Origin of the sequence: Novosphingobium endophyticum, assembly GCF_014640675.1 — a bacterium.
Classification (GTDB): domain Bacteria; phylum Pseudomonadota; class Alphaproteobacteria; order Sphingomonadales; family Sphingomonadaceae; genus Novosphingobium; species Novosphingobium endophyticum.
The window spans coordinates 1-51,746 of record NZ_BMHK01000024.1 but is presented as its reverse complement, the minus strand read 5'-3'; the positions used below and the strand labels follow the sequence as shown (position 1 = coordinate 51,746).

The 51,746-nt window shown below is 64.0% G+C and carries 47 protein-coding genes; 18 read left to right on the top strand and 29 right to left on the bottom strand.

Annotated elements, in window-relative coordinates; all coding sequences use genetic code 11:
- The 4 genes from IEX32_RS15295 to IEX32_RS15280 form a co-directional block, all read right to left on the bottom strand.
- Positions 1–864, bottom strand: an 864-nt coding sequence (locus tag IEX32_RS15295) for an aldehyde dehydrogenase family protein (RefSeq protein ID WP_188772416.1), incomplete at its 3' end; no start/stop codon positions are given.
- 405 nt (positions 865–1,269) lie between these two features.
- Positions 1,270–3,069 (bottom strand): thiamine pyrophosphate-binding protein, encoded by a 1,800-nt coding sequence (locus IEX32_RS15290; RefSeq protein ID WP_188772415.1) that lies wholly within the window; start codon positions 3,067–3,069, stop codon positions 1,270–1,272.
- 35 nt (positions 3,070–3,104) lie between these two features.
- The gene (locus IEX32_RS15285; RefSeq protein ID WP_188772414.1) at positions 3,105–3,785 is read right to left on the bottom strand and encodes a glutathione S-transferase family protein; all 681 of its coding nucleotides are present in this window, start codon (positions 3,783–3,785) and stop codon (positions 3,105–3,107) included.
- Positions 3,786–3,839: 54 nt separating this feature from the next.
- Positions 3,840–4,391, bottom strand: coding sequence for a carboxymuconolactone decarboxylase family protein (locus IEX32_RS15280; RefSeq protein ID WP_188772413.1), 552 nt, complete (start codon positions 4,389–4,391; stop codon positions 3,840–3,842).
- A gap of 395 nt (positions 4,392–4,786) precedes the next feature.
- Between IEX32_RS15280 and IEX32_RS15275 the strand changes: the two genes are divergently transcribed.
- Complete coding sequence (locus IEX32_RS15275) at positions 4,787–5,599, top strand: IclR family transcriptional regulator (protein ID WP_268236750.1); 813 nt, start codon at positions 4,787–4,789, stop codon at positions 5,597–5,599.
- Positions 5,600–5,638: 39 nt separating this feature from the next.
- Here IEX32_RS15275 and IEX32_RS15270 read toward each other — a convergent pair whose 3' ends face one another.
- From IEX32_RS15270 to IEX32_RS15245, 6 genes are all read right to left on the bottom strand, one after another.
- Complete coding sequence (locus IEX32_RS15270) at positions 5,639–6,886, bottom strand: MFS transporter (protein WP_188772412.1); 1,248 nt, start codon at positions 6,884–6,886, stop codon at positions 5,639–5,641.
- The gene (locus tag IEX32_RS15265; RefSeq protein WP_188772411.1) at positions 6,883–7,821 is read right to left on the bottom strand and encodes an NmrA/HSCARG family protein; all 939 of its coding nucleotides are present in this window, start codon (positions 7,819–7,821) and stop codon (positions 6,883–6,885) included. Before IEX32_RS15265 ends, IEX32_RS15270 begins: the two co-directional genes overlap by 4 nt.
- Positions 7,822–7,892: 71 nt before the next feature.
- Positions 7,893–9,122, bottom strand: coding sequence for an MFS transporter (locus tag IEX32_RS15260; RefSeq protein ID WP_188772410.1), 1,230 nt, complete (start codon positions 9,120–9,122; stop codon positions 7,893–7,895).
- Between the two features lie 2 nt (positions 9,123–9,124).
- On the bottom strand, positions 9,125–9,433 hold the full coding sequence (locus tag IEX32_RS15255) for a DUF1330 domain-containing protein (protein WP_188772409.1): 309 nt from the start codon (positions 9,431–9,433) through the stop codon (positions 9,125–9,127).
- Positions 9,434–9,563: 130 nt separating this feature from the next.
- On the bottom strand, positions 9,564–11,924 hold the full coding sequence (locus IEX32_RS15250) for a TonB-dependent receptor (protein ID WP_188772408.1): 2,361 nt from the start codon (positions 11,922–11,924) through the stop codon (positions 9,564–9,566).
- A gap of 102 nt (positions 11,925–12,026) precedes the next feature.
- On the bottom strand, positions 12,027–12,377 hold the full coding sequence (locus IEX32_RS15245) for a putative quinol monooxygenase (RefSeq protein WP_188772407.1): 351 nt from the start codon (positions 12,375–12,377) through the stop codon (positions 12,027–12,029).
- Between the two features lie 505 nt (positions 12,378–12,882).
- Between IEX32_RS15245 and IEX32_RS15240 the strand changes: the two genes are divergently transcribed.
- Positions 12,883–15,090 (top strand): TonB-dependent receptor, encoded by a 2,208-nt coding sequence (locus IEX32_RS15240; RefSeq protein ID WP_188772406.1) that lies wholly within the window; start codon positions 12,883–12,885, stop codon positions 15,088–15,090.
- A gap of 67 nt (positions 15,091–15,157) precedes the next feature.
- On the top strand, positions 15,158–15,772 hold the full coding sequence (locus IEX32_RS15235; protein WP_188772405.1) for a carboxymuconolactone decarboxylase family protein: 615 nt from the start codon (positions 15,158–15,160) through the stop codon (positions 15,770–15,772).
- Between the two features lie 277 nt (positions 15,773–16,049).
- Here the strand turns inward: IEX32_RS15235 and IEX32_RS15230 are convergent, their stop codons facing one another.
- The 5 genes from IEX32_RS15230 to IEX32_RS15210 all read right to left on the bottom strand — a co-directional run bounded on the left by IEX32_RS15230 (position 16,050) and on the right by IEX32_RS15210 (position 22,826).
- On the bottom strand, positions 16,050–17,615 hold the full coding sequence (locus tag IEX32_RS15230) for a glycosyl hydrolase (protein WP_188772404.1): 1,566 nt from the start codon (positions 17,613–17,615) through the stop codon (positions 16,050–16,052).
- 181 nt (positions 17,616–17,796) lie between these two features.
- The gene (locus IEX32_RS15225) at positions 17,797–18,249 is read right to left on the bottom strand and encodes a tRNA (cytidine(34)-2'-O)-methyltransferase (protein ID WP_188772403.1); all 453 of its coding nucleotides are present in this window, start codon (positions 18,247–18,249) and stop codon (positions 17,797–17,799) included.
- Positions 18,250–18,334: 85 nt separating this feature from the next.
- Complete coding sequence (locus IEX32_RS15220; protein WP_229736398.1) at positions 18,335–18,676, bottom strand: DUF3703 domain-containing protein; 342 nt, start codon at positions 18,674–18,676, stop codon at positions 18,335–18,337.
- A gap of 77 nt (positions 18,677–18,753) precedes the next feature.
- Complete coding sequence (locus IEX32_RS15215; protein ID WP_188772401.1) at positions 18,754–20,880, bottom strand: M13 family metallopeptidase; 2,127 nt, start codon at positions 20,878–20,880, stop codon at positions 18,754–18,756.
- Between the two features lie 110 nt (positions 20,881–20,990).
- Entirely contained in the window at positions 20,991–22,826 is a 1,836-nt protein-coding gene (locus tag IEX32_RS15210; RefSeq protein WP_188772400.1) for an ABC transporter transmembrane domain-containing protein, read from the bottom strand.
- 255 nt (positions 22,827–23,081) lie between these two features.
- Between IEX32_RS15210 and IEX32_RS15205 the strand changes: the two genes are divergently transcribed.
- From IEX32_RS15205 to IEX32_RS15185, 5 genes are all read left to right on the top strand, one after another.
- Positions 23,082–24,326, top strand: a complete 1,245-nt coding sequence (locus IEX32_RS15205) for a polyhydroxyalkanoate depolymerase (RefSeq protein WP_188772399.1) — start codon at positions 23,082–23,084, stop codon at positions 24,324–24,326.
- Positions 24,327–24,413: 87 nt separating this feature from the next.
- Positions 24,414–25,055 carry a murein L,D-transpeptidase catalytic domain-containing protein gene (locus IEX32_RS15200; RefSeq protein WP_373285456.1) on the top strand — a complete coding sequence of 214 codons (642 nt, stop codon included), beginning with the start codon at positions 24,414–24,416 and terminating at the stop codon, positions 25,053–25,055.
- Between the two features lie 73 nt (positions 25,056–25,128).
- Positions 25,129–25,731 carry a TetR/AcrR family transcriptional regulator gene (locus IEX32_RS15195; protein ID WP_188772397.1) on the top strand — a complete coding sequence of 201 codons (603 nt, stop codon included), beginning with the start codon at positions 25,129–25,131 and terminating at the stop codon, positions 25,729–25,731.
- 20 nt (positions 25,732–25,751) lie between these two features.
- Entirely contained in the window at positions 25,752–26,366 is a 615-nt protein-coding gene (locus tag IEX32_RS15190; RefSeq protein WP_229736396.1) for a nucleotidyltransferase family protein, read from the top strand.
- Between the two features lie 48 nt (positions 26,367–26,414).
- Positions 26,415–27,566: an oxidoreductase gene (locus IEX32_RS15185; protein ID WP_188772396.1), complete on the top strand. Its 1,152-nt coding sequence runs from the start codon at positions 26,415–26,417 to the stop codon at positions 27,564–27,566.
- Positions 27,567–27,590: 24 nt separating this feature from the next.
- Here the strand turns inward: IEX32_RS15185 and IEX32_RS15180 are convergent, their stop codons facing one another.
- The 5 genes from IEX32_RS15180 to IEX32_RS15160 all read right to left on the bottom strand — a co-directional run bounded on the left by IEX32_RS15180 (position 27,591) and on the right by IEX32_RS15160 (position 31,595).
- Positions 27,591–28,043, bottom strand: a complete 453-nt coding sequence (locus IEX32_RS15180) for an NfeD family protein (protein WP_188772395.1) — start codon at positions 28,041–28,043, stop codon at positions 27,591–27,593.
- On the bottom strand, positions 28,043–28,987 hold the full coding sequence (locus tag IEX32_RS15175) for an SPFH domain-containing protein (protein WP_188772418.1): 945 nt from the start codon (positions 28,985–28,987) through the stop codon (positions 28,043–28,045). Before IEX32_RS15175 ends, IEX32_RS15180 begins: the two co-directional genes overlap by 1 nt.
- 134 nt (positions 28,988–29,121) lie before the next feature.
- On the bottom strand, positions 29,122–29,994 hold the full coding sequence (locus IEX32_RS15170) for a dienelactone hydrolase family protein (RefSeq protein ID WP_188772394.1): 873 nt from the start codon (positions 29,992–29,994) through the stop codon (positions 29,122–29,124).
- 95 nt (positions 29,995–30,089) lie between these two features.
- Complete coding sequence (locus IEX32_RS15165; RefSeq protein WP_188772393.1) at positions 30,090–30,491, bottom strand: VOC family protein; 402 nt, start codon at positions 30,489–30,491, stop codon at positions 30,090–30,092.
- An 84-nt stretch (positions 30,492–30,575) separates the two neighbouring features.
- Entirely contained in the window at positions 30,576–31,595 is a 1,020-nt protein-coding gene (locus IEX32_RS15160) for an NAD(P)H-dependent flavin oxidoreductase (RefSeq protein WP_188772392.1), read from the bottom strand.
- A gap of 145 nt (positions 31,596–31,740) precedes the next feature.
- Between IEX32_RS15160 and IEX32_RS15155 the strand changes: the two genes are divergently transcribed.
- The gene (locus IEX32_RS15155) at positions 31,741–32,220 is read left to right on the top strand and encodes a hypothetical protein (RefSeq protein WP_188772391.1); all 480 of its coding nucleotides are present in this window, start codon (positions 31,741–31,743) and stop codon (positions 32,218–32,220) included.
- A gap of 246 nt (positions 32,221–32,466) precedes the next feature.
- Positions 32,467–33,789, top strand: a complete 1,323-nt coding sequence (locus IEX32_RS15150; RefSeq protein ID WP_188772390.1) for a GGDEF domain-containing response regulator — start codon at positions 32,467–32,469, stop codon at positions 33,787–33,789.
- Positions 33,790–33,798: 9 nt separating this feature from the next.
- Here IEX32_RS15150 and aroC read toward each other — a convergent pair whose 3' ends face one another.
- Positions 33,799–34,881: a chorismate synthase gene (gene aroC / locus IEX32_RS15145; RefSeq protein ID WP_188772389.1), complete on the bottom strand. Its 1,083-nt coding sequence runs from the start codon at positions 34,879–34,881 to the stop codon at positions 33,799–33,801.
- A gap of 137 nt (positions 34,882–35,018) precedes the next feature.
- On the opposite strand from aroC, the gene IEX32_RS15140 reads away from it, so the two are divergent.
- Together IEX32_RS15140 and IEX32_RS15135 are read left to right on the top strand one after the other, a co-directional pair.
- Positions 35,019–35,330, top strand: coding sequence for an antibiotic biosynthesis monooxygenase family protein (locus IEX32_RS15140; protein ID WP_188772388.1), 312 nt, complete (start codon positions 35,019–35,021; stop codon positions 35,328–35,330).
- Between the two features lie 340 nt (positions 35,331–35,670).
- The gene (locus IEX32_RS15135) at positions 35,671–36,006 is read left to right on the top strand and encodes an arsenate reductase (protein ID WP_373285457.1); all 336 of its coding nucleotides are present in this window, start codon (positions 35,671–35,673) and stop codon (positions 36,004–36,006) included.
- Between the two features lie 3 nt (positions 36,007–36,009).
- Here IEX32_RS15135 and IEX32_RS15130 read toward each other — a convergent pair whose 3' ends face one another.
- Together IEX32_RS15130 and ubiG are read right to left on the bottom strand one after the other, a co-directional pair.
- A complete protein-coding gene (locus IEX32_RS15130; protein WP_188772386.1) occupies positions 36,010–37,059 on the bottom strand; it encodes an NAD(P)H-dependent amine dehydrogenase family protein in 1,050 nt (349 codons plus the stop codon).
- A 95-nt stretch (positions 37,060–37,154) separates the two neighbouring features.
- Positions 37,155–38,036, bottom strand: a complete 882-nt coding sequence (gene ubiG, locus IEX32_RS15125; protein ID WP_188772385.1) for a bifunctional 2-polyprenyl-6-hydroxyphenol methylase/3-demethylubiquinol 3-O-methyltransferase UbiG — start codon at positions 38,034–38,036, stop codon at positions 37,155–37,157.
- 64 nt (positions 38,037–38,100) lie between these two features.
- Here ubiG and IEX32_RS15120 point away from each other — a divergent pair, with 64 nt between their 5' ends.
- From IEX32_RS15120 to msrB, 4 genes are all read left to right on the top strand, one after another.
- Positions 38,101–39,360: an aspartate kinase gene (locus IEX32_RS15120; protein WP_444543974.1), complete on the top strand. Its 1,260-nt coding sequence runs from the start codon at positions 38,101–38,103 to the stop codon at positions 39,358–39,360.
- Positions 39,361–39,595: 235 nt separating this feature from the next.
- Positions 39,596–40,162, top strand: a complete 567-nt coding sequence (ahpC, locus tag IEX32_RS15115; RefSeq protein WP_188772384.1) for an alkyl hydroperoxide reductase subunit C — start codon at positions 39,596–39,598, stop codon at positions 40,160–40,162.
- 113 nt (positions 40,163–40,275) lie between these two features.
- On the top strand, positions 40,276–41,874 hold the full coding sequence (gene ahpF, locus IEX32_RS15110; protein WP_188772383.1) for an alkyl hydroperoxide reductase subunit F: 1,599 nt from the start codon (positions 40,276–40,278) through the stop codon (positions 41,872–41,874).
- A gap of 106 nt (positions 41,875–41,980) precedes the next feature.
- Positions 41,981–42,382, top strand: coding sequence for a peptide-methionine (R)-S-oxide reductase MsrB (gene msrB / locus IEX32_RS15105; protein WP_188772382.1), 402 nt, complete (start codon positions 41,981–41,983; stop codon positions 42,380–42,382).
- Between the two features lie 59 nt (positions 42,383–42,441).
- Here msrB and IEX32_RS15100 read toward each other — a convergent pair whose 3' ends face one another.
- The 5 genes from IEX32_RS15100 to IEX32_RS15080 all read right to left on the bottom strand — a co-directional run bounded on the left by IEX32_RS15100 (position 42,442) and on the right by IEX32_RS15080 (position 48,223).
- Complete coding sequence (locus IEX32_RS15100; RefSeq protein WP_188772381.1) at positions 42,442–43,767, bottom strand: methyltransferase family protein; 1,326 nt, start codon at positions 43,765–43,767, stop codon at positions 42,442–42,444.
- A gap of 109 nt (positions 43,768–43,876) precedes the next feature.
- The gene (locus tag IEX32_RS15095) at positions 43,877–45,238 is read right to left on the bottom strand and encodes an outer membrane protein assembly factor BamB family protein (protein ID WP_188772380.1); all 1,362 of its coding nucleotides are present in this window, start codon (positions 45,236–45,238) and stop codon (positions 43,877–43,879) included.
- A gap of 26 nt (positions 45,239–45,264) precedes the next feature.
- Entirely contained in the window at positions 45,265–46,068 is an 804-nt protein-coding gene (locus IEX32_RS15090) for a tetratricopeptide repeat protein (protein ID WP_188772379.1), read from the bottom strand.
- Between the two features lie 122 nt (positions 46,069–46,190).
- Positions 46,191–47,336, bottom strand: coding sequence for a glycosyltransferase family 4 protein (locus tag IEX32_RS15085; protein ID WP_188772378.1), 1,146 nt, complete (start codon positions 47,334–47,336; stop codon positions 46,191–46,193).
- Positions 47,337–47,350: 14 nt separating this feature from the next.
- Positions 47,351–48,223 carry an alpha/beta fold hydrolase gene (locus IEX32_RS15080; protein WP_188772377.1) on the bottom strand — a complete coding sequence of 291 codons (873 nt, stop codon included), beginning with the start codon at positions 48,221–48,223 and terminating at the stop codon, positions 47,351–47,353.
- A 66-nt stretch (positions 48,224–48,289) separates the two neighbouring features.
- On the opposite strand from IEX32_RS15080, the gene IEX32_RS15075 reads away from it, so the two are divergent.
- Positions 48,290–49,690: a protein adenylyltransferase SelO family protein gene (locus IEX32_RS15075; RefSeq protein ID WP_188772376.1), complete on the top strand. Its 1,401-nt coding sequence runs from the start codon at positions 48,290–48,292 to the stop codon at positions 49,688–49,690.
- Positions 49,691–49,784: 94 nt separating this feature from the next.
- Positions 49,785–51,254, top strand: coding sequence for a succinylglutamate-semialdehyde dehydrogenase (locus tag IEX32_RS15070; protein WP_188772375.1), 1,470 nt, complete (start codon positions 49,785–49,787; stop codon positions 51,252–51,254).
- Between the two features lie 9 nt (positions 51,255–51,263).
- Here the strand turns inward: IEX32_RS15070 and IEX32_RS15065 are convergent, their stop codons facing one another.
- Entirely contained in the window at positions 51,264–51,476 is a 213-nt protein-coding gene (locus IEX32_RS15065) for a hypothetical protein (RefSeq protein ID WP_188772374.1), read from the bottom strand.
- Between the last annotated feature and the right edge of the window lie 270 nt (positions 51,477–51,746).

Genomic DNA, 51,746 nt, shown 5'->3' with positions numbered 1-51,746 from the left:
GCGCGAGCCGGCGATGCAGGTCTGGCCGGTTGCGCCGAAGATGCCCGCCAGCGCGCCGATCAGCGCGCGGTCGAAATCGGCGTCGTCGAACACGATGTTGGGCGACTTGCCACCCAGTTCCATCGTCAGCGGCTTGAGGTTGGCGCCGGCCTTCGAAGCGATGATCCGGCCCACACCGGGGCTACCGGTGAAGCTGATCTTGTCGACCTGCGTGCTGCCGGTCAGCGCCGCGCCGACATCGCCCGCGCCGGTGACGACCTGGACGACGCCCGCGGGGAAGCCCGCCTGTTCGCACAGCCTGGCGATTTCGAGCGTCGTGGTCGAGGCGTGCTCGCTCGGTTTGAGGATCACGCAGTTGCCTGCGGCGAGCGCGGCGGGCAGCGTATTGGTCAGGATCGCAACCGGCGAGTTCCACGCGGTGACACAGGCGACCACGCCGTAGGGCACGCGGATGGCGAAATCGAGCGTGTCCTTCTGGTCGAGCGGCACGACATCGCCATGCATCTTGTCCGCCCAACCGGCGTAATAGCGAAAGATGCGCGCGGCATATCCCATCTGGCTGCCAGTCTCGCGGATCACCTTGCCGTTGTCCGTGGTTTCCAGCATCGCCATGCGGTCGGCATCAGCGTCGAGCAGGTCCGCGACCTTGTTCAGAAGCTTCGCGCGCTCGCCGGGCGTGGTCTTTGACCAGGCGCTGTCGAAAGCGCGGCGCGCGGCGGCGATCGCGTTCTCGACATCGCTCGCGGTGGCGACGGGGACATGCGCGTGGACATCCTGATTGTAGGGATTGATCGCCGGCATCGTCGCGCCGTCCGATGCAGGGCGCCATTTGCCGTCGATGAAAAGATCGTATCTGCGGATCATCGCATTGGACACCCTCTATTAGCAAGATAGTTGAGCACCACGTTCGGACTGTGAAAGGTTGCCGTGCGGCAGGCCGCCGAACGCCATGCGTGCCATTTTGTCCTCCGCGGCCACGTTCTTCCGGCTTCTCCCTAGCCAAGCTTTGACTCGAAATCAATATTGCAGAACATCCATTCTGTTGTGCAGAACGATAGTCGCCCAACAGGTTTCGGCCCGTTCGGAAAAGTGTCGTCACCGGGGGTCTTCGTCCGAATGCGGGTTCCGCCGTTCGGCCGCTTTGGCCAAACGGCGGAACCCGGCATCTGAAGCAGCCCCTGCGATGGGATAGCTTGCTGAAGCGACCAGATTGCTTTGAACCGGCAGCTCCTAGTCTAAGTGGGACGTTCGGTGCCCGAACTTGAAACGTTAGTAGCCGCTGCCCTGATTGACGGGAGCGTCGTCTGCCCCATCCGCTTGCGCAGTCGCCGCTGGCGGAGTTCCGGCGAAACCGAGATTGTCGCCTTCCTCTCCATACCAGGTGCGAAACTCCATGAAGCCGGGCAGACCGCTGAACGAACTGTTCGCGTCCGCGTCGATGACGCAGTGGATAACCGCAGGCTTGCCGGACGCCAGAGCGCGCTCGACAGCTGGGCCAACGTCCTCGGCGCGCTCGACGTATTCTCCGTATGCGCCAAAGCTTTCGGCCGTCTTGTCGAGACGTACCTTGCTGTTCCAGTGCGCTCCCGGCTTTTTCGTTTCGGGGCCGAAATTCGCCTTGTAGGAAGCGACTTCGATCCCCCACGCGTGGTCCACCGCGACGATGCAGATTACCGGGAGGTTTTCGCGCACGGCCGTTTCGATCTCGGAAATGTGAAACAGGATCGAGGAGTCGCCAGTCACCAGCACCACGCGCCGCTTATCGCCGACAGCCAGCTGTGCCCCGACAGCGTAAGGCAGGCCGGGGCCGACCGCACCGTAGTTCGAATTCCACATCGCGTCGCGCGGCACACATTGGAGCAGACCGGAGAACCACATGCTTGATGCGCCGCCATCCCGCACCAGAACGACGTCTTCCGGCAGAACCTTGGTTGCCTCTATTGCGAGGCGCCCGGGGTGCATTGGCTGGGACGCAGTTGATATCGAGGCGGTAAGCTTGCGCTTCTCTTCCGCATGCGCCTTTGCCAGTTCTCCAACCCGCGGCGGCAGCGCCCTTGATGTGTCGGGAAGAGTTTTCGCCAGTTGCGGAACGATGTCGCGCAGATCGCCGACGAGCGGCACGTCGATAGGACGGTTCACCCCGATCGCCGTGGGATCACGCTCGATATAGATCCATTTGCGGTCGGTGCAGCCTTTCGACCAGTGATGGCCGCGTCCGTAATGCAGGGTTTCGCCAAGTTCGGTGCCGATCGCGACCACCGCATCCGCGTTGCCGACGATCTCGTTGGCGGACAGGCTGCCATAGGGGAAACTGCGATCGTCCATTCCGGCGATAACGGCCTCCACGGCCGAACTGTAGACGATCGGGCATCCCAGCCTGGTGGCAAGTTCGGCGACATCCGCATGCGCGCGCGAAACGAAGGCGCCCTGACCGATGAGAAGGATAGGGTTTTTGGCGCTGGTCAGAATATCGACCGCGCTTTCGATGGCACCGCTGCCGGCTTCCTGGTTGGCAAGGCGATAGCGGCTTGGAGACAAGGCTGGCGGAAGCTTGAGCTTCGGCTGCATGACGCTGAGCGGCATCTCGACGAACGTCGGCCCGGGCACGCCGCTCATGGCCAGTCGAAACGCCTCGTGGATTATTTCGTCGGTCTGTTCGGGGTATTCGATCGTGCCCATGTACTTCATCATGCCGGCAAAGATCGGCGGCTGGCTCATATACTGCATCTTGCCGCGCCGTACCCGCTGTTCATAGAGGCGCTGGCGCTGCCCCATGATGAACACGGCAGGGATGTTCTCCTTGGCGAGATAGGCCGCGCCCGCGGCGATATTGGCAACGCCGGGGCCCTTATTGATGCCCATGACGCCCGGCTTTCCCGTCAAGCGATAATAGCCGTCTGCCATTAGGGCGCCCGCCTGTTCGTGATGTGGCGCGATGATCCGCATGCCGCGCCGCTCGGCTTCGAGAAACATGGCGAAAAAACTCGGATCGGGGATGCCGAATATCGTATCGACGCCTTCCGCCATTACCAGTTCGACGATCCGCTCTGGAACAGTGTATTCTTTCATTCGACAAATTCCTTGATTGCAGGATGATGGGGGCTTCAGTGGAGATGTGCGAGTGAGGGTAGTCCGGCCTGCGCGTCCTTTCGCGCTTGGGCTGCGGTCAACTCGGAAAGAACGGGCGCAATGACCGGGTTTTGCCTGGCACGATCATAATATTCGACGAGCACGGGATGAGCCAGCATGGGATCCCGTTCGAGGCCAAGCATCGCCGCGATGCGCGTTCCAAGGTGCAGCGAGGGAGCGAGGATGCAATCTGCCAGCGATGCAGGCGCAGGCGCCACGGGCAAGGAAGGGACCATGAAGCAGGCGAGGTGATCAAGCCCCGCCCGCCAGCGCGCGATCTCCGCCGACACGACGCCATCGTCGCGTTCCCCGGGCGAAAGTTGCGGAAAGAGGCGGATGACCGGGTCCATCACGTAGCGATCCATGATGCACCCCGCCAGCCTTAGCCTGGCGCGATTTTCGGGGCTTTCCGGCAGAAGGCTGGGAGCCGGGAAGCGGTCCTCCAGATAATCGAGGATGACCGACGATTCGGGGATTGTCGTGCCGTCTTCCGTCACGAGCACCGGAATCCTGGCGATGGGGTTGATCTTGAGGAAGGTGGCCGAATGCAGCCCTCCTTCCGGCAGCGGCAAACTCTCAAGGTCCATACCCTTTGCCTTTGCCGCGATGCGGATTCGTGCGCCGAACGGTGAATTTGGGCTGGTGTAGATTTTCATGCGACACCTTGTTTCGAGCATGCGAACCACCTCGGGCCGGCAAGGAGCATCGGCTCAAGGCTTGGCCGCGTTGATGATCATCGCCCAGCAAGTCCAGTATCCGACAATGGCTGCGCACTCGATCGCCCCTTTTTCGCCGAACCGCTCGACCATCCGTTGAAACAGCTCGTCCGTCACGGCGTTGTCATGCACGGCTTCAGCGTATTCGATGACAAGGCGCTGCTCTTCATCGAACAGCGAGCTACTTTTCCAGACCGCCAGAGCGGCAAGTTGCGCCGGGCTAATGCCAGCGGCACCTGCGGCAGAAATGCGCGATTCGAAGCCATAGCCGCACCCTGCCTTCAGGTGGCAGGTTTGTATCGCCAGTTCCCGCAGATCCCGGCGCTTGCTGAAGTCAAGCTCCAGCGCCATGAAACGGCTCATGGCGCTCATGTGCCGGGCTAACCCGGGGTTAAGCGCGACAATCGCCATGCCCGCATGATCGCGCGGTATTTCGGGGTTTTCGACACCGGGAAACATCTGCTCGAACAGAGCTTCGGCGTCAGCCCGCGATGCGTCCGGTGTCGGTTGGAAATCAGATGGCTTGAATACGGCCCGTATTCGCAAGGCATTCGCTCCTCACACATTTGTTCGGGGCGCGTTCCATCGCGCCCCCGAACTGCCTAGCCTGCGACACCTTCACCCGCCTGAAAATGACATGGACTGCCGCAACTGAAACCCAAGGGGTTTCGCTCTAATTCCATATTTGATACCGGATCCAAAATTGAAATTCAAGATGCCTGAGATCGGGGCGACCCATGATGTTTGGGAGGCAAGGGGGGTGCAAAGCGAATATTCAGACCATGTCGAACGGCACGACGGGGCAATACCGGTCAAATCAAACGGATGAGCGCGCGAATCGCACGTCTGGAGTTGCATCCTCGCTTCGATGGATGAACAGAGGCGACCAGAGACGGTCGATCTCGATGAAAATGGGAAACAGCAAATGATTAGAGCAACGTATGGCTAGTTCCAGATCGACGAAAAGCCCGGCGGAGGGTCCTCGCGCTGGAGTGCGTTCGCTTGAAACCCTGATGACGCTGGCCACCAGAAAGGCCGGCATGTCGATCAGCGATCTTGTCGAGGCTCTCGATTTGCCCAGAGCGAGCCTGCACAGATTGCTGCGCTTGCTCGAATCCGAAGGTTTCCTGGCCAACCAGTCTGGATACTACAGCCTCGGCCAGAAAAGTTTCAGTCTCGCCCGTCTCATCGATTCATATCAGGGAGAGGCGGAGTTTCCCGCATGCGCAAGGCCGGTGATCGAACAACTGGCCAGAAAGGCCCAGGAAACGGTGATTCTGGGGACCCTGTCGGAAAGCCGGCAGGAAATAGTCTATGCCGATGTCATGGTCGCGGACTCACCTCTTCGATATGCCGTTCCGGCAGGAGATCGCAGGCCGCTATACAGTTCGGCATCCGGCAAGGCGGTCCTCGCGTTCCTTTCCCAGGACGAAATTGACCACTACGTCGAAGAAACCGATTTCGAGCCGATCACCCGCTTCACGACCACGAAAGAGCAACTGCTTCCAGCACTTGAAAAGGCGCGTCAGACGGCCCTGGTGACCGATTTCGGCGGTCACTATGTTGGCGCCATGGCAATCGCCAGCCCGGCTTTCGATCATGAGGGGCGAGTGAAATGTGCGGTTGTCGTGGCAGGCCCGACGGACCGGCTTCAGGACCGCCTGGAGATCACACAGCAGCTTGTGCGCGAGGCTGGGGAGAAGATCAGCCGCGTGCTGGGGTACGAGGGAACCTATCCAGCGCCCCAGCCCTGACCGGCGACAAGGCGGGCTATTTCGTCAATTCAGTTTACCTCACGAATGGCTTACTGTTCGGTTTACCGGCGCGCCTCTGCCCAGCAGCAGGAACGAGGCGGCTCCTGCGAAAACGGAGATCGATGCGATCGAGAGGAACAGCGCATAACTTCCTGTCATTGCAAGGGTCCTGCTGATAACCAACGCGCCGAACAAGGCCGAAATCGCCATGGCGCTCGTGAACAGGCCAAGGACCGAGCTGAAAAGTTCCGGTCGGAAGTACCGTGTCGTCAGGTAGGCGGCGACGTCACCTTCAGCGCCGACCGAAAACCCCAGGCTCATGACGCCCAGAGCTGAGAGGACGTAGGAATTGGTTTCGGACGCCAGGACAGCAAGGCCGGTGGCGGGGAAAAGGAAGCAGACCGTCGCGACAAGTTGCGGCGGGTAGCGGTCGAGGGCGACGCCGCAGACGATGCGGCCGATAATGACGCCTATCGCAAAGATTGAAATCATGATCGAAGCGGCTGCGGCTTCGATCCCCTTTTCCTGGACGATAAGGGCAAGCTGCGTCGTCTGCATTGTGAAGTGCAGGTTGACGAGGAGCATTGCCCCGAAGATCACCCAGAACGCCCGGCTGCCGAAGATTTCGCCATAGTCGCGCCGCGCGCTTCGCATTTCGGGCGGGCGCGTGTCCCGGTCGCGGAAGCCGCGGGGCACCAGCGACAGTGCGCTCGCGCCCATGATCGCCGCGAATACCGCCATGAACAGGTAGGCATTACGCCAGCCGAAGGATTCGAGGAACATGGAAAGCAGGGGGCTGAAAAGCGCGGCCGCCAGGGCCGGCATGCATGAAGCAACACCCAGGGCGAGACCGCGGCTCACAGTGAAATATCGCGCTATGAGGCGGCCATACACGACTATGCCGGTAACCGCCGACATGATCAGCATCTGAAAGGTGCTGAGAATGAAAAACACCACGAAACTGCCGGGCTGAAGCGCCAGCCCGACAAAGACGAGCGGTAGTGCGGCGACGCCTGCCGTAGCGATGCGCCGCATTCCGAACTTGTCGGCCAGCCTTCCCGCTATCGGGAGGAAGACCACGGCGATCGCTGTGGTCAGCCCGATGAGCGCGAAATCGGACCTTTCCCACCCGAATTCCGCGATGAGATAGGGTGAGAACAGGTTGTTGATGTAGATCGAGGTGGTGCCGGCAATCAGGCCGATACTGGCGGCAAGAAGGGCTCGCCAGTGCACAAGAAACTCGCCTAGATAAGTCCCCTTGCCCGCCATCGATGGCTCGACTGTCATGCCTGGCTGCCCTCCGGGTTGCGGATCGTGATCAAATCGCGGTGCCGCTCGGCCCAATCGCGCAGCGTCGTCAAGGGAATCCGATAGTCATCAAGACGTGTCCGGTCGACGTGATAGCCGACATCGTTGACCCATTCCTGCGAACGCACCCACGTCGCGGCCAGCCCGGCGGAGAGGGCTTCCTGCGCGGAAACCGATCGAGACCGGACAGGAACTTCGAGCACGGTTTGCAGCGTTTCGGCGATATCGGCCACCGTCATTTCGTCGCCCGCGAGTTCGATGGCCTTGCCGCAGAATGTTTGCGGATCCTCGAACGCTGCGTGCACGAAGGCGCCAATGTCGTCGCCGGCGATCAGTTGCACTTTCGATTCCGGCCTGATGGGTGTCAGGAGCAACCCGTCGCGCAACTGAGGGTAAAGGTACCGCGCCTTCGCGTCCGTAAGATTTTCCATGATGAAAGACGGGCGCATGACGGTCCAGCAAGGGAAGCCCGCATCCCGTACCTTCTGTTCGACGGCCCATTTATCGGTCCAGTAGGACACCGACCAGTAGCCCTCGTCCCATCGCGGGAAGGCCTCGTGATCCTCAACCTGGCAGACGGAAGAATGCACGAAATGCGACACGCCGGCGTCGAGGGCTGCGTCGACCAGCGCAAAGCCGTGTCGGCGTTCCGAATTGGTGCCGGTCAGATCGGGACGCTGCACCGAAAAAACACCATGCGCGCCTTCAAGCGCGGCAGCGAGCGTGTCGGGCGCCTCGAGGTCGCCCACCGCAATTTCACACCCTTCCCGGCGCAACTCAGAGACGGAAGGCGTATCGGGATTGCGAACGAGGGCTCGCACGCGATGGCCGGCGCGGACCAGAGCGCGGGCCGCGGCGCCTCCCTGGGTTCCCGTAGCCCCCGTGACAAGGATGGGCGCTGATGTTGCCTGCACTGCAAATCTCCCGGTATGCGTGGGCTATGTGGCGCGAAATCCGACTGCCGCGGGTTCCGCGAACCTTCTGGTCATTCTGCCAGAGCGGTATCTTCCGTCCCCTCCTTTTTATCCAGAAACAGGAACAACGCTCCGCCGATAATCGCAGACAAACCCGCGATCAGAAGGAAGGCCGAGAACCCTCCACTGAGCTTGAGCGTCGCACTGAGGAGGAGAGCACCTATGACGCCTGACAGGCTGAGCGAGGCGATCACCAGTCCGACCACCGAACTGTAGATCGCGCGGTCGAAGTAGCGCATTACCAGATAGCCCCCGACATCGCCTTCGGCCCCGAGCGACAGCCCAAGCACCGTGATCGCCATGGCGACGGCCGGCAGCAAGTCCGTGCCGGTCGCGAGGATGAGCAGGCCGACCGAGGGCGCAGCCATGGCGATGGCGGCCACGCGATGTGGGGCGAACCGATCCAGCGCCACGCCGCAAAGCAGGCGCCCGACAATCACTCCGCCTGCATAGAGCGAAATCAGGAATGATGCGGTTCGCGCCGCAACCCCGATGTCCTGGAGCAGGATGCTTATCTGCGACATCTGTAGCGTGATCGTCAGGTTGCAGAGGATCATTCCGGCTACGATCAGTTGAAATGCCCGGTTTGTGAAGATCACCCGGTAGTCCACCTTTGCTCCGGTTGCGTCAGGCGTGGAGTGACCGGGGGCGCCAGGCGCCACGCCCTCCCTCGGGATGAGCGCGATTGCGAGCAATCCGAACAGAAGTTCGATAACCGCGACGACCTGATAGCCGGTACGCCACCCCTCGCGCTCGACAAGCTCGGCAAGCAGGGGAGCCGCTACGGCCCCGGCAATCGCCGGGGCGGATGCGGCGATGCCGAGGGCGATTCCACGCGCAAGATCGAAATCTCTGGCGATCAGCCGGGTATAGACAACCACACTTGTCGTGCCGCCGACCAGGATGACCTGGAAGACGTTGATCGCAAAGAACAGCCAGAATGAACCGGTCATCCGGCTCAGCACCAGGAACAGGAGCGGCGCGCAGAGCACACCTACGAGCGCGATGCGGCGGACTCCGAAGGCATCGGCGAGCCGCCCCGCGATCGGCTGGCAGATGACCGCGACGACGACGATCAGCCCCAGAAGGGCGAACTGAGATTTCTCCCACCCGAACTCGGCGATCAAGTGCGGCGAAAAGATGTTCGTGACGTAGTTGTTGAACGTGTAGCCGAAGGCCAGGCCGATCGACGCCGCTGCGAGCGCTCGCCAGTGCGTCCTGAGTTCACCGAGATAGCCCAAGGCTATTCTCCCGCTCCGGCCGGCATGCCTTCGATCAGAACGGCCCGAAAGGTTCCCGACGCCAACCGGTGCTTTCGAGCGGCCTGATATTCCGGACTTTCATACCATTCGAGAGCATCCTCCCATTCGGGGAAGCGCAGGATGACTGCCGCTTCTATGGTATCGCCTTCCAGCACGCGGTGCCGGCCGAGCTTGGATGAAGCGACCAGCTCGATCTTTGCGGAGGGCGCGCGCAAAGCCAGTTCGGCATAGGTCTTCAGTCCCTCCGGATCGTGCGTGCTGTCGCGAAACATGATGACGTAGGCAGACATGCGCTTGCGCTTCCTTCCTTGAACCGCGGTTCGCATCCGATCGAGCGGTGCGCGGTGACATCCTCGGGCGCTTGGTGCCCTTGCCTGCCAGCGAAGCGGGGACACCATGGTCCCCGCCCGATGGGCTCTCCTAGCTGCCCAGCTTCACGGTGAAGCGGACCCATACCTCGCGGCCGCGCTCCGTCACGCAGTTGGCCTCGTCGCCACCGGCCGGACCGGGCAACGGACCACCCTGGATCTGGCCGCCGTAGAAGGAACCGTTTTGAAGATTGCTGTTGAAGCAGTTCGCCGAGGTGAGCTTGTCGGTCAGGTTGTTTCCGATGAGCGCGACTTCCCACGCGTCCTCAGCGCCCCGTAGCGCCAGGTTCGCATTGACCTTGGCATAGGCCGGCTGGAAGAAGCCGGGCAGGTTGGTGAGGTTCAGCGAGTATTTCGACGAGTAGCTCACAAGTCCGCCTACCCCGACGGCCATGCCGTTTCCGACAGGCATCTCATAATCGATGCCGAAATTGCCCATCCACGAGGGCGCGCGCACGAGCGGCTCGCCGGCAAGGTCCTGGGCCGAGAAGTTGCCGGTCACCGGATTCTGGAGCTGGTCGCAGCCCTCCGGCGCGGTCTGGCCGTTCCCGCAAGGGGCATTCGGGAAAGAACCATAGCGGGCGTGGTTGTAGTTGAGCGCTGCCTGCACCGAAAGGCCCGGAACCGCATAGGGCGCAAAGGACATGTCCATGTCCAGCCCGTAGACATTTGCCGAGGCGGCGTTGAGCGTGCGGTTGATGATGACCTGCCCGCGGATTTCGCCGGCGCCGACCTGCAGGTCCTTGTAGCGGTAATAATAAGCGGCCGCGTTGAAATTGATCTGCCCGTCGAGCAACCGGGACTTCACGCCCGCTTCTCCGCCGATCACCTTCTCATCGCCAAAGGATGCGGCCGTGGTCGGCGCGGCAAAGATCGTGCCGTTGAATGAGCCGGACTTGAAGCCTGTCTTGAATGCGGCAAACAGGGTCAGGTCGTCCGACGGCGTGTAGGTCAGTGTCGCCTCGGGTGAGAAGTTGGAAGATGAAACTCTCGGATCGAGCAGCACCGACCGGCCGATCGGGCCATTGGATGCGGCGTAGTTCCATTGCTTGTGGATGCGCGTTTCATCGGTCCACCGCACGCCTGGAGCGAATTCCAGTTCGGGGGAGATCTTCCAGATCAACTGGCCGAACAGCGACGCGGCTTCGATATCAATGACGTGATCGTTGTCCTGCGCTATTGCCGGAAAGAACGCCTGCGTGTTGCCCAGAAGATTGACGTGCGTTTCCTGCTGCGCCTTCTGGTAATATCCGCCCAGCATGAAGTTGAACGGGCCGGCGTAGCTGCTCGTCAGGCGCAGCTCCTGGGTGAACTGGTTGGACAGGAAGTCGTTGTCGGCGACGAGCGGCAGGACCGTCGCAAACCCGGCAAGGAACAGATATTTCTGCTCCATCAGGTACAGGCCGCTCAGCGATGTCAGTTCGAGATCGTCAGCGACCCGGAAGGTGTTTTCGACCGAGAACAATGCCTGTTCAAGATGGCTGAAGGGCTTTCCTCCATTGCGCAATGGCGCGAAGGCTTCCGGATTTGGCCAGGCTGCCGCGATCTTGCGATCGAGTTTGCAGCCGTCGCCAATGAACTGGATGTTCAGCGGGGGAACGCCGCCGGTGCCTTCCGGGCAGTAAATACCCTGATAGGCTGGCCATGTCCCGTCGATCTTCTGGTTCTGGTAGGACGCCTTGATGCGGGCGCGATAGCCATCGGTCGGTTCGAAAAGTATCGTCCCGCGCATCATCAGGTCTTTCGTAGGGTTCACGCGCCGATCGGCCGGATCAATACTGCCAAGGGCGGTGTTGGCCTGAACCACATTGCGGAAATAGCCGTCCTTAGCGGAATACCGGGCGGCAAAACGCAGTTTCAGCGAATCCGAGACCGGGCCGGATGCGACGAGTTCCCCGATGGCTTCGTTCGCTTCGAATTCATAACCCGCGCGCGCCTTGAACTCGGTGCTGTTGCCCGGATCGGCGCTGCGCAGCGATATGACGCCGGCGGGGCTGTTCTTGCCATAGAAGAGCGCTTGGGGGCCTTTCAGTACTTCGATCTGCCCGAGATCGAGCATGCCCAGATTGTATGCCAGGCCCTGGCTGAGCTGCAGGCCGTCCACATTGAGCGAAATCGAGTTGTCGATAGTGGCATTATTGGCCGTTGTGCCAATGCCCCGCATCGAGATCTGCAATCCGTTGGCGGCAAGCGAGGTGCCGACAAGCAGGCCCGGAACCCGGTGGGCGACGGTGTAGATATCGTCGGTGGAATACTGCTCCAGCTGGGCCTGCGAAATCGCGGTCAGAACAACCGGAACCTTGAGAATGGACTCATTGCGCTTGCGTGCCGTGACGATGATCGGCTCGCCGGCTGTCGGTGCGGACAGGCGTTCTGACACGCCTTGCGGGTATTCGTTTTCGGCCTGTGCCAAGGCAGCATTCGAGGAGAATAGCGCGACAGAACCCGTCAGCAACCAGGAAACACCACGAAGCGACATAAGACAACCTCCCTGCTTATTTGATTTTTTATATTGCTAAATTGAATCCAGACGTTGGAAATCAATGTTCTTGATTACCCCGTACATTTCTCTTCCTTGAAGATTTCGCTCTGCTATTTCTTTCATGTGGTCGCCCTGAAGGCACTGCACGAAAATGTCCGCAGTCGTTTTGTAGTATGACGTTTTCACATGCTCCTCGACGGCGCGCTCATCCGTATAGGCTTCGATGACATGGTATGTGTGCGGATCGTCAGGATCCTTGCACGCTTCCAGAAGCGCACATCCGGGCTCGTACTGCCGAACCTTGTCTTTGAGTTCGTTGAAGGTGTTCTCGTAGAGTCCGACCTTCTCCGGTTTTACCCGCAAAGTAACGTGAATGATCCGCATGTCCTCTCCCGTCCTGAGTGGCCTGAAACAATGCCGTTTGGGGAAATGTGCGTCATAATATCAAAAATGATGTTATGGCCATAAATGATACCGTGCCCGAATGTCAATCCGGCGGCTGCAGGGGATCGCCCGCTTTCCCGATACCGCCCCTCGTTGCAGGCGCGCGCTTTTGGCCGGCTCGCAGAACGCCTTGACATTCGCACCGGGCTATGGAGTAATCTCATATATGGAATATATATCATAATTGATACTTGGATGACGGGCCAGAAAACGCGCTAGCACCCGGGGTAACCGGTCTGGAACGAATGGGCCGGGGCAGACGGCTCGAGTTGCAGAGGAGGATGGGATGAGGAAATTCAGCGAAGTTGCCGCGTATCTACTGTGCGGAGCCGCTATGGTGCAGGCCGTTCCCGCCCTGGCCCAAGGCACAGGGTCCGCGGCGCAAGCGGTAACCGAACGCGGGTTCAATGAGATCATTGTGACGGCGCGCAGGCGAGAGGAGTCATTGCAGGATGTCCCCGTTGCGGTTGCCGTCATTTCGCAGGCCCAGCTCCAGAACAACCTTGCAACGGACCTCACGAAGATCGGGGAACTTGCTCCCCAGGTGATGATCGGCCGTCAAACCGTTGGCACGGGGGCAATCATCGGCATCCGCGGCATTAGCTCAACGTCGTCCGACCCTGGCCTTGATCAGAGCGTGGCTGTGGCCATCGATAACGTGGTGCTCAGCCGCGGCCGCATCGTCACCGCGGCCATGTTCGATCTGGCGCAGGTGGAGATCATGGAAGGTCCACAGGTGCTGTTCTTTGGCAAGAACTCACCCGCCGGCGTGATCACACTCAGAAGCGCCGGACCCACCGAGGTTCTGGAGGGCTACGTTCGTGCAGGTTATGAGTTCACCGCCGACGAACGCTATCTCGAAGCCGCAATTTCAGGTCCGTTGAGCGACACCCTCGGAGCGAGGCTCGCGTTTCGGGCCAGCTCCATGGAAGGCTGGATGCGCAACGTGGCGGAGCCCGTGGTCTATCCGCTCAACCCGGCTGTGACCGTGCCAGGCGCAACCGGCGGCCGAAGGCAGCCCGAGGGCGAGGATTACACCGGCCGCCTGACGGTGGCATGGCAGCCATCGGACGATCTGGATGTCACGCTCAAGGTTCTGCTGAGCCACCAGAAGCTCAATTCCTCGACAGGATATGCGGAATCCTTCTGTACCAACGGACAGACCGTACCGACGCTGTTCGGCACGATCCCGTTCCCCACCGGGGACTGCGCCAAGAACCGCGTCAAGTCGGAGGGCGGCCTGCCAGCAGATTTCGCCGCGAATTACCCCTTTTCGAGCAATGGCGCGCCGTCGTTCAAGACCGATGCCGTGCTAGGGTCGCTCAACGTCGACAAGTCTTTTGGCGATGTCACGGTGACCTCGACGACCGGCTACTACAAGCAGGACTTCGTCGACGCGCGGAACGCCGATTTCACCCCGTTCACAACGATCTGGTCGGTCCAGGAAGAGGATTACAAGCTCTTCACACAGGAGCTGCGTTTCGACACGGGCTTCGAGGGGGCGCTCAATCTGATGGGCGGCGTCTATTTCGAGGATTCGTCGCGCTTTTTCGGCAATTATCCTGACGTCTTCCACGGCGGGCTCAACCCCACCGCCAACAACTTCACGACTGTCGAGACCGTCGCCCACGCCGACAACCAGAGCTTCTCGGTGTTCGGACAGGTCCGCTATCGGATCACCCCGGCGATCGAACTGGCGGGCGGCGCGCGATATTCGCATGACAAGAAGAAGCAGGACATCGTCAACCGCGCCGTCGGCATCTCCAGTTTCCCTTTCCGCCCGGAAGGAAGCGTATTGCGGGCACGCCTGAGCGACGACAACATTTCGCCGGAAGTCACTCTCAGCTGGAAGCCTTCGCGCGATCACCTGGTCTATGGCGCGTACAAGACCGGCTACAAGGCCGGCGCCATTTCAACGGCCGCCCTGCTCTTCACGTCCGCGACGCCGGAAAATGTCCAGATCGGGGCGGAGAAAGTCGAAGGCTTCGAGGCGGGGTACAAGGGGGAGTTGTTCGACCGGCGGCTGCGGTTCGACGTGACAGCCTACACCTACAAGTACAAGGATCTGCAGCTCGGAACGTTCGACCCGGAAACGATCAGCTTCCTGATCCAGAACGCGGCGGCTGCCCGTACAAGGGGCATGCAGGCATCGCTTAACTGGTTCGCGACCGATGACCTCTCATTCCGCGGCAATCTTGGCTACAACCGGGCGCGGTACCTGAATTATAGTGACTCGCAATGCTTTCCCGGCCAGACGGCGGCACAGGGTTGCATCGCCGGCAGGCAGGATCTGACCGGCAAGCCTTTGACCCGGGCCCCGAAGCTCACCTTCAATCTGGGAGCCAGCTACACCGCTCATCTCGGGGGCGACTGGAAGGTCAATCTTGCCGGGGATGCCAGCTACAGTTCGAAATACCAATCGGCAGCGGACAATGCGCCAGGCGGCGTCCAGCCCAGCTTCTGGAGGCTTAACGCTGCCCTGCATCTTTCTCCCGAAGACGAACGCTTCCGCCTGTCGATCATCGGTCGGAACCTGACCAACTCATACTATTTGATTTCCACCTCAGGCCGCCCGGCCGGCACGACCAACGAGTTCATCGGTGTGTTCAGTCGTCCTCGGGAAGTCGCGTTGCAGGGCGAAGTCCGCTTCTGACGCCTGACTGCGCTCAGCGGAACCCGGCTTGTCCGGGAAATCCTCGGATTAGAATGGGAGTAGAACGATGACCCGTGTGAAGCTTGTCCAGTCAGCGGATGAATTTCCACTCAGCCGCACCGGCGAGTCCGGCAAGCACCTCAAGGCCTTGTTCGACCATGTCGCCAGTTGGGGAGGAGGGGAAAGGATCCCGGACACGGGCAAGGTCTTCGCCGTGGTCGCAAGGGATCCCAGGCTGGCGCTGTTGCTGATCAAAGTCAGCGACTACATGACCCAGGAACTGCCTTGGACGACCGACAGGAACGACCTGCGCCAGCTGATGATCCAGACGGTGAATCTGCATTTCAAGTGCGACTACAATTTCCAGTCACACCTTGCGCCAGCCGAACGGCAGGGCATCTCGGCCGAAATGCAGGCGGCGATTCCGTTCTGGAAAATCAGCAACATCTTTGACCAGGAGCAGAAGCTGGTCATCGAGTTCACGTTGGCCGCTGTCGCTGGAGACGTGCCGGAGGAACTCTTTCAGAGGGTATCCAGCCACTTTGGCGAGCTTGGAGCAATCGAATTCACTGTTGCGGTAGCCTGGTGGTCGTTTTGGGCAATCATCTGCAATGCGATCCTGCCCGAACACGATTTCGGTTATGCCCATTCATCGGCCAATGGCGCCAAGGCAACCGGCTAGCTCGCCCGGGCTCATACCAAGCTGCAGTGATCCCGACCTATGAGGACGGCCTACTGGCGGTTCTCGGCGAGGAATGCCCGAAGGGGCGATGTGGTTCATCGTTCCGAGGGCCTGACGATGTCCGAGGGCCGGCAGGATGCCGCCCGCAGGGTTGCCAGTCCCGTCCGCTGGATTTCGTCGCAGCGTCACGACGATGAACCACATCGCCGTTTCCGCTGCTCCTTGCCAGCAAACGGGACTGGCAATCCTCATAGGTCGGGATCGCTGCAGCTTGGTATCAGGTGGCGCAGGATTCTGCCGGCTCCAGTGTCACCAACTGAAGCGCATTCGCCGTAAGGTCTACAGAAACCCTGTGCCGCTGTGTCGAGGCGACCTGAACCGCTGCCACTTGCTGCAGGTTGGCGGTAGCCGGGTTGCCCCAGTAATTACTTACCGTGTCGTCGATCCGGTACATTCGCTGGCACAGGCTTTTGCCGCGCAAATTGGCGGGCAGTTTGCCCATGTCGATGGTCACCTGGTAGGACTGCGTCCCGGTATGCTGGTAGTTCCAGACCATCACCGCCGCGCCGTACTTGTCCTTGGTGGCGATGCTGTAGACGCCCTTGCCCTCGTCCAGCGCGTCTGACTGCGCCGTCACACGCTCTTTCTTCAGCATCGCCATCATCTTCAACGCATTGCCATAGGGGGTGAAAATATTGGTGGGCAAATCCTCGGCATTGTCGCCGCCCCTGACCGCAATGTGCTTACCATCGCGGGCGCGGGTGATCAGCTGATCCTTGCGCTCCTCGCCGAAGTGGCGAACGACCCAGTTGAACGGGTAGGTGTTGGGCTGCTCCATGTACCAGTAGTGCAGAGAGGGCACGCCGGCCGCGCCGATGAGATAGTCGGGCCGTGCATCCTTCTCGTTATCGAAGGAGGGACCGGGATAGATGCCAGTTTCGGTAATGAAGGCAGGAATTCCGGTATCAAGCCCCCGGCGACTAAGTGCCGCATTCAGCAGTTCGCGCTGACCGGCGATCTCGCTCGGGTTGCCCTTGTAGAAGTGGAAGGCGCGCGGTCCGGCCGTGTCGCCGGTGCCTTCGGGAAATTCGCCGTAAGCGTGCCAGGAAAGGAAATCGAGCTTCTTGTCGGGGGATGGATCGGCGGCATAGCGATCGAGGAAAGCGTACATCCATGTTTCGTTGTACTGCATGTAGCCCGGCCCGCCGATTTCCAGCGGCACCTGCGGCTGCAGCTCGCGATTGATCTCGTTCACGACCTCATAATAGACCTTGTAGTAATCGTAGAGTTCGCTCGGCGATATGGCTTTCGCCAGATTGTGATCCGGTTCGTTGAACGCCTCGACATAGCGAATTCGCGGGTAGCGTCGCTTCAGATCGGTCATGATCCTCTTGATGATCGGCTTGATATCGGCCGGGCTCCGGTTCATGTCCCGCACGGACACGCGCGTGTCCATGACCATCAGCAATTCGTCTGACAGCAGGCTTGCGTCGGCAAGGTAATCGTCGAGGCCCTCGTAATTGTAGGTATCGCTCGCAGGGTCGTGGATGCGCTCGGCATCGACCCACACCTTGTAGATTTCGCCGTGCAGCCCTTGCTCGTTGAGGAACCCGACGTCGGCGTCACGCTGTGCCGCCCAGCTCGACCAACGGGAGAAGTTATTGTAGCGCTCCGGGTGCAGAAAGTCCCCGCGCGAACTCGCAAAGTCGACCGAAACCGTCGCGGACCGCGCATCGGTTGCAGCAGGCGTCGGCTGAGAAATCGCCGGGGACGTGGACAGTATCAGGCTCGCCGCCGCAGTCGACAGCGCCAGTCGCGCCGGCAGGATAGTCTTCGTGGTCATCTAAGGGCCCCTCCAAGCGATCAATTGTCGTCGTGCTCATAGCATGCAGTTCTGGAGTATGTCTGCTTTCTTTGTATTCGTTTGTATCGGTTCGTATCGGCGCTGCCCGGAGATGATTTATGACGTCGCGGAGCCCGGCGCCTGAATTCGCGCACATGCTGGGCAACCTGCCGCTGCCCGGTCAGCTCGGCAAAGTCGCCGTTTGGCGCAAGGCTTCGCCAAGCGCGAGCGCCGCTGATGTGGCAAGATTCATCGAACGGACCTGCGCCCGCATCGGAATGCGCACCTGGGCATGGCAGGCCTCTGCGACCGCAGCGGGCACGCCCGCGCTTTCCTTTCCGAAGAGCAGGACATCGCCGGCCATGAAACGAAAGTCGTAAGCCGATTGACGGCTCTTTGTGGTGAACAGCACCAGCCTTCGCGAACCGACTGCGGTCCTGAACGCATCGAACCCGGCATGTCGCGCAATGGCGACATGATCGATGTAGTCCATGGCGGCCCGGCGTACTCTTCGGTCATCCCACTCGAACCCCATGGGCTCGATCAGGTCCACAGCCGCCCCCATACAGGCACCGAGCCTCAGAATGGCGCCGACGTTTCCAGCTATTTCCGGTTCGAAAAGGGCAATGCGCATTCAGGCTGATTGGCGCCAGCGAGCGCGCCATGCAAGCCTGCGGCACGACCTTCTCAGCTCCCCAGCGCAGATTCCGTGACCGGCGTCATTCCATGAAACGCTCAAGGTCCGCGGGGACGGGCATGGGCCGGAATGCGCTGATCCTGGCACGTCCGCTGTTTCCGGCGGGCAATCGCCCGGTCACGTTGCCGGGAATGACCAGCAGGAGACGGAGCAACTGACCGGCGGCCTCTGCCGCGTCACGCTCGCGCAGGGCCTGCGTCAACATCATCCCATGCGTTCGCAGGTGTTCCGGCAGCAGCGGCTGGGCGATGATATGCGCACGTTCAAGGTGGCGCCAGGCTTGGGAAAGGTCGCCCGCATCGCGCGCCTCGCGATATGCGGCATACTCGCCGCGCACGAAGGCCTGTCTCTCGGAACGCGCCACCTTCATCGCTTCACGCCCTCATGTGTGCCGACGCGAGTTCGCCCCGCGCCTGCCGTTCGGGCCGCACTCGGCCGGGCCTACCAGATTCGCACCCGCTGCTCGGGCGGCAGGTACAGCTTGTCGCCGGGCTTTACGCCGAACGCCTTGTACCATTCGTCGAAGTTCCGGACGATGCCATTGACGCGGTAGTGCGGCGGCGAGTGCGGGTCGGTCACCAGGAACTGGCGCGCCTGAGCCTCGCGCATCTTGCTGCGCCAGACCTGCGCCCAGGCCATGAAAAAGCGCTGATCGCCGGTATAGCCATCGATCACGGGTGCTTCCTTGCCGTTCAGCGAGAGCTTGTAGGCCCGGTAGGCGAGACTGAGCCCGCCAAGGTCGCCGATGTTCTCGCCCATGGTAAGTTTGCCGTTCACGCAGGTCTTGCCATCGTCGAAGGGGCAGAAGGCATTGTACTGCGCTTCGAGCTTGTCCTGCAGCTTCTGAAAATTGGCCTTGTCCTCGGCCGTCCACCAGTTGCGCAGGTTGCCGTCACCGTCGGCCTTGGCGCCCTGATCGTCGAAACCGTGCCCCATTTCGTGGCCGATTACGCCGCCGATCGCGCCATAGTTCACCGCCGGGTCCGCCGAGAGGTTGAAGAATGGCGGCTGCAGGATCGCGGCCGGAAAGACGATCTCGTTGAACGACGGATTATAGTAGGCGTTGACCGTCTCGGGCAGCATGAACCACTCGGCGCGGTCGACCGCCTTGCCGATGCGGTTCATTTCGAAATCGTTGTGCCATTTGCCGGCGGCCATCATGTTGCCGAGCGCGTCGTCGGCCTTGAACGTCAGGCCCTCGTATTCCTTGAACGTGTCGGGCGCGCCGATCTTGGGCGTGAAGGCGGCCAGCTTGGCCTCCGCCGCCTCGCGCGTTTCCGGCCCCATCCACGGCAGATCCTGAAGGTTCAGCGCCATGGCCTTGCGCAAGTTGGCAACGAGATCCTCCATCGCCACCTTGTTCTCGGGCGGATAGTACTTCTCGGCGTAGATCTTGCCGATCAGTTCGCCGGCCATGCCTTCAACCGCGCTGATGCCGCGCTTCCAGCGAGGGCGCTGTTCGGGCTGGCCGGTCAGCGTCTTGCCGTAGAACGCGAAGGTCGCATCGTCGATGTCGCTGGGCAGGACCGAGGCGTGGCCGCGCAGGAAATGGGCCGCGAGCCAGGCCTGCCAGACAGCGACCGGCGCGGTGTCGACAAGCTTGATCGCGGCCGGCAGGCCGCCGCCGAACCGCGCTTCGGCCTGAGCCGCATCGAACTTCGCGTCCTTCAGCTCCGCGTCCGTGGGAGGAATCTCGGCGGCGATGACGTAAGCCGCATCGCCGGCGCCCAAGGTGTCCATGAAGGTCTTGACCAGCCCCTCGGACCCGAACGCCTCGATATCCGCCATCGACAGCTTGTTGTAGGTGAGATCGCGGTTGCGCGCGGCGGCGCGGTCCCAGTCGGCCTGGGCAATTGCGGTCTCGAGCGACAGCACGGCCTTCGCCGCCGAGCCCGGATCGGCATACCCCGCCTTGCCGAGCAGGAAGGTCAGGTAATCGGCATATTTGGCGCGGATCTCCTTCGAGCGCTCGTCCTGCTTCAGGTAGTAATCGCGGTCGGGCAGCCCCAGGCCGGCGACCGAGGCGTGGAGTGCGTAGATGTCGCTCTGCTTGGCGTCGGCATCGACATAGACGCCGATCGGCGAGGCATAGCCCGGCGAGGCAAAGAGCCTGGCCAGGTCTTCAGGCGTTCTGGCGGCGAAGATCCGGTCGAGATAGGGCCGTGCCGGGGCGAGGCCCGCCGCGTTGATCGCATCGGTATCCATGAACGCGGAATAGGCGGCGGCGACGCGCGCCGCGTCGGTACCCGGCGCCGGCCTGGAGGCGAGCAGGCTTTCCATGATGCCATGCATGCGCTTTTCGGAAAGCTCGCGCAGTTCGTCGAACGAGCCCCAGCGGGTGCGGTCGGCGGGCAGCTCGACGGACGCCACCCACTTGCCGTTGACGAACGAGTCGAAGTCATCGCCGGGCTTGACATCAGGTTCCATCCATTGGGTCTGGACACCGAAATCGCCCCAGGAGGCGGTCGTCGGATCGTCGGCGGCAAAGGCCGCGGAAGTGGAAAGCGAGAAAACGAATGCGGAAATCGCGGCGCTCGAGATCAGCGCCTTTCCGGAAAATCGAGGCATGGTCTACCCTTTTGGATTGGTCGACACGGACTGGGCGGGGGTCCCACCGACCCACCAATGAAGCGCAACATAATTACCTTGTTGCGCAATGCCAGTCCCAATTCGCGTTTTCAGTCGACCGGCAAGGCCTGCGCGCTGTCGAATTGAAGCGCGGCCAGCCGGGCGTAGAGACCGCCCGCCCCCGCCAGCGTTTCATGCGTCCCCTGCTCGACGATCCGGCCGCCATCCATGACGATGATGCGGTCCGCCTCGCGCACCGTGGCCAGCCGGTGTGCGATCACGAGCGTGGTGCGGCCTTGCATCAGCCGGTTCAGCGCGTCCTGCACGAGCCGCTCGCTTTCGGCGTCGAGCGCGCTCGTCGCCTCGTCGAGCAGAAGGATCGGCGCGTCCCGCAGCAGCGCGCGGGCAATCGCGATGCGCTGGCGCTGGCCGCCGGAGAGGCGTCCGCCATCCTCGCCCAGGAAGGTGTCCAGCCCTTGCGGCAGGTCTTTCAGGAAATCTTCCGCGTTGGCGGCGCGCACCGCCGCCCGAATCGCCTCGTCGTCCGCCTGCCAGTTGCCGTAGCGCAGGTTGTCGCGGGCGCTGGCGGCGAACAGCACGCCTTCCTGCGGCACCAGGGCGATGCGCCGGCGAATCTCCGCGGGATCGGCGGAGGTCAGCGGCACGCCGTCGATCTTGATCGTGCCGCTCTGCGGGTCGTAGAACCGCTCGGCGAGCTGGAACAGCGTCGACTTGCCCGCCCCTGAAGGCCCGACGATGGCGACGGTCTCGCCTGGCTCGACCGTAAGGCTGAAGTCGTGCAGCGCCGCGACTTCGGGCCGTGAGGGGTAGCGGAACGTCACGCGCTCGAATGCGATCTTGCCGCGCGCCGGGTAGGGCATGGCCTGCGGCCGCGCGGGCGGAGAGATCGCCGGACGCTCGGCCAGAAGTTCCGCCAGCCGGCTCGCGGCGCCCGCACCGCGCACGAGGTCGCCATAGACCTCTGTCAGCGAACCGAAAGCGCCGGCGACGATGCCCGCGGTCACCACGAAGGCGGCGATCGTGCCGCCGGTGATCGCGCCTTCGGCTACGCCAATCGCCCCGCGCCACATGATGACGGTGATCGACCCGAAGATCAGGAACATGATGACCGCGGTCATCACCGCGCGGATGGTGATGCGCCGCTTGCCGGTCGCGAAAGTGCGTTCGACCGCACCTCCGAAGCGTTCCAGCTCGCGATCTTCCTGATTGAAGGCCTGCACCACGCGCAGCGCGCCGAACACTTCACTGGTCTTCGCGCCGATTTCGGCAACGCAGTCCTGACTGGAGCGCGAGACCACGCGCAGACGGCGGCCGAACGCCGTGATCGGCAGGATCACCAACGGAATCGCGACGACCAGGCCGGCCGTCAGCGTCGGCGCCAGGGCGAAGAGGTATATCACGCCGCCCACCGCCATGATCGCGTTGCGCAAGGCCACCGAAACCGTCGTGCTCACGACCTGTTCGACGATCGCGGTGTCCGCCGTCATGCGCGACGCGATTTCCTTGGGGCTGTTCTCCTCGAAGAAGCTGGGAGACAGCGACAGCAGATGCTTCTGGACGCGCAGGCGAATGTCGGCGACGACCCGTTCACCCAGCCACGACACGCTGTAGAAGCGGATGGCGGTGGCGATGGACAGTACGGTGACGACGCCCAGCAGCGCCAGGAACCACCAGCGGATCACCGCGGGGTCGGCGCCCTGGGCAAAGCCCTGGTCGATGATCTGCCGGAAACCGAAGGGAATCGCGAGTGTCGAGGTCGCCGTGACGACGAGCGCGCATGCCGCGACGATCACGCGTCCGGGATAATTGAAAAGCTCGCGCCAGACCATTTGCAAGGGGCCGAGGCTTCGGCGACGAGCCGCGGTCCCGCCTGCCGCGCTGGTTCCGCTTGTCGACTGTTCGTACTGGCCCGGATTGGCGTCCATGCGCGGCCCCTTACAGCCTCGGCGCGCCAAGGGAAAGGCTTAGAGACCATTCGGAAATGCGGCACCGTCCTGCGGTCGGGGGCGGGTGGAGGAATGGGCCGGTGCCGCATCCCGAACATTCTCTTGAGCCGCAAACAGGTAAATGGCGCCATCGAGATGCACGAGCCCGGTAATGCCGCATTGCACAATCAGAATTTTGGGCGCACATTGATCTTAATCATAACGATAGCGGCTGGGTCGGCCAGGAGTTGAAGCTTGCTTTACAACGCATATGAACTGCAGCGCACAATGCTCGGTAACGCGGCTGCCTGGGCTTCCGTCGGCGCGGAAATCCTCACCAACCCGGCACTTCCGGTTGGCTATTTCGGCTTCGGCCCGGTCATGGCATCGGCACTTGACGTCTTCGCCCATGCCGCCGCGCCGCGCGGCAAGCCGGAATTCGGGATCGAAGAGGTCACCGTCGACGGATCGACCCATGGCGTGGTCGAGGCGATCGTGCGTCATCGCCCCTTCGGCAACCTGCTGCGCTTCGATCACAAGGGCCTGCCCAAGAATGCGCCGAAGCTGCTGATCGTCGCGCCGATGAGTGGTCACTACGCCACGCTCCTGCGCGGCACGGCCGAGCGCATGCTCCAGTCCTGCGAGGTCTATGTCACCGACTGGGCCGACGCGAAGATGGTTCCTTCTTCCGCAGGCCGCTTCGATCTCGACGACTATATCGACTATCTGATCGACTTCCTCGATTGCATCGGCCCGGGCACGCATGTGCTGGCGGTTTGCCAGCCTTCCGTCCCGGCCTTTGCCGCCGCTGCGGTGATGGGCAAGCACGCGCACCCCTGCCGCCCGGCGACGCTGACCATGATGGGCGGGCCGATCGACACGCGCGAGGCGCCCACCAGCGTCAACGACGTGGCCATGCAGCAGCCGCTTTCCTGGTTCGAGCACAACGTCATCGCCACTGTCCCGTTGACCTATCCGGGCGCCGGACGCCGGGTCTATCCCGGTTTCCTGCAACTGGCCGGCTTCATGGCGATGAACCTGGGCAGCCACATGATCAGCCATTTTGACTTGTTCAAACACCTCGTCGAAGGCGACGGCGAAAGCGCGGCGGCCACCAAGGCGTTCTACGACGAATACCGTTCCGTCTGCGACATGACCGCCGACTTCTATCTTCAGACGGTCGAGCATGTGTTCCAGAAGCACTCGCTTCCCAAGGGCGAGTTCGTCCATCGCGGCGAGCGAATCGATCCCGCCGCCATTCGCGATACCGCGCTCTTGGCGATCGAGGGCGAGAAGGACGACATATCGGGGATTGGCCAGACCAGGGCCGCGCTGCATCTGGCCACGCACCTGCCGGACGAAAGCAAGAAGTATTACCTGGCCGAAGGAGTCGGCCATTACGGGATCTTCAATGGCAGCAAGTGGCGCACGCGCATCGCGCCGGCAGTGGAGAGCTGGATCAGGCAGCACGGCAGGACCTCGCTCAAGGTGGTCGCCTGATCCGAGGCTCCGTTCCTGCCGGGATGCGATCGGATCGGGCTGTCACCGGGTTCATGCGGGTGGAAAAATTCACGCGGATAGGCTACCATGGATGTCATGGGTAGCACGTTAAATCGGCGGACTGTTTTGAAGGGGGCCATGGCGGCAGGCGCCGGTCTGGCACTTCCTTCGCGACTCCTGGCGGCCGAGCCGACCGCCTCCGCCCTCACACCTTACGAGAAGCGCGTTCTTGACGTTGCCGCTCGCGAAGCAAGCCGGGTGGGCAACAAGCTGTGGCGCACCGATCTGATCGGTATTGCGGACTTCGCGCAACCTTCGTGGAAGCCGCGTATGCATTTCGCCAATATCGAGGCGGGCACCGTGCGTTCGTTCCTGCTGGCGCACGGCAGGGGTTCCGATCCGCAGCACAGCGGCTGGCTGCAGAGGTTCTCGAACACCCCTGGATCGGAAGCGACGTCGCGCGGGGCTTTCCTGACCTGCGAATGGTACCGTGGCAAGTACGGCACTTCGATTCGCCTCAAGGGCCTGGACGAAGACAATTCGCTGGCGCTCGAACGGGCCATCGTCATGCATCCGGCCTGGTACGTCGACCGGTCCATGATCGACAAGTGGGGCAAGCTGGGTCGCAGCGAGGGCTGCTTTGCGATGAGCAATTCCGACTTCAACGAGGCGCTCTGGCACCTCTCCGGCGGGCGCCTGCTGTTCGCGGACCGCATCGGGGAAAGCTGATTTCCTACCGACATGCATGGCTGCGTGTCGAACCGGGTTAGACACCCCTGTCACGGGGTGTTACGCAATCGCCATGACTGGCAGCCTCACCGGATTGAAAAGAGACGCGCCCACGGACGCGCGGCAGGTTCGTTCGCGCAATGCGCTCAACGCCGCGCTGCTGGCACTGCTTGAGGAACAGCCCTTCGATCAGCTGACGATCCGCGAGATCACGGCGCGCGCGCGGACCGGATACGCGACCTTCTTCCGGCACTATCCGACCAAGGAAGCGCTTCTGGCCGACGTCGCGGCCGAGGAAATCTCGGGCCTGCTCGCCATGACCTTGCCCATCCTGCACGACACGGACAGCTATAGATCGACCCTGGCGCTGTGCAGGTATGTCGGGGAACACGCCGGCCTCTGGTCCGCCCTGCTTGCCGGAGGCGCCGCCAGCATCGTGCGGCGCGAATTCATCCGTCAGGCTCAGGGGGTTGCCGAGAAGGAGCAGAACACGCGCGACTGGTTGCCATCGGATCTCGCCGTCGTGCACGGCACCGGATCGACCATCGACATTCTCGCCTGGTGGCTGTCGCAGGATCGGGAATATAGCCCCGAGCAGATAGCCACTATCCTGCATCGGCTGGTAATCGCGCCGCTCATCGAGGACCGTGTCGAGAGGCCGGAGACCGCTCGATAGTCCCGGCCGGGGCATAGCGCATGGACGAACAGGCGCCACCATCCGATCGCGAACCGCGCCTGAAACTGGTCGCGCTTGTCCTTGCCGCCGGTTCGGCGACGCGCTTCGGCGGTGACAAGCTGTCCGCGCTGCTCGATGGCGAGCCGCTGCTGTTTCATGCGATCCGCGCAGCGCGCGCGGCACCGGTTGCGCGTGTGATCGTCGTCGCCAGGCCCGGTCTCGACGTCGGAAGCTGGCAGGGCATTCCCCCTGTCGAGGTCCGCCGCCTCGTCAGCGCCGCCATGTCGGAATCGCTCAAAGCGGGCATCGCTGCGACGACCGATGCGGACGGCGCTTTCGTGTTCCTGGGCGACATGCCGCGCGTTCCCCGCGAGGAGGCGGAGCGGCTGGCGCTCTTGCTGGACGACAACTACGCGGCGGTGCCCCGGTTCGGCGGGCGCCCCGGCCACCCGGTGCTGCTTTCCTCCCGCGCCTTTCCGGACATCGCCGCGCTGAGCGGAGACGAGGGCGCCGGGCGTCTGCTGCGTTCGCGCAAGGACGTCGTGTTTGACGAGTGTACAAATCCGGGCATACATTTCGACGTCGATCGGCCCGAAGACCTCGGACGATCGGCGAGCCGGGACCGATCAGGTTAAGGCCGGACCGGGAACCCCGCGACCGCAGGAGAGGAACATGCCCGCCGCATGACAGACTTCAGCCCCCTGTTCACCCCCTTCCGCCTCGGCAGGTTCGAGCTGCCCAACCGCATCGTTTTTCCGCCGATGGGCCTTCAGGTCTGCGAAGGCGGCGTGCCGGGGGAAGAAGCCGCGATGTACTACGCGCGCCGCGCCAGCGGCGGCGCCAGCCTCGTCGTCACTGAAGGTGTCTACATCGACCACCCCTGCTCCGGCGACAATCCGCTGCTGGGCCGGTTTCACGGCGAGGACGCCTTTGCCGGCTGGCGCAACGTCGCGCGGAAGGTTCGCGCCGCGGGGGGGATATGCATCCCGGAGCTGTGGCACGTCGGATTGATCTATCGCGGGCCCGACGTGCTCGTCGGCGGTCCGCTCGCCTATCGGCCGGAACTCGGCCAGGTCAGTCCGTCAGGATACATCGATCCCGCCAACAAGGTCTGCGACGGTATGTCGCAGGCCGAGATCGACGATGTCATCGCCGCCTATGCGCGCGGCGCGCGCAAGGCCGTCGAACTCGGCTTCGACGGGATCGAACTGCACGGCGCGCACGGCTATCTGATAGATCAGTTCCTGTGGAAGGCGCTCAACCACCGCGGCGACCGCTACGGCGGTTCCGCCCGCGCCCGTGGCCAGTTCGCCGCCGAAGTGATCCGCGCCTGCCGTGCCGAACTGGAGCCGGGCATGCCGCTCATCCTGCGCCTCTCGCAATGGAAGATGGTCGACTATGACGCGCGTCTCGCTGATACGCCGCAGGAACTCGAGGAACTGCTGGCCCCTGTTGTCGAGGCGGGCGTCGATCTTGTCGACTGTTCGCAGCGCCGCTTCTGGGAGCCATGCTTCAATGACGGCGCCGATCTCAACCTTGCGGGCTGGGTGAAGAAGGTGACCGGCGTGCCGACTTGCACTATCGGTTCGATCGGGCTCGACAGCGACTTTTTCGCCAACCTCGGCGAAGGCAGGACGTCCGGGCTGGACCTGGGCCGCCTCGACGACCTCATGCGCCGCCTGGATCGCGGGGATTTCGATCTCATCGCCGTCGGGCGCGCGATGATCGCCGAGCCGGACTGGCCGAAACTGGTGCAGGCGGGCCGGTTCGACCGCCTCAAGCCGTTCTCGCCCAAGGCGCTGGACGAAGCGCTGATGGCCCATGTGAAGGATTAGACCGCGCCGAGAGCATGGGGCTGTTCAGCCCTGTTCCGGCGGCTCCACCTTCAGCACCACGCCGTCGTGCCCCACGACTTTCAGCCGCATTCCCACCGCCGCGTCCGGCCCTTTTGCGAGCCATTCGCTGTCACCCAGCCGGACACGGCCCGAGCCGCCCTCGATCGCCTGCGTCACCATGACCGTCTCGCCCACGACGCGCTCGCCGCGCTGGTTCATCATGGGATCGGCGGCAATGACGGGATGATCCTTGAGCAGCCGCTTGCCGGTGAAGACCGCGAGGATCGACAGCAGTGCGAAGAGCACAATCTGCAACGGCAACCCGATCGGCACCAGCCAGGTCACCAGGCCGGTAATCAGCGCCGCGCCGGCCATCCAGATGAGGAACACGCCGGGAATCGCCATTTCGGCGACCGCCAGCACCAGGCCAATCGCCAGCCAGGTGTAATGTACCTCAAGGTCGATCAGCCCGTCCATCAGATGTTTCCGCCGGGCGTCCGCGGCACCGTGGAGGTGGAGCGGCGAGGCGCGGCGGGGGGCGCTGGCGGGGCCGGAGGAGCCGGCGGATTGCCATTCAGGGCTTCCTTGGCCAGTTCGCCAATACCGCCAAGCGTACCTATGAGCTGTGTCGCCTCGACCGGGAACAGGATCGTCTTTGCATTGGGCGACGTCGCGAACTTGCCCACGGCATCGGTATATTTCTGGGCGATGAAGTAGTTGATCGCCTGGCTGCCGGATTCGGCGATCGCCTGGCTGACCATGTTGGTCGCGCGCGCTTCGGCCTCGGCTTCGCGTTCGCGGGCCTCGGCATCGCGGAAGGCGGCCTCGCGCCGGCCCTCGGCAGAGAGGATCTGCGACTGCTTCTCGCCCTCGGCGCGCAGGATCGCCGAAGCGCGGCTTGCTTCGGCCTCGAGGATCTCGGCGCGTTTCTCACGCTCGGCCTTCATCTGGCGGGCCATGGCGTTGGAGATGTCCTGCGGCGGGCGGATGTCCTTGATCTCGACGCGGGTGATCTTGACGCCCCATGGCGAAGTCGCGTGATCGACCACCGATAGCAGCCGCGCGTTGATCTCGTCACGCTTGGAAAGCGTTTCGTCGAGGTCCATCGAGCCCATGACGGTACGCAGATTGGTGGTCGTGAGCGCCATGATCGAGGCATAGAGGTTGTGCACCTCGTATGCCGCCTTGCCGGCATCGAGCACCTGGAAGAAGACCACCGCGTCCACGCCGACCATGGCGTTGTCCTTGGTGATGATCTCCTGCCCCGGAATGTCGAGCACCTGTTCCATCACGTTGACCTTCTGGCCGACCCGGTCGACGAAGAGGATGATGACGTGAAGGCCGGGATGCGCCGCCAGCGTGTACTTGCCCAGACGCTCGATTGTATAGACATAGCCTTGCCGCACGACGCGCACGCCCATCATCAGGAACACGACGACGACTACCACCAACGCAACGAGAAATTCCAGCACCGAATGCCCCCTTTGACTGCCGCCCGGAAGCGACCCTAGCGCGCAGCGTGGCAGGGGCAAGTAAATGCCGCGTCAATGCGGTGTCAGAGTTTCGAAAAAAGCGCGAGCATGCTGTTCCAGGCCTCGTCGGCCTGCGAAGGGTCCCACGACGGGGAATCGGGCACGCACCAGCCGTGATCGGCGGGATAGACCTCGACCTGTGCAGGGCGGCCCGCAGCCTGCGCGGCCTCGCGCAGCTTGACCTTGACCTCGGGGTCGCGGGCATCGTCGTTGCGGGCGATCGCAAAGAAGTACGCGGCCTGGGTCTTCGCGAGCAGGCGATGCGGACTGTCGGGCTCGTCCGTCACCAGCCCGCCGCCGTGGAGCGAAGCGGCGGCTCCGACGCGGGCAGGCACGGCGGCCGCCGTACGGACGGTGAACGGCCCGCCCATGCAATAGCCGTTGCTGCCGACCCCGCGGGTCTTGTCCACCGCGTCATCGCTGTCGAGAAAGGCGACGAAGGCGGCCGCGTCGCTGGTGATCGCCTCGGGCGTCAGCTGTTCGCGCAAGGGCGCGATCTTCGCCTGTCCCTCGGGCGTGCGCCATTCGGAAAAGCTTTCGAGCAGCGGCGCCGGTCCGCCGCGATAGTACTGGTTGACCACGAGCACGGAATAGCCTTCCGCCGCGAGCGTGCGGGCCATGATCTTGAACGCCTCGCGAAGCCCGGCAATGTCGGGCCACATCACGATGCCCGGATGGGTCCCTTCGGCCGGGTGGACGAAAAAGGCGTCGGCGACGCCGCCGGGCATCGTGATCGAGACCATCCGCTCGCGCACCTGGCTACCGCCTTCGCCGTTCGCCGGCCGTGAGCAGCCGACAAGCGCGATCGTGGCGCCGAGAGCGGCGAACTCCCGCCGACTGAGCCCGCGCCGGGCAAGGTTGGCCTCTTCGGCCTGACCGGTGAATTCATCACACATGAGGGGCTCCCGTCTCGCTCGATTTGCCCGCAGGGTACCAAGACGAGGATCGTCTTGCGAGCGATTGGTTTGCAAGCGAAGCGGGTATGCCGGTTTCAGTCTCCGGTGAAGTTGAGTTCCAGATTCACGGCATTGGGATCGGCAACAAATATCTGCCGCAGCCCGAGGCGCTCAACGCCGCTCACTCTGTACTCGCAGGCCATCTCGTTCAGCTTCGCGACGGTTTCCTCGAAGCCCGCGCACCGCAACGCGACATGATGCACCGCATGGGTCGGCTCACCCGGACGATAGTCGGAGTAACGGTCGGGCGCGGAGAGCCGGTCGACGAGGTGGATGATCGCATTGCCGGCAGTGTCGCGCATCCAGTAGCCCGAGATGCTCATTTTGACCGCCGGGTTCTCGCTTCGGGTCAGGCCAAGAAGGTTCTCGTAGAAGGCTGCCGTCTTCTCAAGCTCATCGGTGAGGATGTTGACATGGTCGATGCCGCTGACCTGCATGGCTTTCTCTCGTTCCGCTTCCGGGGCATCATGGTCCGCCCATGCGCCGGGCACAAGTGCCGTGCGGCGTTGCCGATCTGTCCCTCAGGCGGCGACCCGCGCGGTGAGCGCGGATTCGCTCTCGCTCATGAGCGCAGCGATGATCTCGGCGACCGGTTCTTCCCTGGTGACCATTCCGACCGACTGGCCGGCCATGATCGATCCGCGCTCGACATCGCCGTCGATCGCCGCGCGGCGCAGTGCGCCCGCCCAGAAGTGTTCGATCTCGAGCTGCGCCTGCCCCATGTCGACGACGCCTTCGTCGAGCAGGCGCGCGACTTCCAGTTGCTTCGCGGTGAATTCGTCGGTGCCCTTGTTCCTGAGGGCGCGTACCGGGATCACCGGCAGGCGCGGGTCGACCTGGACCGAGGCAATGGCGTCACGGGCCGAAGCGCGGAAAAAGGCCTTCTTGAAATCCGGATGGGCGATGGATTCGTTCGCGCAGGCAAACCGGGTTCCGAGCTGGACGCCCGCCGCGCCCATCTCGAGATAGCCCGCGATCAGCTCGCCCCGGCCGATGCCGCCGGCCACGAAAACGAGATTGTCGGCGGCGAGTTCAGGCAGGATCTCCTGCGCCAGCACGGACGTCGAGACCGGGCCGATATGCCCGCCGGCCTCCATGCCCTCGATCACCAGCGCATCGGCGCCCGAGCGCAGCAGCTTCTTGCCCAGCGCCAGAGTAGGGGCAAAGCAGATGACCTTCGCGCCGTGGACCTTGATCGCCTCGACGCTGCCCTTGGGCGGGATGCCGCCGGCCAGCACAACGTGCCCCACCCGATGTTTCGCGCAGACCTCTATCAGGTCGAAGAGCTGCGGGTGCATGGTGATGAGATTGACGCCGAAGGGCTTTGCGGTGAGCGCCTTCGTTCCCGTGATTTCCGCATCGAGCAGCTCGGGCGTCATCGCACCGCAGGCGATCACGCCGAAACCACCGGCGTTGCTGATCGCGGAGACGAGGTTGCGCTCCGACACCCAGGACATGGCGCCACACAGGATCGCATGTTCGCTGCCGAGAAATTCGCATCCTCGCGCCATCAGCGCTGAGGTCTTGATAAAGGCGGCCATCGTTGCTCCCATAGCCCGCGTCGGAACAGGGCAAGCGCCATAGGCGGACGTGCCGTGCCAGACAAGCGTTCAGAGTGCGATGCATTGGTGGATTTCGCGCGTTTCCCTGTGAAAAGGAGCGCGAGCAAGCGACGAGGAGCGATCCATGAGCCGGATTTCGCGGGCCGTCCGGGCAATATGCGACCTGCGCCGTCCCGCACCCGTGCTGCTTGCCGCCGCCGGTCTCGTCTTTGCCGCTGTCGCCGGCGGTATCCTCGCCGGCCGCGCCGCGATGCCCGAAGCCGGTGTCGCGTCCGACAGAAATGCAGAGCTGTCAGCGATGACCTCCTCGTGGGATGTTAAGCCCGCATCACGCGAACTGCTGCTCCGGATCGAAGCCGCGGCCGCCGCCGAATCCGCCGGATTGCAGATCGGCGGCGCAGATTACAGCGCGGCGCTGGCCCGCACCGCGCAGATGGCCGCCGATGCGAACTCGCTTGGCCCCGAAGTGCCGGGGGCGCTGCGCGCGTTTCTGATGACCCACATCGAAACCGCCATGTCCGCGTTTCATGCCGGAGACCCGGCGAAGGCACGCGGCGCGCTCGACCGCATCAAGTCGCGCCTCGCCATCTACCGCGCGCACTGAGCAGCGGATCGATCCGCATCGCCGATCCCTTCCCCGGCTCAGAGTGAGGAGCACTCATCCGGTTGGCGGCGAGGACAGGCGGGAACACGCAAGGACTGCGCATTTTCGGCACGTAAACGACGGGCATACAAGGACATCCGGGAAACGCCGGGGACGCGCGGTTCATCAAAATCTAACCACACTGTGGCATTCAGCGCCGCAGCGATGGGTCCTTTCGGCTGCCCCTCCACGAAAAAGGAGTCTCCGATGACCCGTTTCCGCATGAGTGATCAGGCCCGGCCCGCCGATGCCACCGCGCAGGCATCGCGCTCGATCATGCTGGTGGAGGATTCAGCGGCGATGGCGCTTATGCTGAAGTCGCGCATCGAGGCGGAGACCGCCGAAGAAGTGGAATGGTGCAAGACTTATGCCGATGCGTCGCGCGCGCTGGCACAGGGCCGGCCCTGCCTGGCCGTGACCGGCATGAACCTGCCCGACGCACCCGACGGAGAGATCATCGACCTGCTCGAGGAAAACGGCGTTCCCACGATCCTGTTTACCGCCACACTCAACCGCAAGGTCCGTGAACGGGCCTGCGCATCGCATGTCGTCGATTACTTCATCAAGGACGCACCGGACACGGTCGATCACATCATCCGCACGATCCTGCGGGTCACCAATGCCAATGTGGCCTCTATCTTGGTCGTCGACGACACCGAGAGCGCCCGCCTCGCTCTCACCGAAATCCTGCGTGTGCAGAACTACCGGATCCATGAGGCATCCTGCGGCGAGGAGGCGCTCGCGGTTCTGGAAGCCAATGACAACATCCCGCTCGTCATCACCGACTTTCACATGCCGGACATCGACGGGCAGGAACTGACCCGGCGCATCCGGGCCGCCTATCCGCCCGAACAGGTACGGATCATCGGCATTTCGTCGAGCACCGACCCCTATCTCTCCGCGGCGCTGCTCAAGGCGGGGGCTTCGGACTTCATCTACCGCCCGTTCATCGTCGAAGAGGTGAAGTGCCGGGTAGCCGGCAACATAGAGACGCTGAGCCAGATGCGCAGGCTCCAGTACATGGCCGAGCGGGATTTCCTCACCGGAATGTACAATCGCCGCGCCTTCTTCGACCGCGCGCAGCCCCTGCTTGCCCAGCTTCAGGAGAGGAGCGGTCACGCTTCACTGGCGATCCTCGACATCGACCACTTCAAGAAAGTCAACGACGGCTACGGCCATGATGTCGGCGATCAGGTGATTCAAATAGTGGCAAAAGTCGTGCTGAAAGTGCTCGGGCGCTGCAAGGGTCTCTCGGCCCGCCTCGGCGGCGAGGAATTCGTCCTGCTGCTGAGCGACATGTCGAGCGACGAGGCGATCGCCGTCTGCGAGGAAGTACGCCAATCCATTGCCGAGGCCGCAATCCCGCACAACCAGACCAGACTTCGGGTGACCGCCTCGATCGGCGTGGCCGTCGTCCAGTTCGCCGAAGGGCTCGACAACAATCTCAACGCCGCCGACCAGATGCTCTACATGGCCAAGGAACAGGGCCGCAACCGGGTCTGCGCGGACGCCGCCTTCTACAGCGCCTGATCGCCGCGGCTACCCGCACTGCCCCCGGTGCAGGAGCTTGTGGTCCGCCAGCACCAGCGCCATCATCGCCTCGACCACCGGCACGCCGCGAATGCCGACGCAGGGATCGTGGCGGCCTTTGGTGAACAGCTCCGTCGCTTCGCCTTCGCGCGTGATCGTCGGCTGCGGGGTGAGGATCGAACTGGTCGGCTTGAAGGCAACGCGCACCGTGAGGGGCTGGCCGGTGGAAATACCGCCGGCGATCCCGCCCGCATGGTTGGCAAGGAAATCCGGGCCGTGCTCTCCGGGGCGCATGGGATCGGCGTTCTCCTCGCCGGTGAGGCGCGCGGCGGCGAAGCCGTCGCCGATCTCGACGCCCTTGACCGCGTTGATGCCCATCATCGCGGCGGCCAGATCGGCGTCGAGCTTGCCATACAGCGGCGCGCCCCAGCCGGCGGGTACGCCGGTCGCCACGCATTCCACTACGGCGCCGACCGAGGAACCGGCCTTGCGGGCCTTGTCGACGATCTTCTCCCACCGCTTCGCCGCCTTGGCGTCGGGGCAGAAGAATGGGTTTCGGCATATCTCGGCGGGGTCGAAGTTCGCCATGTCGATCGCGTCGCCGCCGAGTTCCGCGACGTAGCCGAGGATCGAGACTTCGAGAATGACGAGCCGCGCCACCGCGCCCGCGGCCACGCGGCTCGCGGTCTCGCGCGCGGAGCTGCGCCCGCCGCCGCGATAGTCGCGAAAGCCGTACTTGGCATCGTAGGCATAGTCGGCATGGCCGGGACGATAGGCCTTGGCCACGTCCGAATAGTCCTTCGAGCGCTGGTCGACGTTCTCGATCATCAGGCTGATCGGGGTCCCCGTGGTGCGCCGCATGCCGTCGGGGGCCTCGAACACGCCTGAAAGGATACGGACCTTGTCCGGCTCCTGGCGCTGCGTGGTGAACTTCGACTGGCCCGGACGGCGCGCATCGAGGAAGGGCTGGATCAGACTCTCGTCGATCTCCAGCCCCGGCGGGCACCCGTCGACGACGGCTCCGATCGCCGGCCCGTGGCTTTCGCCCCAGGTGGTGAAACGGAATAGATGGCCGAAGCTGTTGACGCTCATGCCTTGCGCTTTGTCTTGTGACGCCGGATTTGTCCATCCTTCGACAGGCTCGGCACGAGCGGAAGTGACATTTTTGCGCCCACCCCCCGTTCATGCTGAACTTGTCGAAGCATGCCGAACGCGGCATTAGGCTGCCCATGTTTCTTGTCGTGTTCCGCAATTGCAAACGCGCCGACATCGACGCGCGGGCCTATGCCCGCGACGCGCAGGCGATGGAGGAGCTCGCCCGCAGGCAACCCGGCTTCCACTCATTCAAGAGTTACGCCGGCGAGGACGGCGAAGTGATCGCCCTGTCCGAATGGGCCGACGAGGCCAGCGCGCGGGCGTGGGGGCGCCATGCCGAACACGCCGCCGTGCAAGGCCGCGGGCGCTCCGGCTATTACGAGAACTACACAGTGTTCGCGTGCGATTCGCCACGCATCCACCGCTTCGAACGGACCCGGGCTTGAGCGTCTACTTCTGCGGCATCCGCTTTGAGGAGTTGCCCGCCACGTGTTGAATGACCGGCAAGTTGGCGGAGCGGTAACTTGAAATCCTCCCCTTCCGGGGGAGGTGGCTGTCACGAAGTGACTGACGGAGGGGGCGCGGTCGGGCGCAATGCTGGCGTGTGCAAACCCCCTCCACCGCCCTGCGGGCGGTCCCCCTCCCCCGGTGGGGGAGGATCGGCAACGTCCATTTTGTCAGCGTATCCGGAAAATCCGCTGCTTGCTCGGTCGACTTGATTGCGGACGGTTCTTGGCTAGACCGGCGCCATTGGCTTCGAAATTGGAGTGGCGAGTGACGTTAGACATGTTCGGCATCCCCAACTGCGACACCGTAAAGAAGGCGCGTAAGTGGCTGGACGCGCAAGGGCTGGAATACACCTTCCATGACTACAAGAAGGAAGGCGCCGACGCCGCGAAGCTGGAGGCGTGGGCTGCTAAGGCCGGCTGGGAAAAGGTGCTGAACCGCGCCGGCACCACGTTCCGCAAGCTCCCCGATGAGGACAAGGCCGATCTCGACGCGGCCAAGGCGGTGAAGATGATGGCCGCGAACCCCAGCTGCATCAAGCGGCCGGTGGTCGAGCATCCCGGCGGACTGCTCGTCGGCTTCAAAGAGGCCGAGTGGGAAGCGGCGCTTTCCTGAGGCTCAGGCCCGGTCGCGCAGCCACTCTCCGACCGGCGCGACGGGCAGCCCGACATCGGTGATCCCCAGCACCCCGCTGCGCGCCGCCTTGATCTGCGGCACCGCCGAGACGGCGGGCAGCGCGGTCATGATGTCCCAGTCGTGGTTTTTCCAGTGCTCGGCCGGGGTCAGACGGATGCGGCTGTCGATGCCCGGCTCTCCCTTCACGACGAGATGGTACTGGTCCTCGTCGATGTCCCACCCTTCGGCGAGCTTCTTCGCCAGGTACCAGACCACGGTGATGCTCACGACGGTCCTGCCGCCCACCTTGCCATTCCAGCCGCCACGCAGCGCGGCGTTGGTGCCCTTCTCCATGCAGAACCAGCCGAGGTCGACCTTTTCGGCGGCAGTCGCGTATTCGCAGAAGAACTCGACATCGTCGAAGGTCACCCCGAGCGCGTCGCCGATGCGCTCGACCGCGTCCCTGAACAGGATCAGCCAGGCCTGCGCGCGGCCCATCAGTTCGTCGGTCATGCCGCCCGCCTCCCCCATGCCGAGGAAGCCCCAGGTCTCGACCGATTCGTAAACCGAGCAGTCCGCCGATTCGGTGATCGAGACCGATTCGACGTCGCGGCAGATCGCGGTGAAGCTGGCGATCATCGCGTTTATCCAGCCGGGATTGATGCCGGTGACGTAGAGCGAGCTGTTGCCTTTCTTGCAGGCCGCCTCGAGCCGCTCCTTTACCTCGCCGCGAATGCCGCCGACGTTGAGGAACAGGTTGGTGCTGACCACGTCGAGCCCGGATTCGAGCAGCCGGACCGCCTGATCGAGGTCCGCCTCGAAAGGCGTGTAGAGCACCGTATCGGCGCCCAGCGCGATCAGGTCCTCGATATCGTTGGTGGCCATGATCCCGGTCGCGGGCCGTCCGCAGAGTTCCCCCGCATCGACGCCCTTCTTGGCCTCGGACCAGGCATAGCATCCCGCCAGTTCGAGGCGCGGATCGTCGAGGATCGCGCGCAGGCTGTGCTTGCCGACCTTCCCGGTGGTCCACTGGATGACGCGCAGCTTGTCCATCTTGTCTCTCTCCCTCGACCCGCCGGCATTTGCCGGCCGGGATTGCAGGCAAGTCTCACCCGGAGCGGGGCGCGGGGATAGTTCCACAATGGGGACTATGACGCCTTCGTGGCGGTGACGATGTAGTTGAGCGAAAGATCGTCCGAAAGGTGCAGGCTGCGCGTGGGCGACCACGAAATGCCTTTCGGCTCGCCCATCACCAGCCCTGCGGCGCCGAGCAGTTCGCGCAGTTCGCCAGGCGTGGCGAAATCATGCCAGTGGTGCGTGCCGCGCGGGACCTGCCCGAGGCGTTCGGCGGCCTCCACCACCAGCAGGCGCGAGCGTGCGGTGCGGTTGGGGCAGGAGAGGATCATCAGCCCGCCCGGCGCCAGCGTCGCGGCCAGGTCGTGGATGAAGCGTCCCTTGTCGCCCACGTGCTCGATCACTTCGAGCGAGCAGACCAGATCGAAGTCCCTGAGCCCCATCGCGCCGAGTTCGCCCTGGCGGTAGTCGATCGTGCCTGGAAGCCCCTCCCCTTCAGGGGAGGGGTTGGGGTGGGGGGGCTCGTCCTGGCACGGCGTTACCGGTGAGCCCCCACCCCCGGCCGCTCCCCTGAAGGGGAGGGGGGCAAGCAGCCCCATCGCCTCGGCATGGGCGCGGGCGGCGGCGATATTCTCCTGCGCCGCATCGACGCCCGTGACATCCGCGCCAAGGCGGGCGAGCGGTTCGCAGAGCAATCCGGCGCCGCACCCGGCGTCGAGCGCGCGCCTGCCCGCAAGCGGACGGACGGACCGCGAATCACTCCGGAAATGCATGTCGATCGCCTCGCGGATGAAGGACAAGCGCACCGGATTGAGTTTGTGCAGCATTGCCGAGGAACCCTTCGGGTCCCACCAATCGGCCGCCAGGGCGCCAAAATGCTTGGCTTCCTCGGGACGAATGGTCGCGGAAGCGGCCGCGTCGCTTGCGCTCGTGCTCGTGGCAGTTGCATTGTTCATGGACCGACCCTAACAGCGCGCCGAAATCTTATCCACTCGCGCATTCACGGGGAGCACCGGCACCTTGGCACGTATCGTGATGAAATTCGGCGGCACCTCGATGGCCGGGACCGAGCGCATCCGGCGCGTGGCGGGGATCGTCAAGCGCCAACAGGAGGCCGGTCACGAAGTCGCGGTGGTGGTCTCCGCCATGGCCGGCGAGACCGACCGGCTCGTGACCTTCTGCCGCGAATCCAACGCGCTCTACGATCCGGCCGAGTATGACGTTGTCGTCGCGAGCGGCGAACAGGTCACCTCCGGCCTGCTCGCGCTGACCCTGCAGGCGATGGGTTGCAAGGCGCGCTCGTGGCTGGGCTGGCAGATTCCCGTCCACACCGACGATGCCCACGCCAAGGCGCGGATCGAGGAGATCGATTCCGAAGCCGTGATCGCCTCGATGGCGGCGGGCGAGATCGCGGTGATCCCCGGCTTCCAGGGCCTCTCGCCCGAGGGTCGTGTCACCACGCTGGGGCGCGGCGGCTCGGACACCTCGGCGGTTGCCGTCGCGGCCGCCGTCAAGGCCGACCGCTGCGACATCTACACCGACGTCGACGGCGTCTACACCACCGATCCGCGCATCGTCGCCAAGGCGCGCAAGCTGCCGCTCGTCACCTACGAGGAAATGCTGGAGCTGGCCTCGGTCGGCTCGAAAGTGCTGCAGACCCGCTCGGTCTCCCTCGCGATGAAGGAAAACGTGCGCGTGCAGGTGCTATCCTCATTCATCGACGACGGCGCCCCGCCGGCGGACGACCTGCCCGGCACGATGATCGTGAGCGATGAGGAATTGGAAGGAAGCGACATGGAACGCCAGCTGATCACCGGCATCGCCGCCGACAAGAACGAAGCGAAGATCACCCTGACCCGCGTGCCGGACCGCCCCGGCGCCGTCGCCGCGATCTTCGCGCCGCTGGCCGACGCGAACATCAACGTCGACATGATCATCCAGAACGTCCCCAAGGACAAGGGCGAGACCGACGTCACGTTCACCGTGACCCAGGCCGACCTTGCCCGCGCGCAGGCGATGCTGGAGGAACGCAAGGAGGCAATCGGCTATTACCGCATGATCGCCGACGACAAGGTCGCCAAGATCAGCGTCGTGGGCGTGGGCATGCGCAGCCATGCCGGCGTTGCCTCCACCATGTTCAAGACGCTGGCCGATCGCGGCATCAACATCCAGGCGATCTCCACCAGCGAGATCAAGGTCTCGGTGCTGATCGATTCCGACGAAACCGAACTGGCCGTGCGCGTGCTGCACACCGCCTACGGGCTCGACGCGACGGCCTGAGCCAGCGCCATGCTCCCTCGCGGCTGAAGGCGGCGTCCGGGTCCGGACGTCGACCTGCGGCGCATGAGGCCGCAATCGCAGCTCGCCCGCCTCTTATCGGCGGATACGCACAATTCATCGCAGAATAATCGGGCGATCCGATCAAGCCAATCGGATCATCGCGCTACAAATCGTCATGCGATGGGCCTATTTCCCTCTGGTCAGTTCAACACCCAACAGAGGGAAACGCACAACCATGGGTATCATCGGCAGCACCATAAAACCGTTCAAGAACACCGCTTTCCAGGCAGGCAAGGACTTCTACGACGTCACCGAAGCGGACATCGCCGGCAAGTGGGCGGTGTTCTTCTTCTATCCGGCCGACTTCACTTTCGTTTGCCCGACCGAGCTTGAGGACCTCGCCGCGCAGTACGAGATTCTCAAGGACATGGGCGTGGCAGTGTTCGGCGTTTCGACAGACACGCACTTCAGCCACAAGGCCTGGCATGACACCTCCGACAAGATCGGCAAGTGCGATTATGCCTTCCTCGGCGACCAGAACCACGCGCTGACCAAAAACTTCGGCGTGCTGCGCGAGGATTCGGGCCTTGCCGACCGCGCGACCTTCGTGGTCGACCCGGACGGCGTGATCCAGATCATGGAAATCACCTGCGAAGGCGTTGGCCGCAATGCGTCCGAACTCGTCCGCAAGATCAAGGCCGCCCAGTACGTGCGTGCCCACCCCGGCCAGGTTTGCCCGGCGGCGTGGGAAGAAGGCGGCGAGACCCTCGCTCCTTCGCTCGACCTTGTCGGCAAGCTCTAAGCCCGCCGCGACGCTTTAGGGTCGCGCGCGAAGGGTGCGCGGCCCGGGGTCCCTCCCCCCTCCCCCGGGCCGCCACCATTCCTCTCCCGCATTTTATCCAAGGACCCAGTTCGATGCTCGACGCCGACCTGAAGCAGCAGCTCTCCCAGTACCTCGGCATGCTGCGCGAGCCGATCGAGCTTGTCGCCTCGCTTGGCGACGATGCGAAATCGGCGGAAACCCGCGAGCTGCTGACGCAGATATCCGACCTTTCCGACAAGGTTTCCGCGACCTTCGACGGCGAGGATGACCGCAAGCCCAGCTTCATCATCCGCCGCGCCTCCGACGCGCAGGCCTGGGTCCGCTTCGCGGGCGTTCCGCTCGGCCACGAATTCACCTCGCTGGTGCTCGCACTGCTCTGGGCCGGCGGTCATCCGCCCAAGGTCTCCGACGAAGTGCTCGAGCAGATCCGGCGACTGGCAGGCGACTACGAGTTCGAGATGTACTTCTCGCTCTCGTGCCACAATTGTCCGGACGTGGTGCAGGCCCTGACGCTATTGGCACTGAACAATCCGCGCGTCACCGCCACCCTGATCGAGGGCGGCGCGTTCAAGGACGAGGTCGAGACGCGCGGCGTCATGGCCGTGCCCGCCGTGTTCCTGAACGGCAAGATGTGGGGCTCGGGCAAGATGAACGTCGATGAAATCCTCGCCAAGGTCGACGGCGGCGCCTCAGCCCGGGCGGCGGAGAAGCTGGCCGCGAAGAAGCCCTTCGAAGTCCTCGTCATCGGCGGCGGCCCCGCCGGGGCCTCGGCGGCGATCTATACCGCGCGCAAGGGCTTCAGCACCGGGATCGCGGCGGAACGCATGGGCGGCCAGGTGATGGACACGATGGGCATCGAGAACTTCATCTCGGTCCCCTACACCGAAGGTCCCAAGCTGGCGACCGCGCTCGAGCAGCACGTCAAGGAATACGACATCGACACGATGAACCTGCTGCGCGCCGACAAGCTGATCCCGGCGAGCGAGACGGGCGGCTATCACGAGGTCGTGTTCGAGAACGGCGCCTCGCTCAAGGCCCGGTCGCTGATCCTCACCACCGGTGCGCGCTGGCGCAACCTGGGCGTTCCCGGCGAGGCGGAGTATCGCAACAAGGGTGTGGCTTACTGCCCGCACTGCGACGGACCGCTGTTCAAGGGCAAGCGCGTGGCGGTGATCGGCGGCGGCAACTCGGGCGTCGAGGCGGCGATCGACCTTGCCAACATCGTCGCGCACGTCACGCTGATCGAGTTCGACAGCAAGCTGCGTGCCGATCAGGTGCTACACGACAAACTGCGCTCGATGGGCAATGTCGACGTGATCGTCTCCGCCCAGACCACCGAAGTCACCGGCGACGGCGAGAAGGTGAACGGCCTGGAATACAAGGACCGCGAAAGCGGCGAGACGCACCGGATCGAGCTTGAAGGCGTCTTCGTGCAGATCGGGCTGGTGCCCAATACCGAGTGGCTCAAGGACTCGGGGCTGGAACTGACCCGCTTCGGCGAGATCGAGATCGACAGCCACGCCGCTACCAACCTGCCCGGCGTCTTCGCGGCGGGCGATGCGACGACGGTGCCCTTCAAGCAGATCATCATCGCCATGGGCGAAGGCTCCAAGGCGGCGCTCTCCGCCTTCGACTACCTGATCCGTCACGAGGCTCCGGAAGAAATCGCCGAGGCCGCGCAAGCGGCCTGAGGACGGAACGGGTCGAAGCCGCAAGGCCGCGCGCGAGCGGCCTTGCGGCCGCTCTGGAAATGCCCGGCGTGATCGCCCATATGCCTTTGCGCAAGGAGATCCCGCGATGACCGACAAGCTCCAACTCACCGATGCCGAATGGCGCGAGCGGCTCACGCCCGAGCGCTATCACGTCCTGCGCGAGGCCGGCACAGAGAGGGCCTTCACCGGCAAGTACGAGGATAACAAGCAGGCGGGCATGTACCGTTGCGCCGGCTGCGGCGCGCCGCTGTTCTCCTCCGAGGCCAAGTTCAATTCCGGCTCGGGCTGGCCAAGCTATACCGAGCCCGTCTCCGACGCCGCGGTCGAGAAACATCGCGACGCCTCGCACGGCATGGTCCGCACCGAAGTGACCTGCGCGAAATGCGACGGCCACCTCGGTCACGTCTTTCCCGACGGTCCGGGGCCAACGGGTCTGCGCTATTGCATCAACAGCGCATCGCTGGATTTCGCACCGAAGGAGGACTGAAGAGGTCCGCCCCTCCCGGGAGGGACGAAGCGAATTCACTCCGCCGGCAGCACACGCGGTTAACGCTGGAGGCGGCTGAACAGGCGGTCCAGCGTGCGCGTGATCAGCGCGTTGTGCGCCATCCATGCATGGTATTCCCGATACTTGGCATCTTCGGACAGAAGATGCGCTTCCTCTGTCTTTGCCCGCCAGTAATAGATCGCGCTGACCACGCCGAGCAGCACCGTGTTGCGCACCATGTCGGTCAGGGCATTGCTGGTGACGAGAAAAGGCAGTGTCGAGCACCACCAGAACAGGTTCTTCGACAAATAGGCCGGGTGGCGGGTGAAGCGATAGGGCCCGCCCGTCAGCACCCCCCGATAGGTGAGGTTGGAGAAGCGCAGGCCAAAGGCGAAAGTCGCCCAGGCGTAGATGGCGGTCAGAAAGACCAGCAGGCCGGCCCAGAACCACAGCAGCGCGTCATGCCCCTGCATCCAGTAGGCCCAGCCGCCCGTGTTCACCTCATAGCCCAGCACGTCGGAGCGGCCCATCGTGCCCCAGACGAACGGCGGATAGCAGATCAGCGCCGCCACCCAGCCGGCCAGCAGCGGATTGCCGCTGCGGATATGCGCATCGAGCGCGCGGAAGGTGAAGAGATAGCCGACCGTGCCGATCTGCACGTCAATCAGGAACAGTGCCTCTATCAGCAGCGTGCCCAGTTGCACCGGATCGTGCGCCAGCGCGCCGAAGTCAGCCTCGACCACGCGGGCGAAGCCGCCCGGCAGGATCGAGATCATGAAGGCGCCGAAGAACGCCTTGATTCCCCAGGCGCGCCAGTGCTTCTTCACCTCCTGCGTCTGCCAGGCTTCGCGTCCGATCAGCATGGCGCCGAAATGCCATGTGTGGTCGCGCGGGTTCACCATGTAGCGGTCGAGCCAGAGGACATAGGGAACCGACAGCACGAAGACCGGCACCGCCGCCGCGCCGATCACTTCCATCGCGAAGAGGTATTGTCCGTCCCAGTACCAGCGACCGATGCAGTAGAAGAAGCCGATCGCCGCCCAGGTCGCCCAAAGGCCGGCGAGCTTGGTGATCGAGACATCGAGCGTCTCCGCAAGCGGCCGCGCCCGGCTCCAGTCGATCCCCGTGCTCTCGCGGCGGTGAACCTTGTCCACCACGATCGACCATAGCGACATCGCAATGCCCGTGACGAACAGCGTCGCGACCGACGCATAAGGCCCGCTCAGCGGCGCGTGAGGACCGGGAAGCGAGAAAAACACGGCAATCGCGGCCCAGTTGCGGCAGACCAGCAGCCAGGCCACCAGAGCGGCCAGCCCGGCAAGGCCCACGCCTGCCGAGACATCGCTGACCGGCCGGCGCGCGTCGAACGATTGGGCATTGCTCATGCCCAATCGCCTAGCGATAAATGGTTAAGGCGCCGGAAACGGCGATATGCTGAAGCTGGACACGATCGCCCTCCCGGCGAGGGCCGGGATGACGTTGTCGCTGTCCGCCCTAGCGGAACGCGGTAATCCGGCCCGAATCGTCGAGGATGTACAGCGTCTGGTTGGCGACGACGGGCGCCAGCGACACGCCGGCATTCAGCTCGGTGAAAGGCGTTGCCTCGCCGCTCATGGGGTCGACCGTGGAAACCTGCCCGCGCGTGTTGGCCACCCAGAGCTTGTTGCCGGCGAGCACCGGGCCAACCCAGAAGATCGGGTCCTTGCGCTTTTCCTGATTGCGGTAACGCTGGAGCTGCGTGAGCCAGCGGACCTTGCCGGTGGTACGCTGGATCGCGAGGAGCTCGGCATGGTCGTCGAGCGTGAAGATCCAGTCGCCCGCCACCGCTGGGGTCGAGATACCGGCGAGATTGAGCTCCCATATGCGCTGGCCGGTCACCAGTTCATAGGCGGCCATGCGGCCGCCCTGACCGAGCGCGTAGACGTAGCCACGGTCGATGATCGGATCGGCATCGACGTCGGTCAGGCTACCGACCTCTGTGGAGATCGAGGTACGGGCCAGCGCGTCGGACCAGAGCTCGCGTCCGTTCTCATAACGGTAGGCGACGAGTTCGCCCGAGGAGTAACCGGCAATCACCGTGCCCTGCCCGGCGGCCGGTGCGGCAACGCCAAACACGCCCGCCTGCGAGAGCGAGCCGGATTCATTCCAGATGAGCTGCCCGTCGGCGGCATTGAGCGCGATGATCTGGTTGTCCTGCGTCATCACGTAGACGGCGTTGAACGCAAGCGTGGGCGAACCGCGCAGCGGCCCGGCAGGCTTCTTGAGCCAGATTTGCTCGCCATTCGAGGCATTGAGCGCGGCGACTTCGCCGGTTCCGGTGGTGACGTAGACCTTGTCCGCATCGTAGCTGACGCCGCCGCCGAAGACCGACTTCGAACCGTCGCCCGAGACGGCAAAGCTCTTGCTCCAGACCCGCGCACCGCTGCCGGCGTCGAAAGCATGAACCACGCCATCGGTGTCCATCACGTAGAGCAGCCCGTTGCCGATAACCGGCGAAGCGGCGAGCCGCTGGCGCTGCGACGAGCCGGCCACGGAGACTGTCCAGACGCGCGATGGGTTCGCGGCAAGCGCAAGGTGGCCATAGGCCTTGTTGGCGGTACCGCCGGCCTGCGCCCAGTCTGCCCCGGCCTCTTGCGGCGGCAGGATCACGCTGACCGCGCCGAGCGTGGGATCGACTTTCGCGCCGCTCTCGATCCGCGAGAGGATCGGCACACGCTCACCGACAGTGGGCGTTTTGGGGCCTTCCTTGCCTCCGAACATCTTGCAGCCCGACAGGCCCATCACCATCGCCAGTGCCAGCAGCGGGACGGCCTTGCGGGTATGGGAGCCTCGGGTATTCGGGGCGGTGGCCTTCATGCGCGGATCCTCACGAAACATTCTGTTCATTCTCCGGCGGTCCCGTCGGCAACGGCGACGGCCGTCTGGCCATCCTTGCCGAAAGGTTCACCCTTGTCATCGACCACGTCCTCGACCGCGTCCACGCCCAGCACGGCGGCGAGCTGGCGGGCGCGGCTGCGCAGGGACGGGCTGACATCCTCGTCCTTGGCGATCGCCGCGAAGAGAGGTCCAGCCTGGTCCTTCTTGTCCATCTTCAGGTAGGCCATGCCCACGAGTTCGCCGGCTACGCCGAACCAGGGATTGCCCGGCGCGGCATAAGGCTTGAGTCGATCGACGACGGCCTGCGGCTTCATTGCATCGAAGTTCGCCGCGACTTCACGCACGGTCGCCAGATCGCGCAGCGGCTGCGGCGCGCTTTCGTCGCCGGCCACTTCGCCATAGAGCCTGAGCGCGTCGTCGGTCTTGTCCTGCTCCAGCGCGATGCCCGCCAGCAGCAGCTTCGCGGACGCGGCGCTGCCGCCCGAACTTTCGCCCGCCAGCGTTTCCAGCTTCGACCTGGCCTCATCGAAATTGCCGGCTTTCACGCTGTCGAGCGCCTGGATGAAGTTTTCGGCATTCTGCTCCCGCAGCTGCGTCTGCCGATGTTCCCAGTAGAGGTAGCCGCCGAAGGCCAGGATACCCAACACGATCAGCACCAGCAGCGGCTTGCCATAGCGCGTGAAGAAGCTTTCGAGCCGGTCCTGACGCACCGCATCGTCGACCTCGCGCAGGAACACATCCTGCTGCGCTGCGAGTCGCTGTGCGGTCTTGTCGTTGCCGGGGGTGTTTTCGGAAGGAGGCAGAGCCAATTTTCGGGCGCTTTCTGCGGAAATCGGAATGGTTGCGGGCTGTTTAGCGAATAGGCGGGGCTTTTCAACGGGGATGATCGCTGCACGTCCCGTGGTGAAGCACCGGTGAATGGGCTTGCGGTTCAGATCGCGGCAAGGCCGCCCACCGCCTGCCCGTATACCGAACGATAGGCGGAAATCATTGTATTTTCATCGTAATATGCCTGCGCATGGGCGCGGTTCGCGATGCCGATGCGCAGACGTAGCTCGGGATCAAGCGCCAGTTCACGCAGCGCTACGGCCAGCGCCGCCTCATCGCCGGGGGCCGTGATATGTCCCCGGTTTTCCGCCGAAACCATCCCGGCCACGTCGCCGACCGCGGGCGATGCCACCGCGAGCCCCGCCGCCATCGCTTCGACCACCGAGATCGGGAACTGCTCGCTGTCGGAAGACAGCGCGAAGAGATCGAACAGCCCCACCGCGTGCGAAGGTTCGGCGACGAAGCCCGGAAGATGGACCCGCGCAGCCACGCCGCTCTCGCGCGCCTGCGCCATGATTGCCGCGCGCTCCGGCCCTTCGCCGAGGATCACGAGGCGCCAGTCCTCCGGCAGCGCCGCGAAGGCGCGGACCAGACGCGGCAGGTTCTTGACCGGCCGCAGTCCGGCAAGCGTCCCGAGCCATTTCTCGCCCGGCTGCTTGGCGATGCCCGGCAGGACATCGGGCCGGGGCTTGTCGACATAGGCGGCACAATCGATGCCGTTCGGAATCACTTTCACCCGCCCGCGCGGCTGGTGCCAGGCTTCGAGGGCGATTCCCTCAAGCCGTTTCGAGGGAACGACCAGCGCGGATGCGCCCCTCAGCGCGACGCGGCGGAACCAGTTGCGCGAGGCCTTGAGTCCGCCGGCCTCGTCCTCGTTGAAGCCGTCCTCATGATGGACCAGCGGCGGCAGCCGCAGCACGCGGCGGTACAGCGCATGCGCGAGCACCGCGTCCATCGCGCCCCAATTATAGGTGAGAATGAGGTCGTGCCCCCGGAGCGCGCGCGCGATGCGCCAGAGGCGTCCGGGCGTCGGCGTGCCCTGGAGGTCCGGAAAGGTCTCGGGATAGCGGACCGACAGCGAGGGGTCGATCACCACGGCGGCGCCATAGGCCCCCGGCTGGGCCGAGACGACGGTGTGCTCCACCTTCGTCCCGAAGGCATTCATCAGCCGCGCCGCGCGCAGTTCCTTGCCGCCGGCCGAGAAGCTCGAATGAAGATGGAGCATGCGCAAGCGAGCCGAACCTTTCATGCCTGCGGCGAACCTCAGGCGACCCGCGCCAGAAGTCGCTCGATCGCGGCGATGGCCTCGGGTTCGTCGAGCGTGGGCGTGTGGCCGACATTGTCCAGCGTCACGGCCTCCGCCTCGGGGACGCGCGCGATCATCCGCTTCAGGGTCGCCTCGCTCAGCAGGTCCGACAGCGCGCCGCGCAGCACCAGCAGCGGCCGGCCGGCGAGCGCTTCCCAAGCCGGCCAGAGGTCCGCCGGGCTCTCCAGATCCTGTTCGCGCAGCGGCTCCGCGATCTTCATGTCATAGTCGAAGACGATACGGCCGTTCGAGCCGAGCGCCATCAACTGCTTGGCCTTGCCGATCCAGAAGTCGAGCGGTTGCCCCGGATGGGCCGCGCCGTGCGTCCCCTCCAGCGCGCGGGCGGCGTGAACCCAAGTCGCGAAATTGCGACCCTGCCCCACGTAGTCGAGGATGCGCGAAAGGCCCACGGGCTCCAACAGCGGTCCGACATCGTTGAGCACGGCCCCCGCGATCCGCTCGGGCGCGGCGAGCGCGAGCCCCATCGTCATCAGGCCGCCCAGCGAAGTCCCGATGGCGACGAAGCGGCCAATATTTTCCTGATCGAGCAGCGCCAGCACGTCCTCGCAATACTGCACCGGATTATATGTGGCCGCATCCTTTGCATATTCGCTGTCCCCGCGCCCGCGCATGTCCGGGCACAGCACGCGCCACCGCGCCGCCAGACGCGGCGCCAGCAGTTCAAAGTCGCGCGCGTTGCGGGTGAGGCCGGGCAGGCAGATCACCGGCGGCTTCGCGTCCCCCTCGGGAGAGCCCGGCCCCGCATAATCCCGAAAATGCAACTTCACCCCGTCGCGGCTCGTCCAGAACCGATCCTCGTAATCCGACATGCCGAAGCGGGGTCCTCCTTTGCGTCGGGCCTTGATCGGCCGCCGTGCGGACCCCACTATCGCCTTATGGGAAGCGAACCGCAAGCAAGTGCCTATCGTCCCGATACAAAAATCGAGACGATCGCCCCGTGGCTCGCCGACGCGGTGTCCGCAGCGCAATTCCCCAAACACACCTTGCGCTTCCGCAACGACCGCTGGGCCGCCGCCGTCGGACTGGACGGTCTGAGCGACGCGGAATGGATCGCGCACTTCGGCCGTTTCGAGCCGCTGGCGCGAAACCTGCCGGAGCCGCTGGCGCTGCGCTATCATGGCCATCAGTTCCGCGTGTACAATCCCGAGATCGGTGACGGACGCGGGTTCCTCTTCGCGCAGATGCGCGATGGCGAGGGCCGCCTGCTCGATCTCGGCACCAAGGGCTCGGGCCAGACGCCGTACAGCCGCGACGGCGACGGACGCCTGACGCTCAAGGGCGCGGTGCGCGAGATCCTCGCTACCGAAATGCTCGAGGCGCTGGGCGTCTATACGTCCAAGACCTTCTCGGTGGTCGAGACCGGCGAATCGCTCTGGCGCGGCGACGAGCCCTCACCCACGCGCTCGGCCGTGCTGCTGCGGCTCAGCCACGGGCACATCCGCATCGGCACGTTCCAGCGCCTGCTCGCGTTCCAGGAGCGCGATCACATGGAGCAGCTTGTCGGCTACTGCCTGGAAACCTTCCCTGGCGGCGCGCCGCCGGGCGATGCGCCGGGCCGCGACGAACCCGCGGTGATCCTGATGCATCAGGTGGTCGAGCGCCTCGCCGACCTGGCCGCCTCGTGGATGGTCGCCGGCTTCGTCCACGGCGTGCTCAACACCGACAACATGAACATCTCGGGCGAGAGCTTCGACTACGGACCGTGGCGCTGGCTGCCGAAGTGGGACCCGCGCTTCACTGCCGCCTATTTCGACCACGCCGGGCTCTACGCCTTCGGCCGCCAGCCCGAGGCGGTGCTGTGGAACTGCGGACAGTTCGCGGTGGCGCTCAGGATGCTGACCGAGACCGAGCCGCTCGTGGCCGCGCTCGACCGCTTCGGACCGCTCTACCAGGAGGCGATGTGCCGCCGCTTCGCCTGGCGGCTCGGTGTCGAATCGCGCGGGCTGGAGGCCGACAGCGCGCTGATCCAGGCCGCCGAGCGCCGGATGACCGAATCCGGAGAATCGCCCGACGAGTTCTTCTTCAACCATCGCGGCGCTCGCGCGGCGCCCGACGGTGATTTCGGTCAGGCGCTGAATGGCTATGCGCCCGCCGCCGCCACCGACGATCCGTTCTGGTCGATGGACACACCGCCGGGCGTGCTCATCGACGAGGTCGAGCGCATCTGGTCCGACATCGACCAGCGCGACGACTGGAGCGCGCTCCACGCGAAAATCGGCGAGATCCGCGAGCTGGGCCGGAATCTGGGCGCAGCGCCCGAATTTCGCCATTCGTAATGATTAATATTCCCTCGTTAGCAACCCGGTAGGAATAAGTGTGGCATAGACGGCCAAACCTCGAACCATCACAATGGACGGACCACCAGCCGTAATGAGCGCCGCAGCGACAGAACAGGCGAGAATCTCCAGCGAACAGGCGCCCGATTCCGGTACCGACAAGGCCGACATCGTCTCGCGCGAGCCGGCGACGGGAGCCGAGATCTGGCGCGGCAAGCCTTGCGACGTCGGCGACGTGGTCGATCGCGCGCGGCGCGCCTGGCCCGGCTGGGCCGCGCAGCCGCTCTCCACCCGCATGGAACTGGTGCGCCGCTTCGCCAACGAAGTGCGCAAGGAAGCCGACACGCTCGCCCGCACCATCGCCCGCGAGGTCGGCAAGCCGCTGTGGGAAGCCAACGCCGAAGTCGAAGGCGTCATCAACAAGGTCGAGAGCTCGATCCGCGCCTATGCCGAGCGCACGTCGCAGCGCAAGCTCGACAGCGCCCTGCAGGGGACCATGGCGGTACGACACAAGCCGCATGGCGTGCTCGTCGTGCTCGGCCCCTTCAACTACCCGGCGCACCTGCCGGGTGCCCACATCGTGCCCGCGCTTATCGCCGGCAACGCGGTGATCTTCAAGCCGAGCGAGAAGGCCCCGGCCTCGGGCGAGATCCTGGCCCGCTGCTTCAATCGCGCCGGCATTTCCTCGGCGGTCATGCAGTTCGCTCCCGGCGGCCCCGAGGAAGGCCAGGCCTTCGTCGCGCATGACGGGGTGGACGGGGTGCTGTTCACCGGATCGGCGCACGCCGGCATTTCCATCAACCGCAGGCTGGCGACGCGCCCGGACAAGATCGTCGCGCTGGAGATGGGCGGCAACAACCCGATGGTGGTCTGGGACACGCCCAAGCTGACCGACGCGGCCGCGATCATCGTCCAGTCCGCCTTCGCCACGGCCGGCCAGCGCTGCACCGCGACGCGGCGGCTGATCGTGAAGAATGCGATATACGACGCGGTCATGGCCGAAGTGAAAGCGCTGGCCGACCGGGTGATCGTCGGCGCTCCGTTCGACGAGCCCGCACCCTTCATGGGCCCGGTGATCGACAATGCCGCCGCCGACGGGCTGACCGAAAGCTTCCTCTACCTGCTCAGCCATGGCGGCAGGGCGATCAAGCACCTGGTACGCACGCAGGAGGCGCTGCCTTTCCTCAGCCCCGCGATCATCGACATGACGGCCATGAAGGACCGCCCCGACGTGGAGCTGTTCGGCCCGATCCTGCAGGTGGTGCGCGTGGACGATCTCGACGAGGCGATCGCGGAGGCCAACAATACCCGCTTCGGCCTCGCCGCGTCGCTGATCGGCGGCACCCCGCAGGAATACAACCGCTTCTGGGCCAACGTGCGCGCCGGCATCGTCAACTGGAACCGCCCGACGACCGGTCCGAGCCACTCCGCGCCGATGGGCGGCATCGGCCTTTCGGGCAATCACCGCCCGACAGGTTACTACGCCGCCGACTACTGCGCCTACCCGGTCGCCTCGGGCGAGATGGAACAGCCGCGCGCCATGATCGGCGTGGGGCTCAGATAGACGATCGCGTCAGTCCGCCGCCGGAATGTCCGTCGGCGGCACTTCCGGCTCTGGAGCCGTGGGCACGATGACTTCCACATCCGGCCCCGTCTCTTCTTCGCCGGCCAGCTGGTAGCTCTCGCCCATCATCGACCAGAACCAGATCACGAGGACCGTGAATATTATCAGGATCAGGAAGATCCACAGCCACTTGCTACGATCAACAGGTGAGGGATCAGCCATAAGGCACTCTCCTTTGGATGCCCCCTGAACAGGGTCCCTGCCGATGCAACGGGCGCAGGCGGCGAGCAATCCCCGCCGTGCCCCGCGCACACCAGAATCTTCATCCAAGGTGGCCGCGCCATTCTACAGAACTTTTTGCGATTCGAACAGGTTAACCCGTCACAAACGTAACCGGGGCAGATCCCGGGGCATTTATGCCTGAGCTGCGATGACGAGGTCTGGCAACCAGGGAATGTGTCGTGCTTTGGGAACGGCGAAGCGGCAGCCGAG

Excerpts from the sequence above, each read along its gene's own strand:
- IEX32_RS15175 (WP_188772418.1), bottom strand. The coding sequence starts at position 28,987 with ATGGGCGTGCGCGTCGTGCGGCAAGGCTATGTCTATACAATCGAGCGT.
- IEX32_RS15235 (WP_188772405.1), top strand. The coding sequence starts at position 15,158 with ATGACCCGTGTGAAGCTTGTCCAGTCAGCGGATGAATTTCCACTCAGC.
- IEX32_RS15150 (WP_188772390.1), top strand. The coding sequence starts at position 32,467 with ATGACCCGTTTCCGCATGAGTGATCAGGCCCGGCCCGCCGATGCCACC.
- IEX32_RS15245 (WP_188772407.1), bottom strand. The coding sequence starts at position 12,377 with ATGCGGATCATTCACGTTACTTTGCGGGTAAAACCGGAGAAGGTCGGA.
- ahpC (WP_188772384.1), top strand. The coding sequence starts at position 39,596 with ATGGGTATCATCGGCAGCACCATAAAACCGTTCAAGAACACCGCTTTC.
- IEX32_RS15165 (WP_188772393.1), bottom strand. The coding sequence starts at position 30,491 with ATGCAGGTCAGCGGCATCGACCATGTCAACATCCTCACCGATGAGCTT.
- IEX32_RS15230 (WP_188772404.1), bottom strand. The coding sequence starts at position 17,615 with ATGACCACGAAGACTATCCTGCCGGCGCGACTGGCGCTGTCGACTGCG.
- IEX32_RS15140 (WP_188772388.1), top strand. The coding sequence starts at position 35,019 with ATGTTTCTTGTCGTGTTCCGCAATTGCAAACGCGCCGACATCGACGCG.
- IEX32_RS15075 (WP_188772376.1), top strand. The coding sequence starts at position 48,290 with ATGGGAAGCGAACCGCAAGCAAGTGCCTATCGTCCCGATACAAAAATC.
- IEX32_RS15290 (WP_188772415.1), bottom strand. The coding sequence starts at position 3,069 with ATGAAAGAATACACTGTTCCAGAGCGGATCGTCGAACTGGTAATGGCG.
- aroC (WP_188772389.1), bottom strand. The coding sequence starts at position 34,881 with ATGAGCGTCAACAGCTTCGGCCATCTATTCCGTTTCACCACCTGGGGC.
- IEX32_RS15085 (WP_188772378.1), bottom strand. The coding sequence starts at position 47,336 with ATGAAAGGTTCGGCTCGCTTGCGCATGCTCCATCTTCATTCGAGCTTC.
- IEX32_RS15095 (WP_188772380.1), bottom strand. The coding sequence starts at position 45,238 with ATGAAGGCCACCGCCCCGAATACCCGAGGCTCCCATACCCGCAAGGCC.
- IEX32_RS15170 (WP_188772394.1), bottom strand. The coding sequence starts at position 29,994 with ATGTGTGATGAATTCACCGGTCAGGCCGAAGAGGCCAACCTTGCCCGG.
- IEX32_RS15185 (WP_188772396.1), top strand. The coding sequence starts at position 26,415 with ATGACAGACTTCAGCCCCCTGTTCACCCCCTTCCGCCTCGGCAGGTTC.
- IEX32_RS15155 (WP_188772391.1), top strand. The coding sequence starts at position 31,741 with ATGAGCCGGATTTCGCGGGCCGTCCGGGCAATATGCGACCTGCGCCGT.
- ahpF (WP_188772383.1), top strand. The coding sequence starts at position 40,276 with ATGCTCGACGCCGACCTGAAGCAGCAGCTCTCCCAGTACCTCGGCATG.
- IEX32_RS15160 (WP_188772392.1), bottom strand. The coding sequence starts at position 31,595 with ATGGCCGCCTTTATCAAGACCTCAGCGCTGATGGCGCGAGGATGCGAA.
- ubiG (WP_188772385.1), bottom strand. The coding sequence starts at position 38,036 with ATGAACAATGCAACTGCCACGAGCACGAGCGCAAGCGACGCGGCCGCT.
- IEX32_RS15210 (WP_188772400.1), bottom strand. The coding sequence starts at position 22,826 with ATGGACGCCAATCCGGGCCAGTACGAACAGTCGACAAGCGGAACCAGC.
- IEX32_RS15070 (WP_188772375.1), top strand. The coding sequence starts at position 49,785 with ATGAGCGCCGCAGCGACAGAACAGGCGAGAATCTCCAGCGAACAGGCG.
- IEX32_RS15195 (WP_188772397.1), top strand. The coding sequence starts at position 25,129 with ATGACTGGCAGCCTCACCGGATTGAAAAGAGACGCGCCCACGGACGCG.
- msrB (WP_188772382.1), top strand. The coding sequence starts at position 41,981 with ATGACCGACAAGCTCCAACTCACCGATGCCGAATGGCGCGAGCGGCTC.
- IEX32_RS15270 (WP_188772412.1), bottom strand. The coding sequence starts at position 6,886 with ATGACAGTCGAGCCATCGATGGCGGGCAAGGGGACTTATCTAGGCGAG.
- IEX32_RS15225 (WP_188772403.1), bottom strand. The coding sequence starts at position 18,249 with ATGCGCATTGCCCTTTTCGAACCGGAAATAGCTGGAAACGTCGGCGCC.
- IEX32_RS15255 (WP_188772409.1), bottom strand. The coding sequence starts at position 9,433 with ATGTCTGCCTACGTCATCATGTTTCGCGACAGCACGCACGATCCGGAG.
- IEX32_RS15100 (WP_188772381.1), bottom strand. The coding sequence starts at position 43,767 with ATGAGCAATGCCCAATCGTTCGACGCGCGCCGGCCGGTCAGCGATGTC.
- IEX32_RS15130 (WP_188772386.1), bottom strand. The coding sequence starts at position 37,059 with ATGGACAAGCTGCGCGTCATCCAGTGGACCACCGGGAAGGTCGGCAAG.
- IEX32_RS15275 (WP_268236750.1), top strand. The coding sequence starts at position 4,787 with ATGGCTAGTTCCAGATCGACGAAAAGCCCGGCGGAGGGTCCTCGCGCT.
- IEX32_RS15080 (WP_188772377.1), bottom strand. The coding sequence starts at position 48,223 with ATGTCGGATTACGAGGATCGGTTCTGGACGAGCCGCGACGGGGTGAAG.
- IEX32_RS15135 (WP_373285457.1), top strand. The coding sequence starts at position 35,671 with ATGTTCGGCATCCCCAACTGCGACACCGTAAAGAAGGCGCGTAAGTGG.
- IEX32_RS15285 (WP_188772414.1), bottom strand. The coding sequence starts at position 3,785 with ATGAAAATCTACACCAGCCCAAATTCACCGTTCGGCGCACGAATCCGC.
- IEX32_RS15215 (WP_188772401.1), bottom strand. The coding sequence starts at position 20,880 with ATGCCTCGATTTTCCGGAAAGGCGCTGATCTCGAGCGCCGCGATTTCC.
- IEX32_RS15065 (WP_188772374.1), bottom strand. The coding sequence starts at position 51,476 with ATGGCTGATCCCTCACCTGTTGATCGTAGCAAGTGGCTGTGGATCTTC.
- IEX32_RS15190 (WP_229736396.1), top strand. The coding sequence starts at position 25,752 with ATGGACGAACAGGCGCCACCATCCGATCGCGAACCGCGCCTGAAACTG.
- IEX32_RS15180 (WP_188772395.1), bottom strand. The coding sequence starts at position 28,043 with ATGGACGGGCTGATCGACCTTGAGGTACATTACACCTGGCTGGCGATT.
- IEX32_RS15200 (WP_373285456.1), top strand. The coding sequence starts at position 24,414 with ATGGATGTCATGGGTAGCACGTTAAATCGGCGGACTGTTTTGAAGGGG.